This is a genomic window from Moorella sp. E306M (assembly GCF_006538385.1).
Lineage (GTDB): Bacteria > Bacillota > DSM-521 > Neomoorellales > Neomoorellaceae > Neomoorella.
In genome coordinates, this window is the sequence record NZ_BJKO01000001.1 from 1243994 (window position 1) to 1301369 (window position 57376).

At 53.8% G+C, this 57376-nt stretch carries 61 protein-coding genes, 4 tRNA genes and 2 other annotated features (2 of these 67 cut by a window edge); of the genes, 58 read left to right on the plus strand and 7 right to left on the minus strand.

Annotation, left to right across the window (positions count from 1 at the left end; genetic code table 11):
• The 6 genes from mnmG to FLZ89_RS06595 form a co-directional block, all read left to right on the plus strand.
• Positions 1 to 864: the 3' portion of a tRNA uridine-5-carboxymethylaminomethyl(34) synthesis enzyme MnmG gene (gene mnmG / locus FLZ89_RS06570; RefSeq protein ID WP_141304664.1), read on the plus strand. The gene continues 1029 nt to the left of window position 1, outside the view; only the last 864 of its 1893 coding nucleotides appear in the window; the start codon falls outside the window, past its left edge; the stop codon is at positions 862 to 864.
• Positions 854 to 1576 carry a 16S rRNA (guanine(527)-N(7))-methyltransferase RsmG gene (gene rsmG, locus FLZ89_RS06575; RefSeq protein ID WP_141263573.1) on the plus strand — a complete coding sequence of 241 codons (723 nt, stop codon included), beginning with the start codon at positions 854 to 856 and terminating at the stop codon, positions 1574 to 1576. Before mnmG ends, rsmG begins: the two co-directional genes overlap by 11 nt.
• 79 nt (positions 1577 to 1655) lie before the next feature.
• Positions 1656 to 2417 carry a ParA family protein gene (locus FLZ89_RS06580; protein ID WP_141263572.1) on the plus strand — a complete coding sequence of 254 codons (762 nt, stop codon included), beginning with the start codon at positions 1656 to 1658 and terminating at the stop codon, positions 2415 to 2417.
• A complete protein-coding gene (locus FLZ89_RS06585; RefSeq protein WP_141263571.1) occupies positions 2410 to 3294 on the plus strand; it encodes a ParB/RepB/Spo0J family partition protein in 885 nt (294 codons plus the stop codon). The genes FLZ89_RS06580 and FLZ89_RS06585 overlap by 8 nt, the downstream gene beginning before the upstream one ends.
• 129 nt (positions 3295 to 3423) lie before the next feature.
• Positions 3424 to 3978 carry a pyruvate kinase alpha/beta domain-containing protein gene (locus FLZ89_RS06590; protein ID WP_141263570.1) on the plus strand — a complete coding sequence of 185 codons (555 nt, stop codon included), beginning with the start codon at positions 3424 to 3426 and terminating at the stop codon, positions 3976 to 3978.
• A 33-nt stretch (positions 3979 to 4011) separates the two neighbouring features.
• Positions 4012 to 4701, plus strand: a complete 690-nt coding sequence (locus tag FLZ89_RS06595) for a DUF554 domain-containing protein (protein WP_253256425.1) — start codon at positions 4012 to 4014, stop codon at positions 4699 to 4701.
• Positions 4702 to 4749: 48 nt separating this feature from the next.
• Here FLZ89_RS06595 and larC read toward each other — a convergent pair whose 3' ends face one another.
• Together larC and larE are read right to left on the minus strand one after the other, a co-directional pair.
• Positions 4750 to 5940: a nickel pincer cofactor biosynthesis protein LarC gene (larC, locus tag FLZ89_RS06600; protein WP_141304665.1), complete on the minus strand. Its 1191-nt coding sequence runs from the start codon at positions 5938 to 5940 to the stop codon at positions 4750 to 4752.
• 15 nt (positions 5941 to 5955) lie between these two features.
• On the minus strand, positions 5956 to 6798 hold the full coding sequence (gene larE / locus FLZ89_RS06605; protein ID WP_141263567.1) for an ATP-dependent sacrificial sulfur transferase LarE: 843 nt from the start codon (positions 6796 to 6798) through the stop codon (positions 5956 to 5958).
• A gap of 200 nt (positions 6799 to 6998) precedes the next feature.
• On the opposite strand from larE, the gene FLZ89_RS06610 reads away from it, so the two are divergent.
• The 4 genes from FLZ89_RS06610 (at position 6999) to FLZ89_RS06625 (ending at position 9572) form a co-directional block, all read left to right on the plus strand.
• Positions 6999 to 7517: a DUF4446 family protein gene (locus FLZ89_RS06610; RefSeq protein ID WP_141263566.1), complete on the plus strand. Its 519-nt coding sequence runs from the start codon at positions 6999 to 7001 to the stop codon at positions 7515 to 7517.
• A gap of 12 nt (positions 7518 to 7529) precedes the next feature.
• Positions 7530 to 8456, plus strand: coding sequence for a M23 family metallopeptidase (locus FLZ89_RS06615; protein WP_141263565.1), 927 nt, complete (start codon positions 7530 to 7532; stop codon positions 8454 to 8456).
• Positions 8428 to 8796, plus strand: a complete 369-nt coding sequence (locus FLZ89_RS06620) for a bactofilin family protein (RefSeq protein ID WP_172613478.1) — start codon at positions 8428 to 8430, stop codon at positions 8794 to 8796. The genes FLZ89_RS06615 and FLZ89_RS06620 overlap by 29 nt, the downstream gene beginning before the upstream one ends.
• Before the next feature lie 134 nt (positions 8797 to 8930).
• Entirely contained in the window at positions 8931 to 9572 is a 642-nt protein-coding gene (locus tag FLZ89_RS06625) for a phosphoribosyltransferase (RefSeq protein WP_141304666.1), read from the plus strand.
• 2 nt (positions 9573 to 9574) lie between these two features.
• Here FLZ89_RS06625 and yyaC read toward each other — a convergent pair whose 3' ends face one another.
• Positions 9575 to 10204, minus strand: a complete 630-nt coding sequence (gene yyaC / locus FLZ89_RS06630; protein WP_141263562.1) for a spore protease YyaC — start codon at positions 10202 to 10204, stop codon at positions 9575 to 9577.
• Positions 10205 to 10317: 113 nt separating this feature from the next.
• Between yyaC and FLZ89_RS06635 the strand changes: the two genes are divergently transcribed.
• The gene (locus tag FLZ89_RS06635) at positions 10318 to 11337 is read left to right on the plus strand and encodes a YkvI family membrane protein (RefSeq protein ID WP_141304667.1); all 1020 of its coding nucleotides are present in this window, start codon (positions 10318 to 10320) and stop codon (positions 11335 to 11337) included.
• 75 nt (positions 11338 to 11412) lie between these two features.
• Positions 11413 to 12435 (plus strand): GerMN domain-containing protein, encoded by a 1023-nt coding sequence (locus FLZ89_RS06640; protein ID WP_141263560.1) that lies wholly within the window; start codon positions 11413 to 11415, stop codon positions 12433 to 12435.
• On the opposite strand, the gene FLZ89_RS06645 is transcribed toward FLZ89_RS06640, so the two are convergent.
• Complete coding sequence (locus tag FLZ89_RS06645) at positions 12432 to 12848, minus strand: Hsp20/alpha crystallin family protein (protein WP_141263559.1); 417 nt, start codon at positions 12846 to 12848, stop codon at positions 12432 to 12434. The two genes, FLZ89_RS06640 and FLZ89_RS06645, sit on opposite strands and share 4 nt — an antisense overlap.
• 212 nt (positions 12849 to 13060) lie before the next feature.
• Here FLZ89_RS06645 and selA point away from each other — a divergent pair, with 212 nt between their 5' ends.
• From selA to pnpS, 12 genes are all read left to right on the plus strand, one after another.
• Positions 13061 to 14479: an L-seryl-tRNA(Sec) selenium transferase gene (gene selA / locus FLZ89_RS06650; RefSeq protein ID WP_141304668.1), complete on the plus strand. Its 1419-nt coding sequence runs from the start codon at positions 13061 to 13063 to the stop codon at positions 14477 to 14479.
• 257 nt (positions 14480 to 14736) lie between these two features.
• A complete protein-coding gene (gene selB, locus FLZ89_RS06655) occupies positions 14737 to 16641 on the plus strand; it encodes a selenocysteine-specific translation elongation factor (RefSeq protein WP_141264084.1) in 1905 nt (634 codons plus the stop codon).
• Between the two features lie 77 nt (positions 16642 to 16718).
• Entirely contained in the window at positions 16719 to 17918 is a 1200-nt protein-coding gene (locus FLZ89_RS06660; RefSeq protein WP_141263558.1) for an ABC transporter substrate-binding protein, read from the plus strand.
• Positions 17919 to 18011: 93 nt separating this feature from the next.
• Complete coding sequence (locus FLZ89_RS06665; RefSeq protein WP_172613479.1) at positions 18012 to 18905, plus strand: branched-chain amino acid ABC transporter permease; 894 nt, start codon at positions 18012 to 18014, stop codon at positions 18903 to 18905.
• On the plus strand, positions 18906 to 19868 hold the full coding sequence (locus FLZ89_RS06670) for a branched-chain amino acid ABC transporter permease (protein WP_277997548.1): 963 nt from the start codon (positions 18906 to 18908) through the stop codon (positions 19866 to 19868).
• Positions 19849 to 20643, plus strand: a complete 795-nt coding sequence (locus tag FLZ89_RS06675; RefSeq protein ID WP_141263555.1) for an ABC transporter ATP-binding protein — start codon at positions 19849 to 19851, stop codon at positions 20641 to 20643. Before FLZ89_RS06670 ends, FLZ89_RS06675 begins: the two co-directional genes overlap by 20 nt.
• Positions 20618 to 21325, plus strand: coding sequence for an ABC transporter ATP-binding protein (locus tag FLZ89_RS06680; protein WP_141264083.1), 708 nt, complete (start codon positions 20618 to 20620; stop codon positions 21323 to 21325). The genes FLZ89_RS06675 and FLZ89_RS06680 overlap by 26 nt, the downstream gene beginning before the upstream one ends.
• Positions 21326 to 21381: 56 nt before the next feature.
• A tRNA-Sec gene (locus FLZ89_RS15665) sits at positions 21382 to 21481 on the plus strand.
• 89 nt (positions 21482 to 21570) lie between these two features.
• Positions 21571 to 21885 carry an MTH1187 family thiamine-binding protein gene (locus FLZ89_RS06685; RefSeq protein WP_141263554.1) on the plus strand — a complete coding sequence of 105 codons (315 nt, stop codon included), beginning with the start codon at positions 21571 to 21573 and terminating at the stop codon, positions 21883 to 21885.
• A gap of 210 nt (positions 21886 to 22095) precedes the next feature.
• Complete coding sequence (locus tag FLZ89_RS06690) at positions 22096 to 22290, plus strand: DUF1858 domain-containing protein (protein WP_172613693.1); 195 nt, start codon at positions 22096 to 22098, stop codon at positions 22288 to 22290.
• A gap of 72 nt (positions 22291 to 22362) precedes the next feature.
• Positions 22363 to 23565, plus strand: coding sequence for an HD-GYP domain-containing protein (locus FLZ89_RS06695; RefSeq protein WP_141304669.1), 1203 nt, complete (start codon positions 22363 to 22365; stop codon positions 23563 to 23565).
• Positions 23566 to 23568: 3 nt separating this feature from the next.
• Positions 23569 to 25053, plus strand: coding sequence for a two-component system histidine kinase PnpS (pnpS, locus tag FLZ89_RS06700; protein ID WP_172613480.1), 1485 nt, complete (start codon positions 23569 to 23571; stop codon positions 25051 to 25053).
• A gap of 212 nt (positions 25054 to 25265) precedes the next feature.
• Here pnpS and FLZ89_RS06705 read toward each other — a convergent pair whose 3' ends face one another.
• Positions 25266 to 25511 (minus strand): hypothetical protein, encoded by a 246-nt coding sequence (locus FLZ89_RS06705; RefSeq protein WP_141304670.1) that lies wholly within the window; start codon positions 25509 to 25511, stop codon positions 25266 to 25268.
• 295 nt (positions 25512 to 25806) lie between these two features.
• On the opposite strand from FLZ89_RS06705, the gene FLZ89_RS06710 reads away from it, so the two are divergent.
• The 17 genes from FLZ89_RS06710 (at position 25807) to ychF (ending at position 37943) form a co-directional block, all read left to right on the plus strand.
• Complete coding sequence (locus FLZ89_RS06710; protein WP_141263549.1) at positions 25807 to 26592, plus strand: phosphatase; 786 nt, start codon at positions 25807 to 25809, stop codon at positions 26590 to 26592.
• Positions 26593 to 26613: 21 nt separating this feature from the next.
• Positions 26614 to 27972 carry a DNA repair protein RadA gene (gene radA, locus FLZ89_RS06715; protein WP_141305302.1) on the plus strand — a complete coding sequence of 453 codons (1359 nt, stop codon included), beginning with the start codon at positions 26614 to 26616 and terminating at the stop codon, positions 27970 to 27972.
• A 54-nt stretch (positions 27973 to 28026) separates the two neighbouring features.
• On the plus strand, positions 28027 to 28509 hold the full coding sequence (locus FLZ89_RS06720) for a CarD family transcriptional regulator (RefSeq protein WP_141263548.1): 483 nt from the start codon (positions 28027 to 28029) through the stop codon (positions 28507 to 28509).
• Positions 28510 to 28580: 71 nt separating this feature from the next.
• Positions 28581 to 29732 (plus strand): PIN/TRAM domain-containing protein, encoded by a 1152-nt coding sequence (locus FLZ89_RS06725; RefSeq protein ID WP_141263547.1) that lies wholly within the window; start codon positions 28581 to 28583, stop codon positions 29730 to 29732.
• Positions 29729 to 30409, plus strand: coding sequence for a 2-C-methyl-D-erythritol 4-phosphate cytidylyltransferase (gene ispD / locus FLZ89_RS06730; RefSeq protein WP_172613481.1), 681 nt, complete (start codon positions 29729 to 29731; stop codon positions 30407 to 30409). The genes FLZ89_RS06725 and ispD overlap by 4 nt, the downstream gene beginning before the upstream one ends.
• Entirely contained in the window at positions 30409 to 30900 is a 492-nt protein-coding gene (gene ispF / locus FLZ89_RS06735) for a 2-C-methyl-D-erythritol 2,4-cyclodiphosphate synthase (protein ID WP_141263545.1), read from the plus strand. Before ispD ends, ispF begins: the two co-directional genes overlap by 1 nt.
• Positions 30901 to 30941: 41 nt before the next feature.
• Positions 30942 to 31172: a binding site (T-box leader), on the plus strand.
• 42 nt (positions 31173 to 31214) lie between these two features.
• Positions 31215 to 31931, plus strand: coding sequence for a serine O-acetyltransferase (gene cysE / locus FLZ89_RS06740; protein WP_216363856.1), 717 nt, complete (start codon positions 31215 to 31217; stop codon positions 31929 to 31931).
• Entirely contained in the window at positions 31879 to 33309 is a 1431-nt protein-coding gene (gene cysS, locus FLZ89_RS06745; RefSeq protein WP_141264081.1) for a cysteine--tRNA ligase, read from the plus strand. Before cysE ends, cysS begins: the two co-directional genes overlap by 53 nt.
• 12 nt (positions 33310 to 33321) lie before the next feature.
• A complete protein-coding gene (locus FLZ89_RS06750; protein WP_141263542.1) occupies positions 33322 to 33702 on the plus strand; it encodes a Mini-ribonuclease 3 in 381 nt (126 codons plus the stop codon).
• Positions 33703 to 33718: 16 nt separating this feature from the next.
• Positions 33719 to 34402, plus strand: a complete 684-nt coding sequence (gene thyX, locus FLZ89_RS06755; RefSeq protein WP_141304671.1) for an FAD-dependent thymidylate synthase — start codon at positions 33719 to 33721, stop codon at positions 34400 to 34402.
• On the plus strand, positions 34402 to 35142 hold the full coding sequence (rlmB, locus tag FLZ89_RS06760; RefSeq protein ID WP_141304672.1) for a 23S rRNA (guanosine(2251)-2'-O)-methyltransferase RlmB: 741 nt from the start codon (positions 34402 to 34404) through the stop codon (positions 35140 to 35142). The genes thyX and rlmB overlap by 1 nt, the downstream gene beginning before the upstream one ends.
• Positions 35143 to 35156: 14 nt before the next feature.
• Complete coding sequence (locus tag FLZ89_RS06765) at positions 35157 to 35663, plus strand: NYN domain-containing protein (protein ID WP_172613483.1); 507 nt, start codon at positions 35157 to 35159, stop codon at positions 35661 to 35663.
• 119 nt (positions 35664 to 35782) lie between these two features.
• Entirely contained in the window at positions 35783 to 36433 is a 651-nt protein-coding gene (gene sigH, locus FLZ89_RS06770) for an RNA polymerase sporulation sigma factor SigH (protein ID WP_062280853.1), read from the plus strand.
• A gap of 72 nt (positions 36434 to 36505) precedes the next feature.
• Positions 36506 to 36591, plus strand: a tRNA-Tyr gene (locus tag FLZ89_RS06775).
• Between the two features lie 10 nt (positions 36592 to 36601).
• Positions 36602 to 36677: transfer RNA gene (locus FLZ89_RS06780), tRNA-Met, on the plus strand.
• A gap of 1 nt (position 36678) precedes the next feature.
• Positions 36679 to 36754: transfer RNA gene (locus tag FLZ89_RS06785), tRNA-Thr, on the plus strand.
• A gap of 115 nt (positions 36755 to 36869) precedes the next feature.
• Positions 36870 to 37943, plus strand: coding sequence for a redox-regulated ATPase YchF (gene ychF, locus FLZ89_RS06790; RefSeq protein WP_141304673.1), 1074 nt, complete (start codon positions 36870 to 36872; stop codon positions 37941 to 37943).
• Between the two features lie 822 nt (positions 37944 to 38765).
• Here the strand turns inward: ychF and FLZ89_RS06795 are convergent.
• Positions 38766 to 39377 (minus strand): NUDIX hydrolase, encoded by a 612-nt coding sequence (locus FLZ89_RS06795; protein ID WP_172613484.1) that lies wholly within the window; start codon positions 39375 to 39377, stop codon positions 38766 to 38768.
• A gap of 98 nt (positions 39378 to 39475) precedes the next feature.
• Positions 39476 to 39829: an SMR family transporter gene (locus tag FLZ89_RS06800; protein ID WP_141263530.1), complete on the minus strand. Its 354-nt coding sequence runs from the start codon at positions 39827 to 39829 to the stop codon at positions 39476 to 39478.
• Between the two features lie 246 nt (positions 39830 to 40075).
• Between FLZ89_RS06800 and tuf (FLZ89_RS06805) the strand changes: the two genes are divergently transcribed.
• The 17 genes from tuf (FLZ89_RS06805) to rplC form a co-directional block, all read left to right on the plus strand.
• The gene (gene tuf, locus FLZ89_RS06805) at positions 40076 to 41278 is read left to right on the plus strand and encodes an elongation factor Tu (RefSeq protein WP_141263504.1); all 1203 of its coding nucleotides are present in this window, start codon (positions 40076 to 40078) and stop codon (positions 41276 to 41278) included.
• Between the two features lie 189 nt (positions 41279 to 41467).
• Complete coding sequence (gene rpmG / locus FLZ89_RS06810) at positions 41468 to 41617, plus strand: 50S ribosomal protein L33 (RefSeq protein WP_141263528.1); 150 nt, start codon at positions 41468 to 41470, stop codon at positions 41615 to 41617.
• Positions 41618 to 41631: 14 nt separating this feature from the next.
• Positions 41632 to 41865, plus strand: a complete 234-nt coding sequence (gene secE / locus FLZ89_RS06815) for a preprotein translocase subunit SecE (RefSeq protein WP_141263526.1) — start codon at positions 41632 to 41634, stop codon at positions 41863 to 41865.
• Positions 41866 to 41873: 8 nt separating this feature from the next.
• Positions 41874 to 42401, plus strand: coding sequence for a transcription termination/antitermination protein NusG (nusG, locus tag FLZ89_RS06820; protein WP_141263524.1), 528 nt, complete (start codon positions 41874 to 41876; stop codon positions 42399 to 42401).
• A gap of 14 nt (positions 42402 to 42415) precedes the next feature.
• The gene (gene rplK / locus FLZ89_RS06825; protein ID WP_141263522.1) at positions 42416 to 42850 is read left to right on the plus strand and encodes a 50S ribosomal protein L11; all 435 of its coding nucleotides are present in this window, start codon (positions 42416 to 42418) and stop codon (positions 42848 to 42850) included.
• 53 nt (positions 42851 to 42903) lie between these two features.
• Positions 42904 to 43599 carry a 50S ribosomal protein L1 gene (gene rplA / locus FLZ89_RS06830; protein ID WP_141263520.1) on the plus strand — a complete coding sequence of 232 codons (696 nt, stop codon included), beginning with the start codon at positions 42904 to 42906 and terminating at the stop codon, positions 43597 to 43599.
• 19 nt (positions 43600 to 43618) lie between these two features.
• Positions 43619 to 43753 (plus strand) — a sequence feature (ribosomal protein L10 leader region).
• 15 nt (positions 43754 to 43768) lie between these two features.
• On the plus strand, positions 43769 to 44299 hold the full coding sequence (gene rplJ, locus FLZ89_RS06835) for a 50S ribosomal protein L10 (protein WP_141263518.1): 531 nt from the start codon (positions 43769 to 43771) through the stop codon (positions 44297 to 44299).
• A 30-nt stretch (positions 44300 to 44329) separates the two neighbouring features.
• Positions 44330 to 44710 carry a 50S ribosomal protein L7/L12 gene (rplL, locus tag FLZ89_RS06840; RefSeq protein WP_054938433.1) on the plus strand — a complete coding sequence of 127 codons (381 nt, stop codon included), beginning with the start codon at positions 44330 to 44332 and terminating at the stop codon, positions 44708 to 44710.
• Positions 44711 to 44926: 216 nt separating this feature from the next.
• A complete protein-coding gene (gene rpoB, locus FLZ89_RS06845; RefSeq protein ID WP_141304675.1) occupies positions 44927 to 48379 on the plus strand; it encodes a DNA-directed RNA polymerase subunit beta in 3453 nt (1150 codons plus the stop codon).
• A gap of 29 nt (positions 48380 to 48408) precedes the next feature.
• Positions 48409 to 51912, plus strand: coding sequence for a DNA-directed RNA polymerase subunit beta' (gene rpoC / locus FLZ89_RS06850; RefSeq protein WP_141263514.1), 3504 nt, complete (start codon positions 48409 to 48411; stop codon positions 51910 to 51912).
• Positions 51913 to 51950: 38 nt separating this feature from the next.
• A complete protein-coding gene (locus FLZ89_RS06855; protein WP_141263512.1) occupies positions 51951 to 52202 on the plus strand; it encodes a ribosomal L7Ae/L30e/S12e/Gadd45 family protein in 252 nt (83 codons plus the stop codon).
• Positions 52203 to 52223: 21 nt separating this feature from the next.
• Positions 52224 to 52598, plus strand: coding sequence for a 30S ribosomal protein S12 (gene rpsL, locus FLZ89_RS06860; RefSeq protein ID WP_141263510.1), 375 nt, complete (start codon positions 52224 to 52226; stop codon positions 52596 to 52598).
• 20 nt (positions 52599 to 52618) lie between these two features.
• Positions 52619 to 53089, plus strand: a complete 471-nt coding sequence (rpsG, locus tag FLZ89_RS06865) for a 30S ribosomal protein S7 (RefSeq protein WP_141263508.1) — start codon at positions 52619 to 52621, stop codon at positions 53087 to 53089.
• A gap of 90 nt (positions 53090 to 53179) precedes the next feature.
• A complete protein-coding gene (gene fusA / locus FLZ89_RS06870; RefSeq protein WP_141263506.1) occupies positions 53180 to 55258 on the plus strand; it encodes an elongation factor G in 2079 nt (692 codons plus the stop codon).
• Positions 55259 to 55476: 218 nt separating this feature from the next.
• Positions 55477 to 56679 carry an elongation factor Tu gene (gene tuf, locus FLZ89_RS06875; protein WP_141263504.1) on the plus strand — a complete coding sequence of 401 codons (1203 nt, stop codon included), beginning with the start codon at positions 55477 to 55479 and terminating at the stop codon, positions 56677 to 56679.
• Positions 56680 to 56741: 62 nt separating this feature from the next.
• Positions 56742 to 57050, plus strand: a complete 309-nt coding sequence (gene rpsJ / locus FLZ89_RS06880; protein WP_141263502.1) for a 30S ribosomal protein S10 — start codon at positions 56742 to 56744, stop codon at positions 57048 to 57050.
• Between the two features lie 14 nt (positions 57051 to 57064).
• Positions 57065 to 57376, plus strand: the beginning of a protein-coding gene (gene rplC / locus FLZ89_RS06885; protein WP_141263500.1) for a 50S ribosomal protein L3. Its footprint extends 318 nt past the window's final position; the window shows 312 of its 630 coding nt (coding positions 1-312); its start codon is at positions 57065 to 57067; its stop codon lies off the right edge, out of view.

The following is a 57376-nucleotide window of genomic DNA, read 5'->3' on the forward strand; positions in this document are numbered from 1 at the left end:
TATGATTACCTGGACCCGACCCAGCTCAAGGCAACGCTGGAATGCAAGACTATAAGTGGTTTATTCACTGCCGGACAGATCAACGGTACCTCGGGTTATGAAGAAGCCGCAGCTCAGGGGCTAGTAGCGGGAATAAATGCTGCTCGTCTGGTAAAGGGAAAAGAGCCGTTTATTCTAAGGCGCGATCAGGCCTATATCGGTGTCCTTATCGATGACCTGGTAACCAGGGGTGTGACCGAACCCTACCGCATGCTTACGGCGAGGGCCGAACACCGCTTGCTGCTGCGAGAAGATAACGCCGACCTGCGCCTTGCTGCCCTGGGTTATGAAATAGGGCTTCTGGATGAAGAAAGGTACAGGAAGCTCCAGGCCAAAGAAAAAGCCATCAAAGCAGGAATAGAACTTTTACAAAAGCAGCATGTTGGTAGTAACAATGAAAACATCCAGGAAATACTCCACCGCCGCCGGGAGACGCCGCTGAAGGGAACAGCCAGCCTGGCCGATCTCCTGAAAAGGCCTGGAATAAAATATCAAGATCTAGCAGAAGCCGGCCTGGCGCCAGACCTTCCAAATGACATTGCCGGGGAAATCGAAATGATTCTCAAGTACGAAGGCTATATTGCCAAGGAAAAAGCCCAGGTAGAGCGGATGTTAAAACTGGAGGGACGGCGTTTACCAGATAATCTTAATTACCGGGAAATCCGTGGCTTATCCCGGGAGAGTATCGATCACCTGGAAAGGGTAAGACCACGTTCCCTGGGACAGGCCCTGCGTATACCAGGCGTCACACCGGCAGATATCAGTATCTTGCTAGTCTATCTAGAACAAAAAAGGCGTGAAGGTGTAAATACCTGTGCTGGATAAAAATAAAATCATAAACAACTTAAGTCAAAATACGGGCATAGATATAACGGTTGAACAAGCTGCTGCCATAAAAGCTTATATCGATCTCCTTGTAGAATCTAATCAACAGATGAACCTAACGGCTATTGTTGAGGAGGAAGAAATCTGGCGGAAACACATCCTGGATTCCCTCCTCATTTTTTGTGCCTTGGCAATTCCGACAGGTGCCAGGGTTATCGACGTTGGTACCGGCGCGGGAATACCCGGCTTTATTCTAAAAATATACCGGCCGGACCTGCAGCTTACACTTCTGGAAGCCCAACAAAAAAAGGTTAAATTCCTGGAAAAGGTAGTAAACAAGTTAGAATTAAAAGGAGTTGAATGCCTGTGGAGTCGGGCCGAAGAGGTAGGTCAAAATAAAAATTACCGGGAAAAATATAACCTGGCCGTAGCCAGGGCTGTAGCGCCTTTAAATACCCTGGCGGAATACTGCCTGCCACTGGTAAAGGTAGAAGGTTTTATGGTAGCCTATAAAGGACCGGCTGGGGAGCAAGAATTAAAGGCGGCCGCAGGGGCGATAAACCTCCTAGGAGGTGGTGCGACAAAAATATGGCAGCGTAAGCTTCCAGGGGGGGAAGAAAAACGCCTTCTTGTTATAATCAAAAAGGAAAAGGTCACTCCGCCAGCTTACCCGCGCCGCCCTGGACTGCCCGCCAAACGGCCCCTTAAGTGAAGGAAAATAAACAGGGTCGGCAGGAACCCTAACAAACATGCCGAAATAAAGAAAAAAAGTCAAGGGAGAGGTCAATCCCATGGGCAAGGTTATGGCCATTGCCAATCAAAAGGGAGGGGTTGGTAAAACTACCACAGCCGTCAATTTAAGTGCCTTTTTAGCCCAGGCAGGAAAGCAAGTGCTCCTGGTAGATATTGATCCCCAGGGTAACGCCACCAGCGGTCTGGGTGTTGATCGCCTGCACATCGAGCACTGTATCTATGATGTTATTATTAACAGCGTGCCTATAGCAGGAATCATTATTTCTACAGGAGTACCCCATCTCGACCTGGTGCCGGCAACCATTGAACTGGCAGGTGCTGAAGTTGAACTGGTGACAGCAATTGCCAGGGAGCAGAAATTAAAGAAAGCATTGCAGGACGTCAAAGATAAATATGACTACATAATTATCGACTGCCCGCCTTCCCTGGGTTTGCTCACCATCAATGCTCTGACGGCCGCCGAAGGCGTCTTAATACCAATCCAGTGTGAATATTATGCCCTGGAGGGGCTGGGCCAGCTGATGAACACCATCCAGCTGGTTACCCGTCACTTAAACCCCCGCTTGAAAGTAGAAGGGGTTGTTTTGACCATGTTTGATCCACGGACCAATTTATCAATGCAGGTAGTTGATGAAGTAAAAAACCACTTCCCCGAAAAAGTCTTCAAAAGCATTATCCCACGTAATGTGCGGCTAAGTGAAGCGCCAAGCTACGGCCAGCCGATAAGTCTTTATGATCCTCGTTCCCGCGGGGCCGAAGCCTATAAAGAACTGGCCCTGGAGGTGATGAACAATGGTTAAAAGAGGCCTGGGCCGGGGCCTGGAAGCTTTATTGCCTGCAATCGAAGAAAACGAAGTTCTGACCGGAGAAGTAACCCGGGTAGCAGTGGACCGGATTGTCGCCGGGCGACACCAGCCAAGGCGCGATTTTGATGCCACAAAGTTAGAGGAACTGGCACAGTCAATTAAAAGTCACGGCGTTATCCAGCCCATTGTTGTTAAGCCTATTGGAGATGAACGTTATGAACTCATTGCCGGTGAACGCCGCCTGCGGGCCTGTAAAATCGCCGGGTTAAGGGAAATACCAGCAATCATCAAAGACCTGGATGCCAGGGAAACAGCCGAAATAGCTTTGATAGAGAATTTACAGCGAGAAGATCTGAATCCTATGGAAGAAGCTGAAGCTTACCAGGCGCTAATAAACGAACATAATCTTACCCAGGAAGAAATAGCCCGTCGCGTAGGCAAAAGCCGACCGGTAATCGCCAATGCCCTGCGCCTGTTCCAGTTGCCGGAGGAAATCCAGGAAATGCTCCGGAAGAGTGAAATATCAACAGGTCATGCCAGGATAATACTGAGCTTGAAGGATAGAGAACAACAGTTAATGCTGGCAAGAAAAATCAAAGAAGAGGGGCTGGCGGTAAGGGAGACAGAAATAATTGCTAAAAAGTTGCAAGCTTCAATTGATCAACCTACAAAAAAGGAGCGCAAGAACGAAAAGGTTGATTTAGAAGTCAAGCAGCTAGAAGATAGACTACAACACATTTTAAGCACAAAGGTTAAGCTATCTCACGGGAAAAATAAAGGTAAAATAGAAATATATTATTTTGGAACTGAGGACTTAGAAAGAATTATAGCCGTATTAACCAGGAATAATGTTTCACGTGAAACATTTTAAAGTTTGCGCTCGAGCGTCTGCTGGAAAAAAGGGTGACCCGGTCTCAGGTGGAGTTTAAGAGTGGGGGCATGGTCGAGGACGAGAATGTCCGGAGCCGGCCTCTGAGGCAAAGATAAGGAGGATGAAGAGATGACAACATACTGGCAAGCGAAAGGAAAGACTAATACAGAAGGTACAATTAAACTGGCCCTGGAACGCGCCAGGCAGCTGGGGCTAAAGGATGTTGTCGTTGCCTCGGCAACGGGCTACAGCGCCTTACTGTGCCTGGGAAATAATGATTTAAATATCGTTTGTGTAACCCACCAGGCCGGTTTTAAAAAACCGGGGGAAATAGAGATGGATGCGGCCACGCGCCGGCGCCTTGAGGAGGGGGGGATTAAAGTTCTGACCACCACCCACCTGATGGCCGGCCTTGACCGTGCCGTGCGTTTCGCCTTCCAGGGTATTTATCCAGCTGAAATTATTGCCAATACCCTGCGCCTCTTCGGCCAGGGTACCAAGGTGGCTGTCGAGGTTGCCGGCATGGCCCTGGATGCCGCCCTCATACCAGCAGGGGTGGATGTCATTGCCCTGGGCGGGAGCAGCGAAGGTGTAGATACGGCCCTGGTTTTACGTCCGGCCCATTCCCAGGACTTTTTCGCTACTAAAATTAAAGAGATAATTTGCAAACCAAGGGAGTTTTAAAGCAAAAGGTACCGAACGTAACCTGAAATCGGGGTGAAGAACTTGTGGGGTACGTGGGTTAATGTCCTGGCCATCCTGGCCGGTTCCCTTCTGGGAACCCTAATTGGCCGGCGTCTTTTTCAGCGCTTGCTGACAACAGTTACCCAGGCCACCGGCCTGGGTATATTGCTGGTTGGGTTGACCATGGCCATCCAGAGCCAAAATATCGTCCTGGTGATTGTCAGCCTGGTAGCCGGTGGCATTAGCGGAGAACTTTTGGATATTGAAGGGCGCCTGGCCGGACTAGGGAAGCGCCTTGAATCACTCCTTTCCCGCGGCGGCAGGGGGGAGATTACCCGAGCCTTTGTAAGCGCCAGCCTTCTCTACTGTGTCGGTGCCATGGCCATTATAGGTTCCATGGATGCAGGTTTACGCGCTAATTACAATACCCTCTATGCCAAAGCTTTACTGGACGGCATCCTGGCCGCTAGCATGAGCACCACCATGGGCTGGGGAGTAGCCCTGTCGTCCCTCCCGGTGCTTGTTTATCAGGGCAGTTTGACCCTGATGGCAACCTGGATGCAAAATTATCTAACCCCGGCTGTAGTGACCGAAATTACGGCCAGCGGTGGTCTGCTGATTATTGCCATTGCCCTAGACGTTTTAAAGATAAAAGAAATTCATGTAGGCAATCTTTTACCGGCTATTTTCTTTGCGGCCATCCTGTCACTATGGTGGCACTAAAAAAACAAACCCCTTGTCCTGTGGCTGCAGGCAAGGGGTTTGTTCAGGTCACCACATCTTTACAGCACGGGCGGCAGCCAGGGCGGCGGCGTAGACTTCCTTCACCGGCACGCCTGCGGCCAGGGCGGCCCGGCGGCAGGATTCATATTCCGGGGCTACGTTAGTGATTGCCCGGCCTTCAGGATCTTTGTAGCGACCCCACTTGACGGTTACCGGGCCGTAAGGCGTTAGCACCTCTGTTTGCTGCCGCTGGCAGACCAGGCGCTGGTCGCGGCGGAAGCGCAGGCCCAGGGTGCTGGAATGGCGGAAAATAGCTGCCGCCACTGCAGCAAGGTTGGTTTCCGGGCAGAGGGCTGTAAAGAGGACGCCGGGCCGGCCCTTTTTCATTTGCACCGGGGTAAAGTAGGCATCAACTGCTCCGGCAGCCAGGACCTGTTCCTGGAGGGCGGGGAAAAACTCGGGGTTCATGTCATCAATGGTCGTCTCAATGACCAGGCTGCTCTCGTCTCCCTCCAGCTGAGTTGAGGTGATTTCTCCCAGGGCCAGGCGCAGGAGATTGGGATGCGCTAAAGCTGTTTTCCCGGCGCCAAAGCCGACGCTGATCAAATTCATTGCCGGGAAAGGACCGAAAGTTTCGGCCAGGGTGGTGATGAGGGCTGCACCGGTGGGGGTTACCAGCTCAGCTTTATCTTCGGTGCCGTAAACAGGATAACCCCGGAGCAGGTAAAGGGTGGCCGGTGCCGGTACCGGCAGTTTGCCGTGATGGCATTCGACCCATCCGGAGCCCAGGGGCAGGGGCGAGGATATAACCCGCTCAATACCCAGGAGGTGCAGACCCAGGACGGTGCCTACAATATCGATAATGGCATCGACGGCTCCAACTTCATGGAAGTGTACTTTTTCCGGACTGATGCCGTGAACCTGGCCCTCAGCCCGGGCTAGGTTATGGAAAACGGCTGTTGCTTTTTCCCGCACCGGCAGGGGCAGCGGGCTGTTGTCGATTAGCTCCAGGATATCTTTCAGGTGGCGGTGAGGGTGGCGACCGGTCACCTGCACAGCTACATCTATGGCCGCAATACCATGCTGGCTGGTCTCCCTGATCTTTAATTCCCATCCGTCCAGGGCAAGCTCTTTTAACCGCTCTACCAGTTCATCCTTGGGAAGGCCATTGGCCAGCAGGGCCCCCAGGCACATATCACCGCTGATACCGGAAAAGCAATCAAAGTAGGCAACTTTCATCTTTCTCACCCTGCTCTAATGTTTGTGCCTTACTACCCGTTCCTCCGGGCTAAGAACAGCATTCATGCTGCCGCTGCGGAAGCCTTCTAAATCCAGGGTGATATAGGTAAACCCAAGTTCGTGGAGACGGTTAACCAGCTTTTCCCTGACATTAGCATCAATGAGGAGGGCAAAGGCAGTTGGGTTTACTTCCAGGCGGGCAATGGCACCGTGGTGACGTACCCGGATTTCTCTTAGACCCAGCTGGCGTAAGAATGCTTCGGCAGCAGCTACTTGTTCCAGTTTTTCCGGCGTAATGGCCTGGCCGTAGGGGATACGGGATGAAAGGCAGGCCATTGAAGGCTTATCCCAGTTGGGCAGGTTTAAATGCCTGGCCAGCTGGCGGATCTCCTCTTTGGTCAGTCCTACTTCCTGCAGGGGGCTGCGGACACCGAATTCCCTGGCCGCCCGGCTGCCGGGGCGAAAATCGCCGCTATCATCGGCATTGGCGCCATCAACGATTACTTTCAGGCCGTATTCCCGGGCCAGTTCTTGCAGTTTAGCAAAAAGTTCCTTTTTGCAATGATAACAACGTTCCGGCGGGTTAGCAGTAAAGGCGGAATCTTCCATTTCGTTGGTATTTATTACCAAATGCTGAAGCCCAAGTTCCTGCGCCAGCCGGGTAGCGGCGTCTATTTCCACCTGGGGATAAGTGGGTGAAGCGGCCGTAACTGCCAGGACTCTGGCCGGCGTCATACTGGCTACCTTGAGTAAAAGGCTACTGTCGACACCGCCGGAATAAGCCACAAGGACGGCTTCCATGTCCGTTAAATTTTTTTGTAGGAGTTCCAGTTTGGCAGCTAAAGCATCAGGTAACATTGAAATCACCACGCTTTAAATTTTTTAAGATCAAATTTTTCTCCATGGGCCGAGAGAAATCCTGCTGGCTTAATCTTTTTCAGTGCTGAAAAAAATTGCCGGTTTACTAAATTTAGGCGCGCAAATGAAATACGCGCAGGAAAATGGCATTTCATGTGGAAATAAATCTTTTGCTGTAATTTAGTAGGGAGGATTTAACTTTGGCGGTACTGACTTCTTTATTGGCACCCTATAATATCCCTATCCTCCTGGGGCTGGCCCTCCTGCAACTTTTTATTATCTTTTTTCTCTGGTATAACCATGCTGAGGTTAGGCGCCTGGAGGGACGCATCAAGCGTTTGATTGAAACCGGCGAAGGCCACGACCTGACCGCCGTTCTGGAGCGCTTCCACGACGTGGGGCAGATAAAGAAGGCCCTTGACCAGGTGCAGGAAAAGGTAGCCGACCTTCAGGTGGGTTTGGAGAAAAGTTTTAGCCGCATAGGTTTGATCCGCTTTAATGCCTTTCCAGATACGGGTAGTGATTTGAGTTTTGCCCTGGCACTCCTTAACCGGGAAGCCAATGGTTTTATCCTCACCAGTCTTTATGCCCGGGACGAGACCCGTGTCTTTATTAAACCCGTTCACAGCGGGCGTTCTACTTACCGCTTGAGCGAAGAGGAAGAAAAGGCCCTGGCCATGGCCCTGGGCCTGCTATCCCCGGGAGAGGCAGCCAGTTAGGGGGAACTGGGTTTGCAGGGTATCCGGCGTGATCGTTATTTTACGCTGATGCTTGTCCCGGAAGGGCGGAGAATTTATCGCTTTTTTCTCCCGGCGTGGTTTTTCCAGGTCGCAGTCGTACTGGCCATATTGCTTATCATAGCCTTAATTGCAGCTATAGGAGCAGTATACCACCTGCAAAAAAGGGTTGCCGAGCTTAGAGCTGTTGACCAGATCAACGCCAGGCAGGCCGCTCAGATTCTGCAGCTGGAGGAACAGGCCAGGGCTTTGCAGGAAAAGATTCAGGGCATCGACGAACTGGACGCCCGGGTAAGATCCTTGCTTGGCCTGGGCCAGGGTGGCGGGGAGCGCCCCGGCGTAGCTTCCCGGGGCGGTCGTTTAAGACCAGGAGAACAGGAACAAACTTTAAAGCAGGTACGTTTAATCCTTAGCAGCGTCGCCCGGGACACTCCTCGCCAGGAGGTTAAAATAAAAGAACTGGCCCGGGAAATGGAGCAGCACCTGGCTTACCTGGCAGCACTGCCCTCTCACTGGCCGGTACGAGGGCCGGTTTCTTCCCCCTTTGGCTACCGGGATTCCCCCTTTGGCCGGCGAGAAGAATTTCATGACGGTATTGATATTGCCGCTGCCTATGGCGCGGAGGTTCAGGCTGCCGGCAACGGTCGGGTAGTTTTCGCGGGCTGGATGCCAATTTACGGACGTACTATTGTTATTGATCACGGCTATGGTTTAACCAGTATGTATGGTCATAATTCTGAACTATTAGTTAAAATAGGGGAACAGGTAGCGAGGGGCCAGCCTATTGCCAGGGTGGGCAGCAGCGGCCGCAGTACCGGTCCCCACCTGCACTTTCAAGTGAAACTGAATGACCAGCTACAGGATCCCTTAAAATATCTTACAGGAGGAGAGGGTGCCGGAAGTGCTGGGGAGAAAGAATGACAATGTTGCGGCAACGGTAGACACGGTCATTGGTAAGGGAGCTAAAATAACCGGGAAACTGGTGGCCGAAGGAGCCGTCCGCATCGACGGCGATTTTGAAGGTGAGGTAAGTACCGAGGGTGACCTGGTGGTCGGGGAAAGCGGCCAGGTGGTAGCCACGGTCAGGGCGCGTAACCTGCTGGTGGTAGGAACCATCAAAGGTGATGTGGCCGCCACAGGGCAACTGGAAATTGCCCCGACGGGTAAAGTAGAGGGCGACGTCCAGACGGCGCGGCTAATTGTCGAACCCGGCGGTTTGCTCCAGGGCCACTGCCAGATGCCAGTACCGGCGGATGCCTAGCCTGGAATGAGCTTATCCAGGGTAGGTATGGCCGGCCACCCTGGAATTGCTGTGCCTCCGGCCAGGAGAATACATAGTCACATATAAATAAGGGAAAAGCTATTACTACTTCTTTTTCCGGGGGTTATAACCGCATGCTCTTTAAAAACCGCCACGATGCCGGTTGCCGGCTGGCCAGGGCCTTGCAGGACTACCGGGGCCGGCAACCCCTGGTGCTGGCTATACCCAGGGGCGGGGTGGTAGTCGCTGCGCCCATGGTCGCGGCCCTGGCAGGAGAACTGGATTTGATTATTTCCCGCAAAGTGGGCTTGCCGGGCAGTCCAGAACTGGCCGTAGCCGCTGTGGCGCCGGACGGTACAGTTTTATATAACCAATCCGTTATGCGTTCTTTAAACCTGGTACCGGCCGATCTTAAATCCTTCATCGAGGGTGAAGTGGCGGAAATCAAACGGCGGCTGGAGGTTTACCGGGGTCACGCCGGTGAACCGGAAATCACAGGAAGAGTTGTTATTGTAGTAGATGACGGGGTCGCCACCGGCCTGACTACCGAGGCGGCCCTGCGGTCGGTTAAGCAGGCCAATCCCGCCAGGCTGGTCCTGGCCGTGCCGGTGGCCCCGCCGGAGACTGCGGAACGCCTGCGGTCTTTAGTAGACGATTTAATCTGCCTGGCAACTCCGGTACCCTTTTACGCCGTTGGCCAGTTCTATGAAGATTTCAGCCAAGTTTCCGACGATGAGGTAAAAAATATTTTAAAGAAATACAAACGTACTTTTTAATTCTACTGCAGGCCCCGGGCAACGGCAATATTGCGATGCTTGTAAACCAGGCACACGCCTTGGTAAATGGAGCTGGCAATTTGCTGGGCCATGCGCATGACAATGGACAGGCGGGTATTCTGGAGGACAAAATATTCCATGTAGCCGCCGACGTTGACGATGCCCGTAAAGTGAATGTCTCCCACAGCAGGGAGATTTTTATTGACCCCGGCGCCTGGTTTTAAAGCCCCCGGGGCCAGGGTAATAGCACCGACATTTTCCGCCTGTCCCAGGCAGGCATCAACGGCGATGATTATGGGATCAGGATGGTTGGTCTTAATATAGGCCAGTTTCTCCGTCAGGTTGCTGGCATGAACTGGTTCATCCAGGGTTCCGTATACGGCAAAGGGTAAATTGGGCATATGCAAAAGATTGGTACCCACCAGAGGGCCCAGGCAGTCACCCGTTGAACGATCAGTTCCGATGCAAACGACGACAAGAGGTTGTTTGCCCTCGGGATTAAGTTCCTGCAGGTGACTGGCCAGAATCTGGCTTAATTTTTCCACCGCCAGGGGGTCCTGGTAGTAATATTTAATTTTCGCAGGCGGCATTGCCTCAGGCTGATTAGAGGTGAAAAAAGGTAATAGAGCCATACCTTACCTCCTGAGAAACCTTGTGCCTAGAGTATATGCCGGTTTCTGCTTTTTTATACTATTAGACGCCCCTCCCGGCATATTAATGTACAAAGGTTGCGGGAAGGGTGGTCGTGATCCTTAAGGATGAACTGGCAGTAGCTATAGCTGTCGTGGGAACTATGGTCGGCGCCGGTTTTGCTTCCGGCCAGGAACTGGTCCAGTTTTTCGTGATGCTGGGGTCGGAGGCCCCGGCGGCCGTAATGTTAATGGGGACGCTATTAATCCTGGCTGCCAGCCAAGTACGCCGCCTGGCGTTGAAATGGCGTACTAATTCTTACCGAGATTTCCTGGTAGTGCTCCTCGGAAAATGGGAAAAACCGGCTGATATGGTCACTGGTGCCTTTCTGTTCGGCGGTCTGGCTATTATGCTGGCCGGGTCCGGGGCCGTAGTCAAAGAGCATTTTGGCCTCGCACCCCTCACCGGAATCATCGCCTGTGGCGTCCTGGCTTTCCTGGCCAGCTTGGGCAAGGGCCACGGTTTCTTGCTTTTAAATGCCCTTATGGTACCGCTTATGATGGTAATTATAATTGTAGCCGCTTTAATTGCCGTTTTCTCCCAGCCGGGGCCATTCCAAGTTTCCCCACCTGCATCACCAGGGGGGCTCATCAGCAGTAACTGGATCCTCAACGCTTGCCTTTACGTTACATATAATATGGCAGGAGTTGCGGTTTTACTAACCTCTCTGCCGGCTTCCCGCAAGGGGGTCCTGGGGGCGGGCGTGGGCGGGCTTTTTTTAGGAGGCCTGGCGTACTTACTGGTGAAAGCCCTAAGAGGCTTGAGTCCTGCGGGCCTGCAGGCAGAACTGCCCTTGTTGTACCTGGTGTCCGGCCTGCAACCCGGGCTGGTTCACCTTTATGCCCTGGCCCTCTGGTTGGCAGTAGTGACGACGGCGGCGAGTAATCTTTACGGACTGGCGACAAGGTTGGGTCAAATTCCCGCCCTTCCAACCTGGCGAGCAGCGTTGCTAATGCTTATCCTTGCTTTACCGGTGGCCACCTGTGGTTTTATCAACCTGGTGAGCTGGATTTACCCTTTTTTCGGTTACATAGGCCTGTTTTTGCTGCTCCTTGCCTTGGTATGTCGTCTGTAAAATTCAGGACAGGCAGGATTTTAGCTTTTGTTTGTAGAAAAAATCTCTAAAAACCCCTGGAGGGAGTGAATGATTATGAAGGCAGACCACCCAGGAAACTGGAGCTGGGGGTGGTCGCGCACAGTACTGGTATTATTGCTACTGGTGCTAGCTGTGCTTAACAGTGGTTGTTTCAACAAACCCAAACCTGCTATCCAGGATTTGCCCGGCAAAACTGCCAAAGGAAGACGTCCATTATTAGTTGATAGAGAATTGAGCCAGGTTTTGGTGTATTACCTGACCCAGGATGGTTCTTATCTGGTACCAGTTACGATTACCTTTACCCCCACTCGCGAAGTAGCTAAAGTAGCGGTGGAAAAACTCCTCGCCGGTCCCCAGGTGGATGGTTTAAAAGAAGTAATGCCCGATGGCGTAAAGCTACGGGATATTTATATTTTAGATGACCAGCAGACGGTATATGTAGATTTAACAAAAGAATTTTTGCAGATGGAGGATAATGGACAGGCAGAAAGGGCTATTAAAGCCCTGGTTTTAACTTTGACCAGTCTGGATAATGCTCGCTACGTGCAGGTTCTGATCGAGGGGCAGACTGTACCGGAGGTTGGCGGGGTAAAGCTTGATACACCTCTTGCTCGGCCGGCAACAATTAACAGCCTCTTAAAAAAAGATAACCAGCAGGGCGTTCAGGTCTATTTTAATGATGCCAGCGCCAGATTTCTGGTGCCGGTTACAGTGGCGCTGCCGCCCGGAGCTGCGGGAAACGATCTGCCCCGGGCGGCTGTGCTGGCCCTGCTGGCAGGGCCGCCGCCGGACAGCAACCTGGTACGGACCATCTGGCCCGGGACCAGGCTCCTGGATCTGAAGATTGAGCACGGGTTGGCCACTGTAAATTTCAGTCGCGAAGTAACAGGCTATGGCGGGGGTACGTCGGCCGAAACAGCCCTCCTTGATTCCCTCCTTTTTACCTTAACCCAGTTCCCGGAGATTGACAGGGTGCAGCTGTTGATTGAGGGGCAGAAACGTGAATATTTACCCGAGGGCTCAGCTATTGACAAACCCCTGTCCCGGCCGGAGCAGTTAAATTTTCTTAAATACTAGTGGAGATTGATGGGGATACGCCGCTGCCGCTGGTTTTCCGCCTTGGGCAGGCGGACCTCCAGGATACCGTTTTTATAAGTCGCCGTCGCTTTTTCCGGTTCTACCTTGGCCGGCAGGCTGACGGTCCGGGCAAAGGTACCGTAAAAGCGCTCGGCGCGGTGATAATCCTGTTCCCCTGTTTCTTCGCTGCGGCGAATTTCACCCCGAATGGCAAGGGTATCCTCGGTGGCGGTGATTTCTACATCGTCCCTGGAAGTCAGGCCCGGTAATTCTACTGTGGCTACCACTTCCCTTTCGGTCTGGTAAATGTCAAAGCGGGGGCCGATTTCCCAGAAGCCGGGCATGAAGTTACGGAACAAGGCCTCGCGGATATCGGCCAGTTCGCGCCAGGGGCGCCATGGACCAATACTCATGGAAAAACCTCCTTTGGCAAGTCTTCTTAAGCTATATTTTCTAACCAGCAGCCGGAGTTTATAACCCGGCGTGGGAAAGTGGGAAAACTTTATGCGGAACTGGTACGCTGTACCGGTTCCACATTTTTAGCTTATGGTTATAATAACCTTAGTTTGTTTTTGTAAGAGCGCAGTTTTCTTACATTGCGTTTGGAGGATTGCAGCAAGTAACCATGGAACAGCCCCAAAGCCTTTTGCGGCAATTACCGGCAGTAGACCAGATCCTGCGGCACCCGCTGCTCCGTGAATTATCCCAAACGGACCATAACCTGGTGGTTGCCTGTACTCGCCAGGTCCTGACCAGCTGGCGGGAGAGAGTACTGACCGCAGGAATTGAGCCGCCTGGTCTGGAAGAATTGGCGCGGGAAATAAAGAAAAGGTACGAAGCCAGCAGCCGTAGCAGCTTGCGGGCGGTCATTAATGCTACCGGGGTGGTTTTACACACCAACCTGGGCCGAGCTGTTTTAAGCCAAGCGGCAGCGGAAGCAGCCCTGATGGCGGCCCGGCGCTATACCAATCTGGAATTTAACTTGGAGTCGGGACAACGTGGTAATCGTTATGAACATGTGGCCGGTTTGCTCAAGGAGTTGACCGGTGCCGAAGCAGCCCTGGTGGTTAACAACAACGCTGCTGCCGTATATTTAAGCCTGGCCGCCCTGGCTGCCGGCAAGGAGACCATTATTTCCCGGGGTCAGCTGGTGGAAATCGGCGGTTCCTTCCGGGTACCGGATGTTATGGCCCAGAGCGGTACCAGGCTGGTGGAAGTAGGTACTACCAATAAAACCTACCTGCAGGACTATGAAGCGGCCATGGGACCGGATACAGCTCTGCTTCTCAAGGTTCACCCCAGTAATTATCGCATCCAGGGTTTTACCCATGAAGTGACTACGGCCGAACTGGTTGACCTGGGTCGGCGCCGGCAGGTACCCGTCATGGAGGACCTGGGCAGCGGTTTTCTGGTGGACTTGGAGAACTACGGTATTACCGGCGAACCGACTGTTCAGGCCGAAATTAAACAGGGGGTAGACCTCTTAACCTTCAGCGGGGATAAATTGCTGGGCGGGCCCCAGGCCGGGATTATCCTGGGTCGGCGGGAGCTGGTGGCCACTATTGCCCGCCATCCTTTAACTCGCGCCCTGCGGGTTGATAAAATGACTCTGGCTGCCCTTGAGGCAACCTTGCGGGCTTATCGCAACCCGGACCGGGCCGTCCGGGAGATCCCTACCCTGGCTGCCCTGGTAGCCCGGCCGGAGGACTTGCGGCGCCGGGCGGAACAGCTGCAGGCCTTGCTGGCGGAAGTGCTGGGTTCCCGGGCGCGGGTAGGCATAAAAGCAATCACCTCCCAGGCCGGAGGCGGTTCCCTGCCGTTAACCGAACTGCCGTCCTGGGGCGTAACCGTTGCGCCGGCCCAGGTTACGGTAGAAGAACTGGCCAGGCGCCTGCGGCAAATTGAGCCCCCGGTCCTGGTGCGGGTTCAGGAAGATACCTTAATCCTCGACGTCCGCACCCTCCTGCCCGGTGAAAGTGAAGAACTGGCTCGCGCCCTGGTAGAGGCCCTCGATGGGATTAACGACCCCACCGGGGAAACCTGAAAAAGTGGGCCAGAGCTATGCGCTGGAGGGTACAGGCGGAAGGCGACTTGGTTCGAGGCGATAGCAAACTCAGCGAAGCCGAAGAGAGGCGGCGGTGAACGGGAGGGGTATCGTAACGCAGCTTTAGGAACGAGAAGTATCACCCTCCGCCACCCCCGCCGCCGAGCAAGGCTGAGCGTCAAGTTTGCTAGCCGAGAACCACGAGCCAGCTAATAATCGCCTAATTTTGTAGATCCCTTTGGAGGAGCGTATGTTTGGTGGAATATATTATTGTCGGGACAGCCGGTCATGTCGACCACGGCAAGACGGTACTGGTCAAGGCCTTAACCGGCGTTGATACAGACCGGCTCAAAGAAGAAAAGGAACGCGGCATATCCATTGAGCTGGGGTTTGCTCCCCTGACTTTACCCAGCGGGCGCCAGTTAGGCCTGGTGGATGTACCCGGCCATGAACGCTTTATTCGCCAGATGCTGGCCGGTGTCGGCGGTATGGACCTGGTCATGCTGGTGGTGGCGGCCGACGAAGGGGTGATGCCCCAGACCAGGGAACACCTGGCCATTATTGACCTGCTGCAGATCAAGCAGGGTATCATCGTGGTTACGAAAATCGACCTGGTGGATGCCGAGTGGCTGGAACTGGTCCGGGAAGAAGTGCGCCAGGTCGTTCAGGGGACGGTGCTGGCTGAGGCCCCCATCATCCCTGTGTCCGCTCTGACCGGCGAAGGGATACCCGAACTACTGGCCCGGCTGGATGCCCTGGCGGCAGCAACGCCAACCCGGCCGGCACAAGGAAGGGTAAGGCTCCCCATCGATCGGGTTTTTTCCATTACCGGTTTTGGCACAGTAGTTACCGGCACCCTCTGGTCGGGAACCATCCGCGTAGGAGACGACCTGGAGGTCCAGCCGGAAGGTATAAAAACCAAGGTTCGCAACCTCCAGGTTCATGGTAAGAATGTTAAAGAAGCCCTGGCCGGCCAGCGAGTAGCCGTAAATTTAGCCGGCATAGAAAAGGAGGCCGTTAGCCGGGGCAGCTCCCTTCTAACTCCAGGCTTTTTACGTCCAACCTATCGCCTGGATGCCAGTTTTAAGCTTCTGGCAGGCGCCCGTACCCTGGCCAACCGCAGCCGCATCCGTTTTTACCTGGGCACGGCCGAGGTTTTAGGGAGAATTATCCTCCTTGATCGAAACGAATTAAAGGGCGGGGAAAAGGCCTTTGTCCAGCTGCTCATGGAGGAGCCGGTGGTGGCTACGCGGGCCGATCGCTTTATCTTGCGCAGCTATTCGCCTATGCAAACCATTGGCGGCGGGCTGATCATTGACCCGGCGCCCCCCCGGCATCGCCGCTTTGAGCCATCCGTCCTGGCTTCCTTAGAGAAACGCCTGGAAGGTTCGCCCCAAGAAATCCTGGCGCAGGTTGTCCAGGAGCACCGGGATGGCCTGGACTGGCAGGAAGCGGCAGCCAGGGCGGCTTTAACGCCGCAAGAAACCAGGAAATTGTTGCATGAAATGGCTGCTGCGGGACAGCTCACCTTGCTTGCTGCTGATAACGACCTGTACGCAGTGAACAATGAGCGCATGACTGCGTGGTGGCAGGCGGCGGTACGGGCCCTGGCTGATTTTCACCGCCAGTATCCCCTGCGCCCCGGCCTGGGGAGGGAAGAATTGCGTTCCCGTTATTTCTCCCACCTGCCGGCGCGGGTTTTTCAAGCCTTGCTGGAACGATGGTCCCAGGAAGGCCGTATTCAGCTGACGGCAAGTAACGTGGCCCTGTCTGATTTTAAGCCCGAGATTAGCCCCCGGCAAAGAGAACTTTTACAGGCCCTGGCAGAGTGTTATCGGTCGGCTCGCTGGCAGCCGCCGGGTTTTAATGAAGTAGCAGCTGCTTATAACCTGGCCCCGGCAGAGCTGGAAGAGCTCCTTCACTACCTGACGCGGGAAGGAGTTTTGGTTAAAATCAACGACGAATTTTACTGGCACCGGGAGGCCTTTGAAGAGGCCGTGGCGGTAGTGAAAAAATTAAGCCTCGCCGGCCCCTTCGGCCTGGCTGAAGTAAGGGACGCCCTGGGCAGCTCCCGCAAATATGTACTGCCCTTTTTAGAGTACCTGGACCGGATAAAACTTACCCGGCGTCAGGGGGACAGGCGAATGGTTATTGCCAATTGACAGTTATTCAAAGGCAGGTTTATAATAAATTCAAATGTGCCTGTCAACGGCAAAAAAATTGGAGGAGGTCCTTTAAAGTGGGGAGGATTAAAAAAGTTGCCCTGTTTACCGTGGCCTTGCTCTTGGCAGCGGCAATAATCGCCGGTTGCGGCCAGCAAAAATCAGGGGCGGAAAAACAGGGGGCTTCCGGCGGCGATACCATTAATATCGGCGTCAACTATGAACTCTCAGGCGATGTAGCTACTTATGGTACTAATTCTAAGGACGCCATCCTGCTGGCCTTTGAAGAAATCAACCAGAACGGCGGTGTCCTGGGTGGCAAGAAGTTCAACCCTATCGTGCTGGACAATGGCGGTAAAAGAGAAGAAGCCATGAGTGCGGCTGCGAAATTGATTACGGAGAATAAAGTCGTCGCCCTCCTGGGCCCGGCTACTTCCGGTGCCACCATGGCGGCGGCGACCATGGCTACTAAATATAAAGTACCTATTATTAGTCCCTCAGCGACGAATCCAGATGTAACTGTCGATCCCCAGACCAAGAAAGTGCGCGACTACGTGTTCCGTGTCTGCTTTATCGATCCCACCCAGGCCATTGTGGGCGCGGAATTCGCCATCAAAGATCTTGGAGCTAAAAAGGCTGCCATTATTTACAGCAACTCTGATGAGTACAGCAAGGGTTTATATAAGGTATTTAAAGAGGAATTCGTTAAAAACGGCGGCCAGGTTGTGGCGGAAGAGAGCTTTAATTCCGGCGATCAGGATTTCCGTCCCGCCCTTACCAGGATTAAGGATGCCGGTGTCGACCTGATTTATGTTCCGGCCTATTACGGTGACGTGGGCAAGATTGTTAACCAGGCGCGGGAACTGGAAATAAAGGTTCCCATGCTGGGTGCTGACGGGTGGGATTCTCCCAAACTGGCTGAGTACGCCGGCGGGGCAGCGAACCTGAATAATACTTACTTTACCAACCATTACGCTGCCAGTGATCCCAACCCGCGACTTCAGGCCTTTATTAAAGCTTTTAAGGCCAAATACAACAGGGAACCGGACGCCTTTGCTGCCCTCGCTTATGATACAGCTTACCTGCTGGCCGATGCTATCAATCGGGCCGGGTCGGCCGATCCGGAGGCCATCCGCAATGCCCTGGCCAGTACGAAGAATTTTGACGGCATTACCAGTAAGATTACCATTGATGAAAACCACAACCCGGTTAAAGATGTAGCCATTATTGCCATGGTAGACGGCAAGCAAACGCTAAAGAAAAAGATTACCCATTAAAATCCTGGCCTAAAAAGGTGCCAGACCAACCAATGGGGGGGTTCTAACCCCCTCATTGGAGTTTATTTTAGGGCAGAGTTGGGAGTTGGCAGCATGGCCGTATTTCTCCAGCAGATAATCAACGGGCTGTCCCTGGGCAGCATCTATGCCCTCATTGCCTTGGGCTATACCATGGTTTATGGTATCATCCAGTTGATTAATTTTGCCCATGGCGATATTTTAATGGTGGGCGCTTATATTGCCTTTTTTGTGGTAGTTTATCTCAAATTAAATATCTGGCTGGCCTTTATCATTTCCATGATCGGTACTGCTATCCTGGGGGTTCTCATTGAGCGGGTCGCCTATAGACCTTTACGTAACGCTGGCCGCCTGGCACCCTTGATTACAGCAATCGGCGTGTCCCTATTTCTGGAGAACGGGGGCCTGATGGTCCTGGGAACCGAAATTCGTTCCTATCCGGCGGGGCTGATCACCAGCGCCCAACTGCCTTTGGCGATATTTGGCATAAAACTGACAGCCACCACCCTGCAGCTTTTAATTCTAGCCATTACAATCGCAATGATGGTCATATTGCAGTATATTGTCCATTATACCTGGGCCGGTAAAGCCATGCGGGCCGTCTCCTACGACCCGGATGCTGCCAGGCTCATGGGAATTAATGTTGATAACACTATTTCCCTGACCTTCGCCATAGGGTCGACCTTTGCGGCCGTGGCCGGGGTCCTGCTGGGGCTCTATTACAACACCATTCAGCCCTTAATGGGTATTATGCCCGGTTTAAAGGCCTTCGTGGCGGCGGTTATTGGCGGCATCGGCCTGATTCCCGGCGCCATGGTGGGGGGCTTTGCCCTGGGTATTTTTGAAACCATGGTCAGCGGTTACTGGAGCAGTAAATTACGGGACCCCATTGTGTTTCTCCTCCTTATCTTAATCCTGCTGGTCAAGCCGTCCGGCCTGCTGGGAAAGAACAATACTGAAAAGGTGTAGGTGAAACAGGTGCGATTTAGCAAAAAAAATCTAATCTCCCTGGCCGGCGCAATCCTAATTTATTTTTTGGTATACTGGCTGCAAGCAGCGGGTGTAATCAGTGCCTTCCAGGAGATTAATTTAATGATGATGGGGATCAATATTATCCTGGCAGTCAGCCTTAATCTCATTGTGGGCTTTACCGGCCAGTTGGCCCTTGGCCATGCAGGCTTTATGGCCGTGGGTGCCTATGTGTCCGCTATTCTGACTACCAACTTGGGCCAGCCTTTTCCGGTGGCTATCCTGGCCGGAGCCTGCGCGGCGGCCGTTGCCGGGATTATCATCGGGTTGCCCACCTTGCGCTTGCGGGGAGATTACCTGGCTATCGCCACTCTGGGGTTTGGAGAAATTATCCGGGGAGCAGCCAACAATATTAACTATATCGGCGGCGCCGCCGGGATGATTGGTATTCCCCAATTGACCAATTGGACCTGGCTTTACCTGATGATGGTCCTGACCATCCTGGTTATTGTCAATTTCCTTAATTCTACCCACGGGCGGGCCTGTGTGGCTATCCGGGAAAATGAGATTGCCGCCGAAACCATGGGCATCAACACCACTTACTATAAAGTCCTGGCCTTTGCCATAGGCGCCTTTTTTGCCGGGATTGCTGGGGCCCTTTATGCCCATTATTTTTACCTCATCCAGCCGACCACTTTTACCTTTTTCCGTTCCTTTGACATTCTGGTCATGGTAGTTTTTGGCGGTCTGGGAAGCGTCACCGGCTCCATCATTGCTGCGGCAGCCATCACCCTTATTAACGCCGCCCTCCAGGACCTGGCCGTTTTAAGGATGGTTATCTACGCCGTACTATTGATTGTCATCATGGTTTTCCGCCCCCAGGGTTTAATGGGTAATAAGGAACTTACCCTGGACCGCTGGGTGCCGAAACGAGGTGAAGCCAGTGGCTCTGCTGGAAACTAAGGAATTGACAATTTCCTTTGGCGGCCTGATGGCGGTAGCCAATGTGAACCTGCGTTTACAGCAGGGAGAACTGGTAGGCCTGATCGGCCCCAACGGAGCGGGAAAAACGACGATTTTCAACCTGCTGACCGGTGTTTACCGCCCCACCAGGGGAGAGATTATTTTTAACGGCCGCAGTCTGGTAGGACTGAAACCCTATCAAATTACCCAGCAAGGGATTGCCAGAACTTTCCAGAATATCCGCCTTTTCGGCAATCTGAGTGTCCTTGACAATATCCGGATAGCTTACCACTGGCACAGCCGTTATGGCGTACTTGATGCCATTCTACGCCTGCCTTCCTATCACCGGGGCGAGGCGGAGGTACTGGCACGGAGCCAGGAACTGCTGCGGATATTTAAACTGGAACCCTATCAAAATGAAAAAGCCAAAAATCTGCCTTACGGCGAGCAGCGCCGGCTGGAGATTGCCCGCGCCCTGGCGGCACGCCCTAAACTCCTTTTGCTCGACGAGCCGGCAGCCGGGATGAACCCTCAGGAAACAAAGGGATTAATGACTTTGATCAACTGGATACGGCAGGAGTTTGACCTGACGATTTTATTAATCGAGCACGACATGTCCCTGGTGATGGGTATTTGTGAGCGCATCTATGTCTTGGATTACGGCCAGGTTATTGCCGAGGGACCGCCGGAAGCCATTCGCAACAACGAGCGGGTTATTGAAGCTTACCTGGGACGGGAGGTGAACGGTGTTGCTCCTCAAGGTGGAAAATCTTAATGTCTATTACGGCGCCATCCATGCCCTGAAGGGTATTTCCCTGGAAGTAAATGAAGGCGAAATTGTAACCCTGATCGGGGCTAATGGTGCCGGTAAAAGTACTACCTTGAAAACAATTTCTGGTCTTTTACGGCCCCAAAGCGGTACCATTACCTACCAGGGCCAGAATATTAACGGCTTGCCGGCCCAGGCCATAGTAAAGATGGGCATTTCCCAGGTGCCGGAAGGCCGGAGGATTTTCCCCAATCTCACAGTAAGGGAAAATTTGGAGCTAGGTGCCTACCTGCACCGGGACCGGGAAGGAATAAATAAAAGTATACAGGAAGTTTTCCGGCGCTTTCCCCGTCTCAAGGAACGCCAGAAACAATTGGCCGGTACCTTAAGCGGCGGTGAACAGCAGATGCTGGCCATCGGCCGGGCGCTGATGTCCAGGCCAAAACTTATGCTACTAGATGAGCCGTCCATGGGCCTGGCACCTATCCTGGTGCAGGAAATCTTTAATATCATCAGGGAGATTAACGAGCAGGGAACGACGATTTTACTGGTAGAGCAGAACGCCAACATAGCCTTGAGCGTGGCCCACCGCGGTTATGTTTTAGAGACGGGACGGATAACCCTGACAGGCAACGCCGCCGATCTGGCCAGCAGTGAAGCCGTCAAAAAGGCCTACCTGGGCGGCTAAATTTGCAAGCCAGGCAGGTTGCTTGACTTAGCCAGCCGGCGGTCGTATAATAGCGTGGGAGTGGATCGGGCCTGGTGGCCTGCCTGGACTTCAAATCCAGCCGGCGCGCGGGTGAGGCCCGGGCGCGGTGGGTTCGATTCCCACACACTCCCGCCAGAAGTGGAGATTTAACTAGGGTGGTACTATTCGCGCCATTTATGTCGCGGGCCGGGTTTTGCTTAAAAACAGGGAAGGAGGTTCAAACTGTGGCTGTTCTGGAAGTAGTCATAGCCCCCGTGGGAACAGGCAGCACCAGCATCAGCCAGTATGTGGCCGATGCCCACAGGGTCCTGCAGGAAACACCGGGAATCAAGTACCAATTAACACCTATGGGCACTATTGTCGAAGGAGAACTAGAAGTATTATTTCCCCTGCTGGCGCGGCTGCATGAGGTACCTTTCGAAAAGGGCGCCCGGCGTTCTATGACCATTATCCGCATTGACGACCGGCGCGATAAGGAATTGACTATGGAAGGAAAAGTTAAATCGGTAGAAGAAAAACTGAAGCAGGTAAAGGATTAATTCCTCTATAATGTGCTGAGGCCGGACCTTTATTCTTTTTTGCTATAACCTGTTGGAAGGAAAAGGGTTTAATATAGAGAAAAAGATGGTATTCCGCTGGCTTTTGTGCTATTTTCTTTACAAAGCCCCTTTAACCGATTATAATGATAAACATGATGGGTGTCAGACCTTTTTTAGGAGGTGAATCCTGTGGCCACCATTACCAAGGAAATGAGCATTACAGAAGTAGTCAGCAAGTACCCGCAGACTGTGCCGGTTTTTATGGAGCATGGGATGGGTTGCCTGGGCTGCGCGGCGGCACGTTTTGAAAATATCGAGCAAGGAGCCATGGCCCACGGTATTGATGTTGATAACCTTGTTGCCGACCTGAATAAGGTAGTAAACAAAGAGGCTAAGGAAGGCTAAAGTAGATTTTCGGGTAAATCGCTCTTTATAACCCATAAAGAGCGATTTTTTTATAAAGGGGGGAGAGGCGCGGTGGGGTGCCCGACGGATCGTTCTTTCTGTGAGCTGGTGGTGGCCCTATCGACCATTCTGGATGTCGAAGAAGAAACCAAACTGTACCATGCCTGGCGGGTAGCCCTCGTGGCCAGGGAGCTGGCACAAAAAGTTTTGCCCGGCCAGGCAACGCCGGTTTTTTATGCCGGCCTGCTCCACGACATCGGTGGTATGGGTCTGGACGACCACCTGGTCCACCTTGTTCTTAAGGCTGGGGCCCGGCAAAACCCGGAAATCAGGGCTCACCCTGCTAGAGGGGCGGCCATGGTAGCGGCTATTCCCGGCCTGGGCGAGGAAGTGGCCGCCATAATCCGGGACCACCATGAGCGCTGGGACGGATCCGGCTATCCCCGGGGCCTGAAGGGTGAGGCCATCGTTCCCGGTGCCCTGCTGCTGGGGCTGGCCGATGAATTTGATCTAACCTTGCGCGCTTACCCGGGTGGCGACTGGCCAACCGTAAGGAAGGCTCTGGCTCGAAAGGCCCGGAGGGCCTTTCCCCCGGAATTGTTAGCAGTGCTCGATAGCTTAATGGCGGGTTCGCTATTTACGGAAGTGGCTACCAATACTTCTCTAGAGTTAAAGATGTTCCGGATAATTTTAGACCTGCCGCCCGTAAACTTTCATGTTGATGAACCGATGAAAATTACTATCAACCTTTTTGCCCAGATAATCGACGCCAAACATGCTTATACGGCCGGTCATTCCCGGCGGGTGGCCAGCTACGCCATGCGGCTGGCCCGCTGCCTGGGCTTTAGTGAAGAGGCAATCCAGCGTCTGGAAATTGCCGGGCTCCTCCATGATTTTGGCAAAATTGCCGTTCCCCGGGCTATTTTAGATAAACCGGGGCGACTCGATGCCAGGGAATTAAAGATAGTACGCCAGCATCCGGTACGGACGATAGATTTATTGACCAGTGTTACAAGTTTGAAAGATATAGCCCATGACGCCGGACTGCATCACGAACGTTATGATGGCAAGGGTTATCCATATGGCCTGCATGATGGGGAAATTCCCCTGGGGGCCCGCATCATAGCCCTGGCCGATGCCTTTGATGCTATGACTTCCTTAAGACCCTACCAGCCAACCCGGACTCCTGAAGAAGCACTGGCTATTTTAAACCGGGGTAGTGGCAGCCAGTTTGACCCGGCAGTTGTGGCCGTAGCCCCATGTTTGCTTACATAACTGATGATGGTGGTGATGGCCATGCGTTCTTTAAGCTGGAAGATCGCCTTAAATTTTTTAGTCCTGCTCTTTTTGACCCTGACGGCTGCTTATCTTTTCCTGCGTCAGGCCATCCTTAACGCCCTGGGCCTGCCATGGCTGCCGCCCTTTCGAGCCGGTATCCTGGTGGCCAGACTGGAAGGGCAACTCTTGCTGGCTATGATGGCGGTCATGGTAGTAATGACTGTTGGGACCTTTATTCTGTCCCGAGGTATTATCATGCCCCTGAGGGCTTTGCTACCCCTGACGCAAAAAATTGCCAGCGGCGACCTGGAGCAGCGTATTGAAATTCAAAGTAATGATGAAATAGGATTGTTGAGCCACCACCTCAATGTCATGGTGGAAACATTAAGAAATAATTTTCGGGAAATGGTTGAAGAAAGAAATAAAATGCAGGCAATTCTTGCCAGTATGAGCGATGCCCTGCTAACTGTAGACCAGGTTGGCAGGGTAATGCTCTTAAATCCGGCGGCGGAGGCCATGTTTGGTAAAAAAGGAGGAGAAGTCGAGCACAAATATTTATTAGAAGTAATCCGGAATTATGAGATCGATAAACTGGTCAAAGAAATCCTGGCCAGCGGCATGCCCCTGGAAATAGAAACCCGCCTTTTTCCTACAACCAACCAGATTTTTAAAATTTATGGGGCACCCATTATCAGTGCTCAAAAGCGGGTTGTAGGGGTGGCCCTGACCATCCGGGATATAACAAACATCCGCCGCCTGGAACAAATGCGAACGGAATTTGTGGCCAATGTTTCCCACGAACTGCGCACGCCTTTGACGTCTATCCGGGGTTTTGTAGAGACTCTGCTGGAAGGTGCCCTGGAAGACCCACAGGTGAGTCGCCGTTTTCTAGGTATTATCAATAAGGAGGCTCAGCGCCTGCAGCAGTTAATTGAAGATCTCCTTGCTCTTTCGAAGCTGGAAAATAATCCTAGGGGGATTCGCGCCGGCCGGGCCCAGCTCATGTCTGTCCTGGATGGGGTTTTGGCCACTGTCAATCCCCTGGCCCGGGAAAAGGGTGTTAGCCTGGAAGTAGAAATACCGGAAGGCCTGCCGCTCCTGGCCATTGGCGAGAATTATCTAAGCCAGGTTTTGCTAAATTTAATTGACAATGGCATTAAGTATACCCCTGCCGGTGGCAGGGTAACGGTACGGGCCAGGCTGGAGGATAAGGGCCTCCGGGTGGAAGTAGAAGATACCGGTATTGGCATACCAGCAGAAAGCCTGCCCCGGGTTTTCGAACGTTTTTACCGGGTTGACAAGGCTCGCTCCAGGGAAATGGGTGGAACCGGCCTGGGCCTGGCCATTGTCAAGCATATTATTGAAGCCTACGGTGGTAATGTTGGCGTCGCCAGCCAGCCGGGGCAGGGCAGTCGTTTCTTTTTTACCTTACCGGTAGTAACGGAAGGGGAGATAGAGACGAAGAGTAAAAAAGGCCAGAATTAATCTAAACTTAACAAGGCCATTATTGATTCTTAACAGGAATGAGTTATAATATCATTAAACTTGATACTCGATTACTTCCAAATTAAGTGTCCTCTGACCTCCTTTAATATATACATTCTTGTAAGCCCAGGTTTTCTGGGCCACTTTTTTAGGTAAAAAATGAAGGCCACTCCATTAGGGAGGGCCTTCATTTTAAAGAGCCGGCCAGAACCTTAACTCCGGCTACTGCAGCTACCTGCATAGCCGGCGACAACCTTCCGGCTGCCACAGACCATTACGGCAACTACAATAACCTTTGCTCGACGACCATAGCTACCTGCGAAGCCCATAAAGATCTCTCGACCTTTAGGAACCTCCGGCTTTTTGGTGAGGAAAAGCCTTGCGGCAACTATGGTCATCTTAGCTCGACCAGCAACCATCCTTACCGACCTGCCATTAATCCTTCGGACTAACGGCAAGCCGTGATGAACAGCTGCTGATCTGCCCGCCGGCCGGCCAGCAAGCCTTTTGACCTGCTGGCAACCTTTGGCCGAAAATAACCGAGCCCGTCATTGGGACCCGATAATTTTCTTGGCTCGGCCCTGGCCGACCCCGCTGATAGTATTATACCCCAGCTGGCAGCTAGTATGTATTCTTAAACCCCGATTTTTTTGCTAATATATGGAATGAAACGGAAGATAAAGCAATTCTAATGTGCCTTTAATAATTTTTTGGTAAGCTAAAAGGAGTTAAAAATAAAAAGGAGTGAGGCAAGTGCATCTGGAAGCGGATCTCCACACCCACACCATCGCCAGCGGTCACGGTTACAGTACTGTTAAAGAACTGGCTGAAGCTGCTGAAAAACGGGGACTGAAGATGATTGCCATTACCGATCATGGCCTTAAAATGCCTGGCGGTCCCCATGAATATCACTTTGAAAATCTGGTAGCCCTGCCCCGCAAGATTGGCAATGTAGAAATTCTACGGGGTGTGGAAGCCAATATTTTGGATGCAGAGGGACACCTGGATGTGCCAGATCGCCTGCTTGACCAGTTAGACATTGTCTTGGCGGGTTTCCACACGGGTACAGGTTTTGATAACCGATCCGAGGAAGAATATACCCGCGCCGCCCTGGCGGCCGTAAGGAATCCGCGGGTACATATTATCGTCCACCCCGGCAATCCCGAATTTCCCCTAAATATAGAAAAGCTGGTGCAGGCAGCTGCTGCCGAGCATAAAGCCCTGGAGATCAATAACAATTCCTTTAGCGTCAGCCGGCCTGGCAGCCTGCCCCGCTGCCAGCTCCTGGCCAGGCTGGCCCAGAAATATAAAGTCTGGGTCGCATTAAATAGCGACGCCCATGTTTTCACGGCAGTTGGTAATTTTGCCCGGGCCTGGCAGGTAGCACGCAGCGCCGGTATTGACGAAGATCAGGTGTTGAATTTGACTGCCAACCGGGTTAAAGAGTACCTGGGATGGCATCGCCGCCGCCCCCAGTCAATCCAGGAAGAAAAGACCTCGGTTGGTAGGACTTCCCAATCCCGGGCGGTTGGTGTATAATGCCTGGGGGAGGTGATCTTCCTGGCGAAAACAAAAGAGCGCTTTGTCTGCCAGCAATGCGGGTATGAAAGCTTAAGTTTTTTGGGCCGCTGCCCTGGTTGCGGCAGCTGGAACAGCCTGGTGGCAGAGGTTTCGCCCTCGGAAGGAATAAGCCGCCCGGCAGGATTGAAGGCATCCCCGGCCTTGCTGGCAAGGATTTCCGATATTACCGGTGAGCGCCTGATAAGTACATTAAGCGAGTGGGACCGGGTGCTGGGGGGTGGCCTGGTGCCGGGTTCTCTAATCCTGGTCGGCGGGGCGCCGGGCATTGGCAAGTCGACATTACTCCTTCAGGTGGCCCATAGGCTTGCCGCCAGGTATGGCAAGATCCTTTATGTCTCCGGCGAAGAATCTCCCGGGCAGGTCAGGCTCAGGGCACAGCGCCTGGAGGCCCTTAATGGCGAGATTTATTTCCTGGGCGAGACGGATGTAGAAGCCATCCTGGCCGGGATAGAAAGCTTAAGACCGGTGGCGGTTATTGTAGACTCCATTCAAACCATGTTCCTGCCGACTATCCAGGCGGCGCCGGGGAGCGTATCCCAGGTGCGGGAATGTGCGGCGCGTTTCTTGCGCCTGGCCAAAGATGGCGGTCCGGCCGTAATCCTGGTCGGCCACGTCACCAAAGAAGGGTTCCTGGCCGGTCCCCGGGTTCTGGAACATCTGGTGGACACCGTACTCTACCTGGAAGGGGAGCGTTACCAGGCTTACCGGATCCTGCGTGCTGCCAAAAATCGTTTTGGTTCCACCAATGAAATCGGGATTTTTGAGATGGTTAGCGGGGGGCTTAAGGAAGTAGCCAACCCATCGGAGTTGCTCCTGGCCGAACGCCCGGCCGGTGTTGCCGGCTCCAGTGTGGTAGCCTGCCTGGAAGGGACCCGTCCCTTACTCCTGGAGATCCAGGCCCTGGTAAGCCCGACCACCTTTGGCAACCCGCGGCGGCTGGCTACAGGGGTCGATTTTAACCGCGCCCTGTTGCTTACGGCAGTACTGGAAAAAAGGGCGGGATTACACCTGGGCGGTTATGATATTTACCTGAACGTCGCCGGCGGCATTGCCATCAATGAACCGGCAGCTGATCTGGGGATTTGCCTGGCCATAGCCTCCGGCCTTAAAGACCGACCGGTAGAGGCTGAAACTTTAGTTTTAGGCGAGGTCGGCCTGGCAGGGGAAGTCCGGGCCGTAAGCCAGGTTGAAAGGCGTATAGAAGAAGCAGTCAGGCTGGGTTTCAGGCGTTTTCTTATCCCGACGGGGAATAAGAGCCGTCTTATAAACCAGAATGATTGCGAAATCTATGCTGTACGGTCAGTGGTTGAGGCCCTGGAACTCGGTTTGACTGCTTAAATCATGTTATAATTTTAATAAGCACGGCTTTGCCGGAATGGAGGGGAGCAAAGGATGTTTCAAGTTGGCGATAAAGTAGTTTATCCTATGCACGGGGCGGGAATTATTGAGGCCATTGAGGAACGGGAGGTGCTGGGGCAAAAGAAGAAGTACTATATTATGCGCTTTCCCCTGGGAGACGTGAAGGTGATGTTACCCTTGGAAAGTGAAAAGGCTGCAGGTTTAAGGGAAGTGGTGGACGAAGAGGGTGTCCAGGAAGTAATCAAGATTCTCAAAGAGAAGAAAGCCAGCGGCAATACCGGCAACAATTGGAATCACCGCTACCGGGCCAACCTGGAGAAATTGCGCAGCGGAAACATTTGCCAAGTAGCGGAAGTAGTGAGCATTCTGGCCAGGCGGGAGCACGATAAGGGGCTGTCTACCGGTGAACGCAAAATGTTGGAAAATGCCCGTCAGATTTTAATTAGCGAGCTGATCCTAGCCCGTAACTATGAAAAAAAGCAGGTAGAGGCCATGCTGGAAAAACTTTTAGCCTGATGGTTCCCATGGTATAAGATGGGGCGGGGTGAGGAAAAATTGAAAAGAAAGAGAGTAAAGAAGGTGAAAGCATGTTATACCGGATATTACGAGCTGCCATAGCCCTGGTGGCGGCAGCGGCGGGCTTTTATGCAGCCCAATCGGGGCTGGCCATCTGGCAGCAGAGCTGGGGGGCCAGACCTCTACCGGGCCTGCGCTTGACCCTACTGGCCCTGGTGACCTTGATTGCAGCTTTAACTGGCTATAGCCTGGCGCAGCGCCTGATTAATTTTGTCACCCAATCGACGCGCTGGTTGGAAGGAAGGTTGCAGCGGATACCGGCCCAGGAAATAATCAGCGGATCCTTGGGACTTATTTTTGGACTTATAATTGCTAATTTATTGGGGGCCTCTTTTTTTCACCTGCCCCTCGTTGGACCCTACATTCCTATGGCCGGCAGCCTTTTCTTTGGTTATCTGGGCTGGAGCCTGGGTACCAAGCGCAAGGATGAAGTCTGGGGGGTGTTTAACCTCATTCCCCGCCTGGGTGGCAAGGACCGGGAAAAAGGCAAGATTGATAGCGGGAAACCGGGAGCCAAAATCCTGGATACCAGCGTTATCATCGACGGCCGTATCGCCGATATAATTAAAAGCGGTTTTATTGAAGGTACCATGGTGATACCCTCCTTTGTCCTGGAAGAATTGCGGCACATAGCTGATTCCTCTGACCTGTTAAAACGTAACCGCGGCCGGCGGGGCCTCGATATCCTCAATAAAATTCGCAAGGAAATGGGTGTGAACGTCAAGGTCCTGGAAGTGGATTTTGAAGACCTGACGGAGGTGGATAGCAAACTAGTCCGTCTGGCTCAGAAACTGGCTGCTCCAATCCTGACCAATGACTTCAATTTGAATAAGGTGGCTGAACTCCAGGGCGTGCGGGTATTGAACATCAATGAGCTGGCCAATGCCGTCAAACCCGTTGTCCTTCCGGGGGAAGAAATGACTGTCCAGGTCATCAAGGATGGCAAAGAGATTGGCCAGGGTGTAGCCTACCTGGACGACGGCACCATGATTGTGGTCGAAAATGGGCGCCGTTACATTGGCCAGACCATTGCCGTCCTGGTAACAAGCGTCCTGCAAACAGCAGCCGGACGGATGATCTTTGCCCGGCCCAAAGGGCCAGAACGTAAAATAAGTTCCAACCACCAGGCCCTGGAGCGGGGTGAATACCAGTGCCTTTCTTGAGCCTGATTGTGGCCGCCGCCGGCCAGGGCCGGCGGCTGGGGGCCGGCAGTAATAAGGTTTTTTTGCCTCTGGGAGACAAACCTATCCTGGCTCACACCCTGGCGGTAGCCGAGGCCTCTCCCATGGTAGATGAAGTCATCGTCGTTACCCGGCCGGAAGATATCCCAATGTGCCATCAGGTGGTTACTGCAGGTCCTTACCGGAAGGTAAGGCAAATAGTCGCCGGAGGCAAGGAAAGGCAGGATTCCATTGCTGCCGGCCTTAAGGCCGTAGCACCGGTAGCAGAATGGGTGGCCGTGCATGATGGTGCACGGCCTTTTTTGAGTCCGGTCCTGCTGGAGCGGGTAATTGCCGCGGCCCGGGATACCGGGGCGGCTATTGCGGCCCTGCCGATCAAGGAAACCATTAAGAGGGGGAATACCGAAGATATGGTTACTGCCACTCTGGAACGCCGGGGCCTCTGGGCGGCGCAGACGCCCCAGGTTTTCCGCCGGGACTGGCTGGCAGCGGCCTACCGGGAGGCCGAAATTAACGGCTGGCAGGCTACCGATGATGCGGCCCTGGTGGAAAGGGCGGGTTACCCGGTGAAATTAGTTCCAGGAGAAGAAGTAAATATAAAAATTACCACCCCGGGCGACCTCGCCCTGGCCCGGGCCCTTATGGCAGGTGATAGTTAATGCGCATTGGCTGCGGTTTTGATGTCCACCGGCTGGTTCCTCACCGGCGCCTGGTCCTGGGTGGGGTCGAAATCCCCTATTCCCTCGGCCTGGCCGGCCATTCCGATGCCGATGTTTTGCTTCACGCCCTGGCCGATGCCCTGCTGGGTGCGGCGGCCCTGGGGGATATCGGCAGGCATTTTCCCCCCGGCGATCCCCGTTATAAAGACGCCGACAGCCTCGTTTTACTGCAAGAGGTTTATCGTATGGTCAGGCAGGCGGGATACCGCCTGGGCAATGCCGATACCATTATCATTGCCGAGCAACCCAAGCTTGCCCCTTTTATTGACAGCATGCGGGAACGAATAGCCCGGGCGCTGGAGGTTCAAAAGGATCAGATCAGCATCAAAGCTACAACGACCGAGGGTCTGGGTTTTACCGGGCGGGGCGAGGGCATTGCCGCCCAGGCAAGCGTCCTGTTACTTGACAGTGATGAACGCCCGGGTTTATAATGTTTCTGGTTTATAATGATTCTGACTTAAAGTTTATAGTGCCAATGGCTATGAGCAGGGAGAGTAGGCGCACCAGGGGTCACCAGAGAGGGACCACCATTGGCTGGAAGTGGACCCGGATACCGGGCGCTGAAGTGCTCCTGGGAGCTGCAGGACTGAAAGTGAAGTAGGTTCTGCCGGCGGGCCCCGTTATTGGCCTGGGCGTTATATTGCCCGCTGAGAGGGAGAGCAATTCTCCAAGCAGGGTGGAACCGCGGCCTTTCGTCCCTGACGGGATGAAAGGTTTTTATATTATAGGGAGGAGGTTGTTAGCTTTGTGGCGGCAACTAAGAAGGGATATTGAAGTTATTTTCCAGCGTGATCCGGCAGCCAGGAGCATCCTGGAGGTCATCCTGTGTTATCCCGGTTTTCATGCCCTGCTCCTCCACCGCATCGCCCATTTCTTTTACAGCCATGGAATGAAGCTGCTGGCAAGGTTTATTTCCCAGATCAACCGCTTCCTGACCGGAATTGAAATCCATCCCGGGGCTAAACTGGGGGAAGGCATTTTCATCGATCACGGCATGGGAGTGGTTATCGGCGAGACAACGGAAATAGGTAATAATGTTACCCTGTACCAGGGCGTAACCCTGGGGGGTACGGGCAAGGAAAAGGGGAAGCGCCACCCTACCATTGGCAACAACGTCGTCATCAGCGCCGGGGCCAAGGTTCTGGGGAATATTACTATTGGCGATAATGTCAAAATAGGCGCTGGTTCCGTAGTTTTACGTGATGTACCCGCCAACTGCACGGTGGTAGGCGTACCGGGCAAGGTAGTTGTGCGTAACGGTCGCAAAATTGCTGATGCCGAAGTCAGCGAAATCGACCTCCGCCACGACGAACTGCCGGATCCGGTTGCCGAAATGCTCCTCTGCCTGCAACGCCAGATCCAGCGTCTGGAACAAAGGATCGAAGAACTGGAGGCCAGCAAGGATGAGCATCTACCTGTACAATACGCTGACGGGCCGAAAGGAAGAGTTCACTCCGTCTGAGACGGGCCGGGTGCGGATGTATGTCTGCGGGCCAACTACTTATAACTATATCCATCTGGGTAACGCCCGGCCCCTGGTGGTCTTTGACGCCCTCCGGCGTTACCTGGAATACCGGAATTATGACGTCTTTTATGTCCAGAATTTCACCGACATCGACGACAAGGTCATCAACAGGGCCCGGGAAGAAGGAGTACCGGCATTAAGTTTAGCTGAACGTTATATTGAGGAGTTTTTCCGCGACGCCGATGCCTTAAATGTGAAGCGGGCCTCCCTTTATCCCCGGGTCAGCCAGCATATAGGAGATATTATCGCCGCCATCGAGGAGCTTATACGGCGCGGTTTTGCCTATGAAGCCGGGGGCGACGTTTACTTTGAAGTAGAAAAGTTCCCCGCCTATGGTCGCCTGTCCAGGCGTACCCCCGGTGAAATGCGAGCCGGAGCCCGGGTGGAAGTCAACACCGCCAAGCGCAACCCCCTGGATTTTGCCCTCTGGAAGGCAGCCTGCCCCGGCGAACCGGCCTGGGATAGCCCCTGGGGGCCTGGCCGGCCCGGCTGGCATATTGAGTGCTCCACCATGGCCTTGAAATACCTGGGGCCGGGGTTCGATATCCACGGCGGCGGCGCCGATCTCATTTTCCCCCATCACGAGAACGAGATTGCCCAGGCAGAAGCCGGAACAGGCTGCCCCTTTGCTCGTTTCTGGCTGCACAACGGCTTTATCACCGTCAACCAGGAGAAGATGTCCAAGTCAAAAGGCAATTTTTTCCTTGTGAGGGACATCACCAGCCGTTTCCGGCCCCTGGCCGTGCGCCTGTTTTTACTTTCAACCCATTACCGCAGCCCCATTGACTTTGACGACGCCGGGCTCCTGGCTGCCGAGAAGGGCCTGGAACGGCTGGAAAACACCCGCCGTCTTTTAAACGAGGCCCGCTGCTATCTGGCGGGTGACGGTAGGGGAACGGCCAGCAGCGAAGAGGGTGCTGCCCTGGCCGGCCGGGTTGAAGAACTGCGCCAGGAATTTATGGCCGCCCTGGATGATGACTTCAATACGGCGCGGGCCCTGGCGGCCCTTTATGACCTGGCCCGGGAGATCAATAGTTACTTTGCTGGGACGGCCCGGCCGGACACCGGGGCTGTTATCAAGGCAGCTACAGTTTTTGAGGATCTGGGCGAAAATGTCCTGGGTCTCTTTGGCCGGCCGCATCAGCAGGTGGATGATGCCCTTCTGGAAGGTCTCATGGACATCATTTTAAGTATCCGCCAGGAAGCACGACAGCGCAAAGACTGGGCCACGGCCGACGCCATTCGCGACCGTCTTAAGGGCTTGGGAATAATCCTGGAGGACACCCCCCGCGGGCCCCGCTGGAAGAAAAGCTAAGGAGTGGAGGCAGTGGATCCTGTTGCCGGCCTTTCGCCCCTGGTTCTCGCCTATGTCGGTGACGCCGTATACGAACTGCTGGTCCGCACCCACCTGGTGCGCCGCGGCCCCGCCAGGCTGGAGCAATTGCACCGGGAAGCCGTGCGTTTTGTCCGGGCCGCCAGCCAGGCCAGGCTAGTCCCGGCCCTGGAGGCCCATTTGACGGCTGTGGAAAAGGATATCCTGCGCCGGGGGCGAAATGCCCGGCCGGGGCACCTGCCCCGCAGCGCCGTCCCGGAGGAGTACCATTTCAGTACAGCCCTGGAAAGCCTCTTCGGTTACCTGTACCTGAAGGGCGAGTGGCAGAGGCTGGACGAGCTTACCCGGCTCATTTTTGAACTGGCGGAAGTATAACAGGGAGAGGAATAAAATGCAAGTTGAACTCATCAGCCATACCCCGGATCCAGAGCGTTTGGTCGCAGCAGCCGCTCGCCTTTGTTACTCGCCCCGTGGGGCAAGCAGGCTGATGGCCGCAATGGACAAAGACGAAGTTGAAAGGCTGCTGCGCCTGCTTATATCCCTGGGTCATGAATCCCCCCTGGAGCATATCACCTTTACCTTTGCCATAGAAGGGGTCAGCCGCGTCCTTTCCCACCAGCTGGTCAGGCACCGTATAGCTTCCTATTCCCAGAAATCCCAGCGCTACGTCAACGAAGATGATTTTACCTACATTATCCCTCCCAGCATCGCCGCTGTACCGGAAGCTCTGGCTCGCTATCAAGAATGTATGCGGGCCTTACAAAAGGCATATCATGAAATACAGGAGCTGGTCCCCCGGGAAGATGCCCGCTACCTGTTACCAAATGCCTGCGAAACCAAGCTGGTCTGTACCTTTAACGCCCGCAGTTTGTTTAATTTTTTCCGCCTGCGTTGCTGTAACCGGGCCCAGTGGGAAATCCGGGAGCTGGCCTTAAAAATGAGGGAGCAGGTGAGAAAATTGGCTCCCCTCATTTTTAGCTATGCTGGGCCGGCCTGCGAGACGGAGGGCGTTTGCCGCGAAGGGTCCCGGAGTTGTGGGCGGGCACCAGTGGTTCGTGCCAGGGAGGAAATTTGATGGACGATATTCTTGCCGGCCGCAACCCGGTCCGGGAAGCCCTGCGGGCCGGACGGCCTTTGCATAAGATTTTAATGGCTTTCCGGCTTGAAGGCAGGGCTATTAGCGAGATACTCGCCCTGGCCCGGAGCCAGGGCGTCCCTGTCCAGCGGGTGGACAGGTCGGTCCTGGATAGAGTGGCAGGTGCCCGGCACCAGGGAGTGGTAGCCCTGGCGGCGGCCAGGAGTTATGTCGAGCTTGAGGATCTCTTATCCCTGGCGCGGGAAAAAGGCGAGCCCCCTTTTTTAATCATGCTGGATCAGGTGGAAGATCCCCATAACCTGGGGGCCATTTTACGCTCCGCTGAAGCTGCCGGCGCCCATGGCATCATTATTCCCCGGCGGCGTACGGCAGGGTTGACACCAGCCGTGGCCCGGGCTGCTGCCGGGGCCCTGGAGTATCTCCCTGTAGCCAGGGTAACCAACCTGTCCCAGGCCATAGTTAAACTAAAGAAGGAAGGCCTCTGGGTTATTGGTGCCGAGGGCGATGGTACAAAGGATGCCTTTACCAGCGATTTTACTGTACCCCTGGTCCTGGTCTTGGGCAGCGAGGGCCGGGGTCTTTCTTCCCTCGTCAGATCCCACTGTGATTTTATCGTGAGACTGCCTATGCGCGGGAGAATTAATTCTTTAAATGTGGCTGCCGCAGCTACGGTTTTAATGTATGAGGTAGTGCGCCAGAGGTATTGCTGCCAGGTATGAAGCGGGGTGAACCTGTGCCTGATGTGCTCATTGTTGACGGCTATAACTTTTTATATAGCTGGCCGGAATTAGTTAGGCTCAAAGAAGAGTCAAGTTTTGCCCATGCCCGCGATAAACTAATAGCAGAGTTGATTAATTACCAGGCCTACTGGGGAGGGCAGGTAATAGTTGTTTTTGACGCCCATCGGGTTTCCGGGTCAGGCGAAAAAAAGGAAAAAATTGGCGGGGTAGAGATAATTTATAGCCAGGAAGGAGAAACGGCTGATGCCGTCATCGAGAAACTTGTTAGGAACCTTAATACCCAGGGCCAGGTTTACGTAGCTACCTCCGATGCGGCTGAGCAGCGTATGATCCTGGGAGGCGGGGCTCTCCGTCTGCCGGTAGCCGAATTAAAGGCTTACATTGAAAACGCCCGCCGGGAGATGGCCAGGGAGGGGCAGAAGGGTATCCAGAGAAACTCCATCGACGGGCGCCTCCGGGGAGAAACCCTTAAAGTTCTGGAAAACTGGCGGCGCCGGTAGGCAGTAGTTAACTCTTGCGGTTGAGATAGGTTTCTTGTATAATTATTGATGTTATTGGACAAGATATAGGGCCTCCTTTTGTTACTATGGTCTTGGAAATCCAGGGTGGAGGCGTTGGCATGAGCGTCAATGTACAGCAGGAACCGTGGCAACCCTATGAAGTTCTTGGGGATGAAGACATTGTTTACCTGGCCCAGGAAGGTGATGAAGTAGCTCAGGAATATTTGATTAATAAGTACCGTAATTTTGTCCGGGCGAAAGCGCGTTCCTATTTCCTCATTGGCGCTGACCGGGAGGACATTGTGCAGGAAGGGATGATAGGCCTTTACAAGGCCATTCGCGATTTTCGCGGCGATAAGTTGTCCTCCTTCCGGGCCTTTGCCGAGCTGTGCATTACCCGGCAGATTATCACGGCCATCAAAACAGCTACCCGGCAAAAGCACATCCCCCTGAACTCTTATGTCTCCCTCAATAAGCCCATTTATGACGAAGATTCCGATCGCACCCTGCTGGACATTATTTCTGGTTCCAAGATTACCGACCCGGAAGAACTAATCATCAGCCAGGAAGAATTCGTTGATATCGAAGAAAAAATGGGCGAGATTTTAAGCTCCCTGGAGTGGAAAGTTTTAATGTCCTACCTGGAAGGGAAATCCTACCAGGAGATTGCCGTAGATCTGAAACGCCATGTTAAATCCATCGATAATGCCCTCCAGCGCGTAAAGCGCAAGCTGGAACGTTACCTGGAACGGCGGGATAACAACCAATAATTGCCTGGAAAAAGGGCTTGACGCCAACAAAGCATGATGTTATAATTACTGTTGCGTCTGAAAAGGAAATATGGAGGGGTTCCCGAGTTGGCCAAAGGGGGCAGACTGTAAATCTGCTGGCGCAGCCTTCGCTGGTTCAAATCCAGCCCCCTCCACCATAAATAATGTTGCGGGGTGGAGCAGCTGGTAGCTCGTCGGGCTCATAACCCGAAGGTCGATGGTTCAAATCCATCCCCCGCAACCATGCCCATATAGCTCAGTTGGTAGAGCGTCGCCTTGGTAAGGCGGAGGTCACCGGTTCAATCCCGGTTATGGGCTCCAGAAAATTTTTAAGAGGAGCAGTAGAGCTCCTTTTTTTATTGCCCAGGAAAAATAATAAGCCCCGGGCTTTCCTTTTGTCACCAGAGTTGTTATACTGTAGCCGAGGTGAAGAGAATTGGCCCTTACCTGTGGCATTATTGGCCTGCCCCTGGTAGGCAAAACGACGTTATTCAACCTTTTAACCCAAGCTGAGGCGGAGACCTCGGCCTTTGCTGGCCGGACAAAAACCAATATCAGGACTGCGCCCATTCCCGACCCCCGCCTGGATTTTCTAGCTTCCCTTTACCACCCGCGTAAAGTTACCCCGGCCGCCCTGGAGATTATCGATGTACCGGGATTGACCCGCGGTACCGGGGCGGCTTTCCTCGCTGCCGTCCGGGAGGTTGATGCCCTGATTCATGTCGTCCGGACCTTTCAACGGGAGGACGTGCTCCATGTAGAGGGAAGCCTCAATCCGGTGCGCGACCTGGAGATGATCAATGCCGAACTCCTGCTGGCGGACCTGCAGCTGGTGGAAACCAGGCTGGAACGCATTGCTGCCAGCAAGAAAGTGAAGGGCGATCTGCTGGCCGAACAAAGCGCCTTGCGCCGCTGCCAGGAAGCCCTGGAAGCGGAAAAGCCTTTACTGGAAGCTGGTCTTACGCCCGACGAATGGCAGGCTTTACGCCACATGGGGTTTTTAACCACTAAGCCCATGATCATTGTGGTCAATATTGACGAGGAACAGCTCAGGGAAGGCCATTATGAGGGGCAGGAAGAGGTTGAGGCTTATGCCGCCGCCAGGGGCATTCCGGTTTTAAACCTTTGTGCGGCATTGGAAGCCGAAATAGCCCGCCTGGAACCCGCCGATCGGGAAGTTTTTCTTAAAGAAATGGGTATTACCGAACCTGGCATTGACCGTCTGGCCCGGGCTATCTACCGCCGCCTGGGGTTAATCTCCTTCCTCACGGCGGGGGAAGATGAGGTCCGCGCCTGGACCATCAAAGAAGGGACAACTGCGCGGGCCGCCGCTGGCAAGATTCACAGCGATATTGAGCGGGGTTTTATTCGTGCGGAGGTGGTAAGTTTTAGTGACCTGGCAAGGCTCGGGGACATGAATAAAGTGAAGGAAAATGGCCTGGCCCGCCTGGAGGGCAAGGAATATATCGTCCAGGATGGCGATATTATCAACTTTCGCTTTAATGTTTAATCATAAATTAGCGGTCCAATCCCCCCCCGTGGGGGGATTTTTTATTGGGTAACCACCGGCGTAAGCAATACATAAACTACCAAGAGGGACCTAAAAGCATTGGTTAAAGGGCCGGCATCTTTTTCAGAGGGGGTGGCATCATGGCTGAAGTCCAGATCCAGCCTGAAGCCCAGGTACGGGATATTTTGGCCGATGGCGGTCTGGTGTTTCTTTTTCTGTTCCTGTTGATCGCTTTATTTATCTTTGTTTAGCCCGGGTAAGCTGCCGGGCGTTTTTCCTGGAGTGTAACCTTATGGCAGGCAATGGCATAAGTTAAAGTAAAACTTGGAGAAATTGGAAGGGGGGACCACATGATGGCAGACGGATTTGTTTTTGGCAACTGGGCTTTTATCCTCTTCCTGGTACTGATTCTGCTGTTCTTCGGTAATTAACCGCCTATAACTACCGGAGAAAGGGGGAATAACCATGGGCGGCTTCTTCGGACCAGGTCCATTTGGCAGCTGGGCCTTAATTCTGTTTCTGATCCTTATCCTGCTCTTCTTTGGCAACTAATCCTGGTTAGGTATTATAGAAAGGGGGAATAATCATGGGCGGCTTCTTCGGACCAGGTTTCTCCGGCAGCTGGGCCTTGATCCTGTTCCTGGTTCTCATCCTGCTGTTCTTCGGTAACTAGCAATTGAGTAGGAGGGGGCGACTAGCTCCCTCCTCATATACTAACTGGCAGGGTATTCGTTATACGGATACCCTTCGATACGCTAGCGAATCCCTGGTTACGCCAACAAGCAAGAGCACGACTTCTAGCCTGAGTTCAAATTTCCCGGGTTATCTGATAATACTAAGAAAATGGTGCAGGATCCGAGCGGTCAGCCCCCAGATAATCCAACCTTCAAACTCGTAGAACAGCTCAGGCCAGGTGGCCCGGCGCCAGGGGTATTGCCGGCCATAGGGAATCTTATGGAAGGGGAAATCTGCCGGTGGTTGTACCTGTAGCGTAATTTCGTGATACTCAGGGGTAAGCCTCAGGAGCTGGTCCAGCGGTGCCGTAAAGACTTTCTCTACCTCCAGGGGGTTGGGGTTGATGCTTTGGGGCTCTCGCAAGAGGCCGACAAAGGGGTGGATGACCTGCTGGAAGGGAGTAACCAGGATGTCCAGGCCGCCCCAGATTGCAATAGAATCCGCGACCAGCCCTAGTTCCTCACAGGTTTCCCTTAAGGCTGCATCTTTCTCACCCCTGTCGCCGGGTTGAAGACGCCCGCCGGGGAAACAAATCTCTCCTGGCTGGGTTTTTAAATTGCGGGAACGTATTTCAAAAAGGAGCGAGAGGGAACCGTCATTTTCTTTTAGCAGGGGTAAAAGGACGGCGGATTGAGCATACAGGCGGGCGTCCAGGAGGCCGCTTTGGTGTTGTTTTACTTTAGCCTTTATATCTGCCAAACGAAAATCCCGCATTTAAGTATCACCTGCCTGCTATTTTTCCAGTCAAAGTGGTCCGCAAAGCCCTGTAACGGATTTTATCCTAAAAACAGTAAAAATTAGCTCCAGGCAATAAGAAGGATGCCGCTGATAATCAAGGCCAATCCTACGATACGTAAGACCGGCAGGCTTTCCCCCAGGTATAACCAGGAGAGCAAGAAGACAAAGACATAACCCAGGCTGACCATAGGATAGGCATAACTTAAAGGGACTGAGGCCAGGATTTTCAGCCAGAGGAGGAAACTGGTGGCAAAGGCTGCCAGGCCTCCTATGATGTAAGGGCTGAAAAGCAAGCTGGTGATCCCTGGAATATTAAACTTAAGGCTATCCAACTGCAGGACACCGACTTTAAATAATACCTGAGCACCGGCTCCCAGGAAGACGGATAAAAAGATTAAGAAAAGGACGGGCATGGATTAGGCCTTCTCCCCAATAATTGAAGTTTAGATGCAAGTCTATTATATCCTTGTTTTTGGCAAAAGCAACCTGTTACCGGAATTATTTTACAGCATCGGGGTAATAATATACAGGGTACAAGCAGGAAAAGGCTAACTAATGTAGAAATATCTTTTGCGAATAGCCACGCCCGGCTACGTGAAAGAGGCGCGGCGCAAGGGATACGAATAGGAATGCTATTTTAGGAGGAGGCAAAACGACACATGGCCAAACAAAAATTTGAGCGCAAGAAACCCCACGTGAACGTAGGGACCATAGGACACGTAGACCACGGCAAGACGACGCTGACGGCAGCCATCACCTTCTGCCTGTCCAAAGCCGGGGGGGCGGTACCCACGGCCTACGACCAGATCGACAAAGCGCCGGAAGAGAGGGAACGCGGCATCACCATAGCGACGGCCCACGTCGAGTACGAGACGGAAAAGCGGCACTACGCCCACGTCGACTGCCCGGGGCACGCCGACTACGTGAAGAACATGATCACAGGTGCAGCACAGATGGACGGCGCCATATTAGTAGTATCGGCGGCAGACGGCCCCATGCCGCAGACGCGGGAACATATACTGTTAGCGCGGCAGGTAGGGGTACCGTACATTGTCGTTTTCATGAACAAGGTTGACCAGGTAGACGACCCCGAGCTGTTAGAACTGGTAGAGATGGAAGTACGGGAACTGTTGAGCGAATACGAATTTCCGGGTGACGAGATACCGATCGTCAAAGGCAGTGCACTGAAAGCCATGGAATGCGGCTGCGGCAAACGGGAATGCGAATGGTGCAGCAAAGTATGGGAACTGATGGACGCGGTAGACAGTTACATTCCCACGCCGGAACGGGATGTTGACAAACCCTTCCTGATGCCCGTGGAAGACGTGTTTACGATTACGGGCCGGGGCACGGTGACCACCGGCAGGGTAGAGCGCGGCAAAGTTAAGGTAGGGGATGAAGTAGAGATAATAGGCTTAAGGGACCAGATAAGGAAGACGGTAGTGACGGGTGTAGAGATGTTCAGGAAGATATTAGACGAAGCGGTAGCGGGGGACAACATCGGCACGCTTTTGAGGGGAGTAGAGCGCAAAGAAGTAGAACGGGGCATGGTGCTGGCCAAGCCCGGGTCCATCAAACCGCACACCAAATTCAACGCGGAAGTATACGTACTGACGAAAGAAGAAGGAGGGCGGCACACACCCTTCTTCAACGGGTACCGGCCGCAGTTCTACTTCCGGACGACGGATGTGACCGGGGTAGTGAAACTCCCGGAAGGGGTAGAGATGGTGATGCCCGGGGACAACATCCGCATGAGCATCGAGCTCATTACGCCCATAGCCATTGAAGAAGGCTTACGGTTTGCCATCCGTGAAGGCGGCCGCACTGTGGGCGCCGGCGTCGTGACCGGGATTATTGAATAAATAGATATTGACAGGGCTTTATATTTATGGCAAACTAATTAAAGTGTTTAGCCGTACAGGGAAAATCTAGGGCGGTAAAGAAAGGTTTTGTTTTGTAAGTAGGGAAATTAAAAGAAGTGGGAAGGCGGGAATTGCCATGGTGGCAATTTTCCACCTCCCCACTTTGATCATAAATGGAGGTGGCCGGCAGTGCGGGTGGGTATTACCCTGGCATGTACTGAATGCAAGCGCCGTAATTATACTTCCAGCAAAAATAAAAAGAATGACCCCGATCGCCTGGAACTGAAAAAGTACTGCAGTAACTGCGGCAGGCACACTGTGCACAAAGAAACGAAATAGGGCAGGTTTTTTAAATGGCAACCAAGACTGTAGCCAGAACCGTTAACAACAAAACCAGTTTTAAAGAACAGGCCAGCAAATTTTTCCGGGGATCGTGGGCTGAGTTAAAAAAGGTCCACTGGCCATCCCGCAAGGAACTGGTAACCTATACTGCCGTGGTACTGGTTTCGGTATTCATTGTGGCGGCCTTATTATGGCTCTTTGATTCTGTCTTTAGTTTTCTTCTAGGCAAATTGATTTTGCGGTAGAGGTTAACATGGAAAAGGCCTGGTTTGTCATTCACACTTATTCTGGCTACGAAAATAAGGTCAAGGCCAACCTGGAAAAGCGCGTCGAATCTATGAACATGGGCGATAAAATCTTTCGGGTAGTAGTGCCCATGGAAGATGAGATCCAGGTTAAGGACGGCAAGCGCAAAATCGTCAAACGGAAAATATACCCCGGTTATGTTCTGGTCGAAATGATTTTGACCGACGCTTCCTGGTATGTAGTGCGCAACACACCGGGGGTCACCGGTTTTGTGGGTACAGGTAATAAGCCCATACCCCTCCGGGAAGAAGAGGCTCAGCAAATCCTGCAACAGATGGGTGTCGAAGAGCCGCGGCCACGGATCGATGTAGCCGTGGGGGAAAATGTACGCGTAACCAGCGGCCCCTTTGAAAACTTTATTGGTTCGATAGAAGAGATCCAGCCCGATAAGGGTAAGATAAAGGTTATGGTTTCCATGTTCGGACGGGAAACGCCCATTGAGCTGGATATCAACCAGATCGAGAAAATCGTTTAAAGGAGGTGTTAAAATTGGCACCCAAAGCCAAGAAAGTAACAGCAGTGGTTAAACTTCAGGTCCCGGCAGGCAAGGCGACGCCGGCACCGCCGGTAGGACCGGCCCTGGGCCAGCATGGGGTTAACATTATGGCCTTCGTCAAAGAGTTTAACGACCGGACAGCCAACCAGGCGGGCCTGATTATTCCGGTAGAGATAACTGTTTACGAAGATCGTTCCTTTACCTTTATTACCAAAACGCCTCCGGCAGCCGTTTTGCTAAAAAAAGCGTTGGGCATAGAGACGGCTTCCGGAGAGCCCAACCGTAAAAAAGTCGGTAAGGTTTCCCGGGAAAAGATCCGGGAGATTGCCGAACTCAAGATGAAGGATCTCAATGCCGCCAGTATTGAAGCTGCCATGCGCATGATTGAAGGCACTGCCCGCAGCATGGGTGTGGAAGTAGAGGCTTAAACATAGGCTGGTGGGAGGAGTAATCCGCTGGAACCACGAGGAGGAATGCCCAAATGCCCAAGCATGGTAAAAGGTACCGCGAAATTAGTAAACTGGTAGACAGGCAGCAGCTTTACGAACCCGGCGAAGCTATAGCCCTGGTCAAGAAAACCGCCAGCGCCAAATTCGATGAAACGATTGAGGTGGCTGTAAGACTGGGGGTTGATCCCCGCCATGCCGACCAACAGGTACGTGGGACGGTAGTCCTGCCCAATGGTACCGGTAAAACCCGGCGGGTGCTGGTGTTTGCCAAGGGAGAAAAGGCCAGGGAAGCCGAGGAAGCCGGGGCCGACTTTGTGGGCGCCGAAGACCTGGTAGAAAAAATTCAGGGCGGCTGGCTCGACTTTGATGTTGCCATAGCCACCCCTGATATGATGGGTACGGTTGGCAAGCTGGGCCGTATTTTAGGTCCCCGGGGACTTATGCCCAATCCCAAGTCGGGAACAGTGACCATGGACCTGGCCCGGGCCATCAAGGAAGTCAAGGCCGGTAAAATTGAATTCCGGGTAGATAAGACGGCCATTGTCCATGCCCCCATAGGCAAAGCCAGTTTTGAGGAAGGTAAGCTTAAAGAAAACTTCCAGGCCCTAATAGAGGCTCTGGTAAGGGCCAAACCGGCAGCGGCCAAGGGCCAGTATTTAAAGAGCATCAGTATTTCTTCGACCATGGGTCCGGGGATAAAAGTTAATCCTCTGCGGGCCACAAAGTAAATAAATAAGTACAGTTAAAACTTCATACCGGTATTTACCGTAGACAGCAGGTGCCTTTAAGGCTTAATATTTCCTGCCGAGGTAGTATAAAATTGTCTGTTATTTATTTAGCCATTTGCCCTCGCTTGTCTGCGGGGGCTTTTATTTTTGGCAGAACGGAGGTGGGAAAATGAACAAGCAGCGGGAAGCCAAGGCGGCGGTAGTGGCCGAAATAAAGGAAAAGCTGAGTAACTCTATAGTAACCATCCTGGCCGACTACCGGGGAATGAATGTAGCTGAAATGACCAGGCTGCGCCGTCAGTTACGGGAAGCCGGAGTGGAATTTAAAGTAGTGAAAAATACCCTCACACGCAGGGCCGCGCAGGAATTGGGGCTGGATGGCCTTGAACCTTTCCTGGAAGGGCCAACTGCCGCGGCCTTTAGCTTAAACGACCCTGCGGCACCTGCTAAAATCTTATCGGAAGTAATGCGCAACAGCAAAACCTTCCAGATCAAGGCAGGTGTTTTGCAGGGGAGGGTTATTGGCCTGGACGAAATCAAAGCCCTGGCTGACCTGCCCTCCCGCGAACAACTCCTGGCCAAAGTGGTGGGCGGTTTCCAGGCCCCCCTGGCCGGGCTGGTCAACGTCCTGGCCGGCAATACCCGCAATTTGGTCTACGTCCTGGAGGCCATCCGCAAAAAGAAGGAAGAAGCAGCTTAAGAATTATTTTTAAAGGAGTGAGTCTCAATCATGAGCAAAGTTCAAGAAATTATCGATGCCGTCAAAGGTTTGACGGTGCTGGAGCTCGCCGAACTGGTTAAGGCCCTGGAAGAAGAATTTGGCGTCAGTGCTGCCGCGCCGGTAGCCATGGCCGTAGCCCCGGGAGCAGCTGCCCCGGCGGAAGCCCCGGCAGAAGAGCAGACTGAATTTGACGTCATCCTGAAGTCCGCCGGCGACAAGAAGATTAACGTCATCAAGGTAGTACGCGAAATTACCGCTCTGGGCCTCAAAGAAGCCAAAGACCTGGTGGACAACGCTCCCAAGCCGGTTAAAGAGAAGGTTAGCAAAGAGGAAGCCGAAAGCATCAAGGCCAAGCTGGAAGAAGCCGGCGCCACTGTGGAAATCAAATAGTTGCCTGCTGCCAGAAGCCGGGGACTGCCCCTCCCCGGCTATGATTTTTTCCTTGACAGCAATCGTTATTTATGCTAACATATCAAAATGCCATTAAATTGCTGCCGCATGATTAAGTCTTTCCTTGGACGGCAATAATAGGTAGCAGGAACTTTAAAGGTCAAAAGCGAGGTTGTCATCACCTTGCTTTTGAATTTCTTGTGGGGGGGACTCAAGTTGGCTTATCCGGTCAAAGTCGGGACCAGGGAACGTTGGACCTTTGCCAAAATCAAGGAAACCCTGGGGTTACCAAACCTGATTGAAATTCAACGTAACTCCTATCAGTGGTTCATTGACGAAGGTTTACGGGAAATTTTGCATGACATTTCACCAATCCAGGATTTTACCGGCAACCTGGTCCTGGAGTTTGTTGATTATTCCCTGGGTGAGCCCAAGTACTCCCAGGAAGAATGCAAAGAACGGGATATGACCTATGCTGCCCCCCTGCGGGTCAAGGTTCGTCTAATTAATAGAGAAACAGGCGAGGTTAAAGAGCAGGAAGTCTTTATGGGGGATTTCCCTCTCATGACGGAAAAGGGCACCTTTATCATTAATGGTGCCGAGAGGGTTATTGTCAGCCAGTTGGTCCGTTCACCAGGGGCCTACTATACGGAAAGTATTGATGCCAGCGGGGCGAAAGTATACGGCGCCACTCTTATTCCCAACAGGGGTGCTTGGTTGGAGTTCGAAACCGATAATACCGAAAGCATCTATGTCCGTATTGACCGTACGCGGAAGATCCCGGTCACCGTCCTGCTGCGCGCCCTGGGGTATACCACCAATGCCCGCATCCTCGAACTCTTTGACTATGACACGCGTATCCAGAATACCCTGGAAAAGGATAACACCGATTCCGAAGAGGAAGCCCTGGTAGAGATCTATAAACGCCTGCGTCCTGGTGAGCCTCCAACTGTCGAGAGTGCCAGGAACCTCCTGGAATCCCTGTTCTTTGATCCCAAGCGCTACGATCTGGGTAATGTCGGTCGCTACAAGCTGAACAAAAAGTTGGGTCATGGCATTTTGACCCAGGAAGTTAACGGCCGGCAGGAATATATTCGTTGCCTTACAAAAGAGGATATTATCCACGCCATCAAATACCTCCTGCGCCTTATGGATGGCGAGGTTAAACCTGACGATATTGACCACCTTGGTAACCGCCGCCTGCGTTCCGTCGGCGAGCTCCTCCAGAACCAGTTCCGCATTGGCCTCGCCCGCATGGAGCGGGTGGTGCGGGAGCGGATGACCATTCAGGATGTAGACGTCATCACTCCCCAGGTGTTGATTAACATCCGGCCGGTAGTGGCGGCCATCAAGGAATTCTTTGGTTCCAGCCAGCTGTCCCAATTTATGGACCAGACTAACCCCCTGGCCGAGTTAACCCATAAACGGCGCCTTTCGGCCCTGGGTCCCGGCGGCCTGTCCCGGGAACGGGCCGGCTTTGAAGTGCGGGACGTGCATACTTCCCACTACGGCCGCATGTGTCCCATTGAGACCCCTGAAGGCCCGAACATTGGCCTGATTGGTTCTTTAAGTACCTATGCCCGCATTAATGAGTTTGGTTTTATTGAAACCCCCTACCGCCGGGTAGATAAAGAAAAGGGCGTCGTCACCAACGAAATTCATTACCTGACTGCCGATGAAGAGGACAAGTACGTCATCGCCCAGGCCAACGCTCCCCTTGATGAAGAAGGCCGCTTCCTAGAGAAGCGGGTTAATGCCCGTCATGCCGGGGAAATCGTAGTTGTGCCGGCCGACCGGGTTGATTATATGGACGTATCTCCCAAGCAGATGGTGAGTGTGGCCACGGCCCTCATCCCTTTCCTGGAGCATGATGATGCCAACCGGGCCCTCATGGGAGCCAACATGCAGCGCCAGGCCGTACCTCTTTTACGGACTGAGGCGCCGGTGGTAGGTACCGGTATGGAATGGCGGGCGGCTCGCGATTCCGGGGCAGTTGTCCTGGCCAGAAACAGTGGCATTGTCGAAAGGGTAACGGCTCGCGAGATTGTCATTCGTAGCGATGACGGTACTCTGGATACCTACCGCCTGCAAAAATTCGCCCGTTCCAACCAGGGCACCTGCATTAACCAGAAACCCATCGTTCGTAAAGGGGAGCGGGTAACGGCCGGCCAACCCATAGCCGACGGACCTTCCACCAATCAGGGCGAGCTGGCCCTGGGCCGCAATATCCTGGTGGCCTTCATGACCTGGGAAGGGTACAACTATGAGGACGCCATCCTCATTAGCGAGAAGCTGGTCAAGGAAGACATTTTTACCTCTATTCACATTGAAGAATATGAATGCGACGCCCGGGATACCAAACTGGGCCCGGAAGAGATCACCCGCGATATTCCCAACGTCAGTGAAGACGTTTTAAAAGACCTGGACGAGCGGGGCATCATCCGGATCGGGGCCGAGGTACGCCCGGGTGACATCCTGGTAGGAAAAGTCACTCCCAAGGGCGAGACGGAGCTGACTGCCGAAGAGCGTTTGCTCAGGGCTATTTTTGGCGAAAAGGCCCGGGAAGTAAGGGATACCTCTTTAAGGGTGCCCCACGGGGAATCTGGTATTGTCGTCGATGTCAAGGTCTTTTCCCGGGAGAATGGCGATGAACTGGCGCCCGGGGTCAATGAGCTGGTCCGGGTTTACGTCGCCCAGAAAAGGAAGATTTCCGTAGGTGACAAGATGGCCGGGCGCCACGGGAACAAGGGCGTTATCTCCCGCATTCTACCTGAGGAGGATATGCCTTTCCTTCCCGACGGTACGCCTATTGAGATTGTTTTAAATCCCCTGGGCGTGCCTTCGCGAATGAATTTGGGCCAGATCCTCGAAACCCACCTGGGCTGGGCGGCCAAAACCTTGGGGATCCATGTAGCCACTCCGGTTTTCGACGGGGCTTCAGAAGAGGAAATTAAGGAAAAACTGCGAGAAGCCGGCCTGCCTGAAGACGGCAAGACCATACTTTATGACGGCCGTACCGGCGAGCCCTTTGACCGTCCCATTACCGTTGGTTATATGTACATGCTGAAACTGGCTCACCTGGTGGATGACAAGATCCACGCCCGGTCTACCGGCCCCTATTCCCTGGTTACCCAGCAACCCCTGGGCGGTAAAGCCCAGTTTGGTGGCCAGCGTTTCGGGGAAATGGAGGTCTGGGCCCTGGAGGCCTATGGTGCAGCCTATACCCTCCAGGAGATCCTGACGGTAAAATCCGATGACGTCGTCGGCCGCGTCAAGACATACGAGGCCATCGTGAAAGGAGAAAATGTCCCTGAGCCGGGGGTGCCGGAATCCTTTAAGGTATTAATTAAGGAACTTCAGAGCCTGGGGCTGGATGTCAAAGTCCTATCCGAAGAAAACGAAGAGATCGAGATTAAGGAAGACGAGGATGATGGTGTTGAAGCGGCCCAGGATCTGGGCCTGGATATCCAGGGGCAGCCTGAAGCCGAACCGGGAGAAGCCGCCAAGGAGGCCGAAGAAGATGAGGAAGAAGACCTGGATTTTGAACCTGCCGACCTCGAACCTGAAGCGCTGGAACTTGAGGTCGACGGCGATGATTTCGACAGTGATTTTTCGGTCATCAAACCACGGGCCAGGGTAGTCCCGGGCGATAAATATGAAGAAGAATAAATCGAGTTCTTCGAGGGGGGGCAGGAATAATGCTGGATGTAAGCAACTTTGAGCGCATGCGCATTGGCCTGGCTTCACCGGAACAGATCCGGGCCTGGTCCAGCGGTGAGGTAAAGAAACCGGAAACCATCAATTACCGCACCCTGAAGCCGGAGCGCGATGGTCTATTCTGCGAGCGCATCTTTGGCCCGACCAAAGACTGGGAGTGTCACTGTGGCAAATACAAACGCGTGCGTTACAAGGGGATTGTCTGCGATCGCTGCGGGGTGGAGGTAACCCGTTCCAAGGTGCGCCGGGAGCGCATGGGGCACATCGAGCTGGCAGCCCCCGTTTCCCACATCTGGTACTTTAAAGGCATCCCCAGCCGCATGGGCCTCATTCTCGACATGTCGCCCCGTGCCCTGGAGAAGGTCCTTTATTTCGTGTCCTACGTGGTAATTGATCCTGGCGATACCCCCCTCTTGAAGAAACAGCTGCTCACCGAGGCGGAATACCGGGAATACCGGGACAAGTACGGCAACAGTTTCCGGGCGGCCATGGGTGCCGAGGCCATCAAGGAGCTCCTCCAGGAGATCGATCTCGACCAGCTGGCCGCCGAACTACGCCAGGAACTGAAGGAAAGCAGCGGCCAGCGGAAGATCCGGGCCATCCGCCGCCTGGAAGTGGTAGAAGCCTTCCGTGCCTCCGGCAACCGTCCCGAATGGATGATTTTAGACGTCATTCCGGTGATTCCCCCGGAGCTCCGGCCCATGGTGCAGCTGGACGGCGGTCGTTTTGCCACTTCCGATTTAAACGACCTCTACCGCCGGGTGATCAACCGCAACAACCGGCTGAAGAGGCTCCTCGATTTAGGCGCACCGGACATCATCGTCCGCAACGAAAAGCGCATGCTCCAGGAAGCCGTGGACGCCCTCATTGACAACGGCCGCCGCGGCCGGCCGGTGACCGGACCCGGCAACCGACCCCTGAAGTCTTTAAGCGACATGCTCAAAGGCAAGCAGGGGCGCTTCCGCCAAAACCTTTTAGGCAAGCGCGTCGACTACTCGGGCCGGTCGGTAATCGTCGTCGGGCCGGAGCTGAAGATCCACCAGTGCGGCCTGCCCAAAGAAATGGCCCTCGAACTCTTCAAGCCCTTTGTGATGAAACGGCTGGTGGATAAAGGGCTGGCCCACAATATAAAAAGCGCCAAGCGCATGGTGGAACGGGTAAAGAATGAAGTCTGGGACGTCCTGGAGGAGGTCATCGCCGAGCACCCGGTACTTTTAAACCGGGCGCCGACCCTGCACCGCTTAGGGATACAAGCCTTTGAACCGGTGCTGGTGGAAGGCCGGGCCATCCAGATCCACCCCCTGGTCTGCACGGCCTACAACGCCGACTTCGACGGCGACCAGATGGCCGTCCACGTGCCCCTATCGGCCGAAGCCCAGGCCGAGGCGCGCCTTTTAATGATGGCCGCCCATCACATTCTAAACCCCAAGGACGGCAAGCCCGTCGTCTCGCCCACCCAGGATATGGTGCTGGGTTCCTACTATCTTACCACCGTCAGCCCCGGCGCCAAGGGCGAGGGCAAGGCCTTCACCAGCTACGAAGAGGCCTATATGGCCTATCTCAACAAAGATATCGACGTCCACGCCCTGATCAAGGTGCGCATGGAGGACGGTAAACTTTTAGAGACGACCATCGGCCGTCTGATTTTCAACCGGGAAATCCCCATCCCCAAAGAGCTGGGTTACTACAACTGCGAAGTCGACAAGAAGAAGCTAACGGAGATCATCGACCGCTGCTATAAACTTTTAGGGACGGAAGCCACCGCCACATTGTTGGACGGCATTAAAAAAGTAGGCTTCCATTACTCCACCCTGGCCGGCTTTACCATCGGCATCAACGACATTGTCGTACCCCCGGAAAAGAAAGAAATAATAGCCGAGACCGAGACGGCGGTGGAGAAAATCGATCAGCAGTACCGCAAAGGTTTAATCAGCGAGGAAGAGCGTTACCAGAAGGTCATCGGTCTCTGGAATAAGGCCACCGACACCCTGACCAAAAAGCTCATGGCCGGCATGGACAAATTCAACCCCGTCTTCATGATGGCCAACTCCGGCGCCCGGGGTAACGTTCAGCAGATCCGCCAGCTGGCCGGGATGCGGGGCCTTATGGCCGACCCGGCCGGCCGGATTATCGACTTGCCCATCAAGGCCAACTTCCGCGAAGGCCTGACGGTGCTAGAATACTTTATTTCCACCCACGGCGCCCGTAAGGGTTTGGCCGATACGGCCTTACGCACGGCAGACTCCGGTTACCTCACCCGCCGCCTGGTGGACGTGGCCCAGGATGTCATTGTCCGGGAAGACGACTGCGGCACCACGGCCGGCATTGAAGTGGAGGAGATCCACGAGGGCAATCAGATAATCGAAAAGATGGAAGAGCGCCTGACCGGGCGCTATGCCCTGGAGGATGTCTACCACCCGGAAACCGGAGAACTCCTGGTCGCCGCCGACACCATGATCAGTGAAGAGGCGGCCCGGGCCATTGTGGCTGCCGGCATTAAAAAGGTAAAGATCCGATCCGTCCTTACCTGTCGCACCCGCTACGGCGTCTGCCGCAAATGCTACGGTCAGGACCTGTCCACGGGTAAGGATGTAGAAATCGGCGAAGCGGTTGGCATCATCGCCGCCCAGTCCATTGGTGAGCCCGGTACCCAGCTGACCATGCGCACCTTCCATACAGGAGGTGTGGCCGGAGAAGACATCACCCAGGGTCTGCCCCGGGTAGAAGAGCTCTTTGAAGCCCGCAAACCCAAAGGCCAGGCCATCATCGCCGAGGTCAGCGGCACCATCACCGCCATCAACGAAGTCCGCGGCCGGCGGGGGCGGGAGATTGAAATTACCGACGCCAATGGGGAAAAGTTTACCTATAATGTTCCCTATGGCTCCCGCCTGAAGGTTAACGAAGGCGACCATGTGGAAGCCGGTGATGAGTTAACGGAAGGGTCCGTTAACCCCCACGACCTGTTAAAGGTAAAGGGCGTCCGGGGCGTCCAGCTCTATCTCCTCCGGGAAGTGCAGCGGGTTTACCGCCTGCAGGGGGTGGACATCAACGACAAGCATATCGAAGTGATGATCCGCCAGATGCTGCGTAAAGTCAAGGTAGAAGATGAAGGCGATACCGACCTCCTGCCCGGCACCCTGGTGGACGCCTTTGAATTTGAAGACGTCAACCTGAAAGTCCAGGCCAGGGGCGGCAAGCCGGCAACGGCGCGGCCGGTGCTGCTGGGTATTACCAAGGCGTCTTTAGCGACGGATTCCTTCCTGTCGGCGGCCTCCTTCCAGGAAACGACACGGGTGCTGACGGAAGCGGCCATCAAGGGACGGATGGACCCCCTGCTGGGCCTGAAGGAAAACGTCATTATCGGCAAGCTTATCCCGGCCGGTACCGGTATGAGCCGTTACCGGCAGCTCCGGGTTATAACCCCGGAAGCAGAAGCCCAAGAAGAGGCCGCTCTAGAATCTGTTGACACGGCTACCGGAAAATGATACTATAAGAAAGTGTGACTGCCCAGGGGGGTTGAACTATGTCCTATGAACGTTTGCGGGTGGCCAAAAAACGAGCAGTAGGCACCAAGCAGGTCACCAAAGCGGTAATGAAGGGGACAGCCCGGGTGGTCTATATAGCTAAGGATGCCGAACCCCATGTAACCGGGCCATTAATTCAGCTTTGCCGCGCACGGGGTGTAGAAATAATTGAGGTAGACTCAATGAAAGAGCTGGGGCGGGCCTGCGGCATCGAAGTGGGCTCGGCCTCAGCCGTTATCCTGGAAGAATAGCCGGGGAAGGAGGTGGAAGGAATGCCGACAATCCAGCAGCTGGTACGCGAGGCGCGGGAAAAGGTCGTCAAAAAGTCGACGGCGCCAGCCCTGAAGGAATGCCCCCAGAAGCGGGGTGTCTGCACCCGTGTATATACAACTACGCCTAAAAAGCCCAATTCCGCCCTGCGCAAGGTAGCCCGGGTACGCCTCACCAATGGCATTGAGGTAACCGCCTATATCCCCGGTATTGGCCATAATTTGCAGGAACACTCAGTGGTCCTGGTAAGAGGGGGCAGGGTTAAGGATTTGCCGGGTGTCAGGTATCATATTATCAGGGGTGCCCTCGATTCTGCCGGCGTCCAGAACCGCAACCAGGGCCGCTCCAAGTACGGGGCCAAGCGGCCCAAAAAGTAGTGGTAAGGGGGGGATAAGGGTTGCCACGGCGAGGCAGTGTTCCCCGGCGGGAGGTATTGCCGGACCCGCTTTACGGGAGCACCAAGGTTACTAAATTGATTAACCAGGTCATGCTCAACGGTAAGAAATCGTTGGCTCAGCGGATTTGTTATGAAGCCTTTGACACCATCAGGAAAAAAACCGGCAAGGACCCGGTAGAGGTTTTTGAACAGGCTCTCAAAAATGTAATGCCTCTGCTGGAAGTTAAGGCCCGCCGTGTAGGTGGTGCCAACTACCAGGTGCCGGTAGAAGTGCGGCCGGAAAGGCGGCAAACCCTGGGTATCCGCTGGCTGGTAAACTACGCCCGGGCGCGTAGCGGGAAGAGTATGGCCGAAAAACTTGCTGCCGAGTTGATGGATGCCGCCAATAACACCGGCGGTGCCGTCAAGAAACGCGAAGATACCCATAAGATGGCTGAAGCCAACAAAGCCTTTGCTCATTACCGGTGGTAGGTGTGGGGGTCAGGGGCCCAGGAACTGGGGGTCTCACCTCACAGCGACCTCCGGTACCTGAAACCTGATTACAAGAAGGGATGAAACTTTATGGCTCGACAATACCCACTGGAAAAAACCAGGAATATCGGCATCATGGCCCACATCGATGCCGGTAAAACAACTACCACCGAGAGGATACTTTTTTATACCGGCCGCGTGCATCGTTTGGGCGAAGTGCATGATGGTAATGCAACGATGGACTGGATGGTCCAGGAACAAGAACGGGGTATTACCATTACCTCGGCTGCTACAACCTGCTTCTGGCGTGATCATCGCATCAACATTATCGACACGCCAGGCCACGTGGACTTCACGGTGGAGGTAGAACGCTCATTGCGCGTTCTGGATGGGGCTATAGCCGTCTTCTGTTCTGTGGGCGGGGTAGAGCCCCAGTCGGAAACTGTCTGGCGCCAGGCGGATAAGTACGGCGTGCCCAGGATCGCCTACATCAATAAAATGGACCGCGTCGGTGCTGATTTTTACCGGGGCGTCAAGATGATTGCCGACCGCCTGGGGGCCAATCCGGTGCCCATCCAGTTGCCCATTGGCGCCGAAGATAATTTCCGCGGCCTGGTAGATCTGATCCGGCTGAAGGCCATTTACTATACTGATGATTTAGGAACAACTATTGAAGAAGGACCTGTTCCGGCCGATATGGAAGACCTAGTGCTTGAATACCGGGAGAAGTTGCTTGAGGCTGTGGCCGAAAGCGATGAAGAGTTAATGCTCAAGTACCTGGAAGGGGAAGAGCTAACTGAAGAGGAGATCAAGGCCGGTATTCGCAAGGCGACTATTGCCGTGAAAATGGTGCCGGTACTTTGCGGTTCTTCCTTTAAAAACAAAGGCGTCCAGCCGCTTCTGGATGCGGTGGTAGATTTCTTGCCTGCGCCAACTGACGTGCCGGCCATCCAGGGCATTGACCCGGAAACAGGCTCCGAGGACGAGCGCCACTCCAGCGATAACGAGCCCTTTGCCGCCCTGGCCTTTAAAATCATGGCCGACCCTTACGTGGGCAAGTTGACCTTTTTCCGGGTTTATTCCGGGACCATAAAATCCGGCTCTTATGTTTATAATTCTACCAAGGGTCGCCGGGAACGGATCGGCCGAATTTTACGCATGCACGCCAATCACCGGGAGGAAGTTGACGAGGCCTATGCCGGTGACATTGCGGCGGCGGTGGGCTTGAAGGAAACGACCACCGGCGATACTCTTTGTGACGAGCAGCATCCTATTGTCCTGGAGGCCATGGAATTTCCCGAGCCGGTTATTTCTGTAGCCATTGAGCCCAAAACTAAAGCCGACCAGGAAAAGATGAGTCTGGCCCTCCAGAAACTGGCTGAAGAGGATCCGACCTTTAAGATGCATACCGACCCCGAAACCGGCCAGACCATTATCTCCGGCATGGGTGAATTGCACCTGGAGATTATTGTCGATCGCCTGCTGCGGGAGTTTAAAGTGGGGGCCAAGGTCGGTCGGCCTCAGGTCGCCTACAAAGAAACCATTCGCCGGCCGGTCAAGGCCGAAGGCAAGTTTATCCGTCAGACGGGCGGCCGCGGCCAGTACGGCCACGTGGTTATTGAAGTAGAACCTCAGGAGCCCGGCAAGGGTTATGAGTTCGTCAACAAGATTGTCGGCGGGGTCGTACCCAAAGAGTATGTACCGGCAGTTGACGCCGGCGTCCAGGAAGCCATGAGCAACGGCGTCCTGGCCGGCTACCCGGTAGTAGATGTCAGGGTATCCCTGGTAGACGGTTCCTACCACGAGGTCGACTCTTCAGAAATGGCCTTTAAGATTGCCGGCTCATTGGCTTTCAAGGATGCCGCCAAAAAGGCCGGACCGGTTCTGTTGGAACCGGTCATGAAGGTCGAGGTTGTGGTGCCGGATGAATATATGGGCGATGTGATTGGCGACCTGAATGCCCGCCGCGGCCGAGTGGAGGGGATGGAACCACGGGCCGGTGCCCAGGTCATACGCGCCTTTGTCCCCCTGGCCGAGATGTTCGGTTATGCCACCGACCTGCGGTCGCGGACTCAGGGCCGGGGCACCTATGTGATGCAGTTTGATCATTACGAAGAGGTGCCCCAGAATATTGCCGCCGAGATTATAGCTAAACGCCAGGGAGCATAAATAACTGATTGCACAGGGGATAACCCAAGGAATTTTAACCTATCAGGGCAATGCAAAAAGGGAAGCAGTCCCTTTGGGCACCACACCTGGCAATCAGAAAGGGAGAATGAGGTGGAAATAAAAAATAAAACCGGGAACTGGCATCAGCCAGTTCCGACGCAAACCCACCTCTAACCTCCCGCTTCTTACATCTCATACCAGAGGAGGCAAAACGACACATGGCCAAACAAAAATTTGAACGCAAGAAACCCCACGTCAACGTAGGGACCATAGGACACGTAGACCACGGCAAGACGACGCTGACGGCAGCCATCACCTTCTGCCTGTCCAAAGCCGGGGGGGCGGTACCCACGGCCTACGACCAGATCGACAAAGCGCCGGAAGAGAGGGAACGCGGCATCACCATAGCGACGGCCCACGTCGAGTACGAGACGGAAAAGCGGCACTACGCCCACGTCGACTGCCCGGGGCACGCCGACTACGTGAAGAACATGATCACAGGTGCAGCACAGATGGACGGCGCCATATTAGTAGTATCGGCGGCAGACGGCCCCATGCCGCAGACGCGGGAACATATACTGTTAGCGCGGCAGGTAGGGGTACCGTACATTGTCGTTTTCATGAACAAGGTTGACCAGGTAGACGACCCCGAGCTGTTAGAACTGGTAGAGATGGAAGTACGGGAACTGTTGAGCGAATACGAATTTCCGGGTGACGAGATACCGATCGTCAAAGGCAGTGCACTGAAAGCCATGGAATGCGGCTGCGGCAAACGGGAATGCGAATGGTGCAGCAAAGTATGGGAACTGATGGACGCGGTAGACAGTTACATTCCCACGCCGGAACGGGATGTTGACAAACCCTTCCTGATGCCCGTGGAAGACGTGTTTACGATTACGGGCCGGGGCACGGTGACCACCGGCAGGGTAGAGCGCGGCAAAGTTAAGGTAGGGGATGAAGTAGAGATAATAGGCTTAAGGGACCAGATAAGGAAGACGGTAGTGACGGGTGTAGAGATGTTCAGGAAGATATTAGACGAAGCGGTAGCGGGGGACAACATCGGCACGCTTTTGAGGGGAGTAGAGCGCAAAGAAGTAGAACGGGGCATGGTGCTGGCCAAGCCCGGGTCCATCAAACCGCACACCAAATTCAACGCGGAAGTATACGTACTGACGAAAGAAGAAGGAGGGCGGCACACACCCTTCTTCAACGGGTACCGGCCGCAGTTCTACTTCCGGACGACGGATGTGACCGGGGTAGTGAAACTCCCGGAAGGGGTAGAGATGGTGATGCCCGGGGACAACATCCGCATGAGCATCGAGCTCATTACGCCCATAGCCATTGAAGAAGGCTTACGGTTTGCCATCCGTGAAGGCGGCCGCACTGTGGGCGCCGGCGTCGTGACCGGGATTATTGAATAATTACCAGGCCAGGGATCAGGCTTTATGCCTGATCCCGTGCCATGAAGGAGGGTAAATAACCCATGGCCAGGCAGAAGATCCGCATCCGTCTTAAGGCCTTTGATCACCGCCTGTTAGACCAGTCATCCCAGAAAATTGTCGAGACTGCCAGGCGCACCGGGGCAGTAGTATCCGGCCCCATCCCGCTGCCGACGGAGAAAAATATCTTTACGATTTTACGTTCACCCCATGTGAATAAAGATTCCCGGGAGCAGTTTGAAATGCGTACCCATAAGCGTTTGATCGACATTCACGAGCCAACGTCCAAGACGGTAGACGCATTGATGCGCCTGGATCTCCCGGCAGGGGTTGACATTGAGATCAAGCTGTAGGGGGTAGTATCAGGGTGCGCAAGGGTATTTTAGGAAAAAAGATAGGCATGACCCAGATATTTGATGACACCGGCCGGGCCATTCCAGTAACAGTAGTCCAGGCCGGGCCCTGTGTCGTCATTCAGAAAAAAACTGTCGCTACCGATGGTTATGAAGCCCTGCAGGTAGGTTTTGAACCTATCAAAGAAAAGAAGGTTAACAAACCCTTGCGGGGACATTTTAGCAAGGCCGGAGTAACCCCTTTTCGTTATGTCCGGGAATTGCGTTTAGAGGATATCCAGGATTATCAAGTGGGGCAGGAAATTAAAGCCGATATTTTTAGCCCC

Coding starts and splice junctions, on each gene's coding strand:
- rplL (WP_054938433.1), top strand. CDS start 44,330: ATGAGCAAAGTTCAAGAAATTATCGATGCCGTCAAAGGTTTGACGGTG.
- rpoC (WP_141263514.1), top strand. CDS start 48,409: ATGCTGGATGTAAGCAACTTTGAGCGCATGCGCATTGGCCTGGCTTCA.
- larE (WP_141263567.1), bottom strand. CDS start 6,798: ATGTTACCTGATGCTTTAGCTGCCAAACTGGAACTCCTACAAAAAAAT.
- FLZ89_RS06580 (WP_141263572.1), top strand. CDS start 1,656: ATGGGCAAGGTTATGGCCATTGCCAATCAAAAGGGAGGGGTTGGTAAA.
- FLZ89_RS06585 (WP_141263571.1), top strand. CDS start 2,410: ATGGTTAAAAGAGGCCTGGGCCGGGGCCTGGAAGCTTTATTGCCTGCA.
- FLZ89_RS06625 (WP_141304666.1), top strand. CDS start 8,931: ATGCTCTTTAAAAACCGCCACGATGCCGGTTGCCGGCTGGCCAGGGCC.
- tuf (WP_141263504.1), top strand. CDS start 55,477: ATGGCCAAACAAAAATTTGAACGCAAGAAACCCCACGTCAACGTAGGG.
- fusA (WP_141263506.1), top strand. CDS start 53,180: ATGGCTCGACAATACCCACTGGAAAAAACCAGGAATATCGGCATCATG.
- FLZ89_RS06665 (WP_172613479.1), top strand. CDS start 18,012: ATGGCCGTATTTCTCCAGCAGATAATCAACGGGCTGTCCCTGGGCAGC.
- tuf (WP_141263504.1), top strand. CDS start 40,076: ATGGCCAAACAAAAATTTGAGCGCAAGAAACCCCACGTGAACGTAGGG.
- FLZ89_RS06855 (WP_141263512.1), top strand. CDS start 51,951: ATGTCCTATGAACGTTTGCGGGTGGCCAAAAAACGAGCAGTAGGCACC.
- FLZ89_RS06800 (WP_141263530.1), bottom strand. CDS start 39,829: ATGCCCGTCCTTTTCTTAATCTTTTTATCCGTCTTCCTGGGAGCCGGT.
- FLZ89_RS06720 (WP_141263548.1), top strand. CDS start 28,027: ATGTTTCAAGTTGGCGATAAAGTAGTTTATCCTATGCACGGGGCGGGA.
- FLZ89_RS06640 (WP_141263560.1), top strand. CDS start 11,413: ATGAAGGCAGACCACCCAGGAAACTGGAGCTGGGGGTGGTCGCGCACA.
- yyaC (WP_141263562.1), bottom strand. CDS start 10,204: ATGGCTCTATTACCTTTTTTCACCTCTAATCAGCCTGAGGCAATGCCG.
- pnpS (WP_172613480.1), top strand. CDS start 23,569: ATGATGGTGGTGATGGCCATGCGTTCTTTAAGCTGGAAGATCGCCTTA.
- rplA (WP_141263520.1), top strand. CDS start 42,904: ATGCCCAAGCATGGTAAAAGGTACCGCGAAATTAGTAAACTGGTAGAC.
- rpsL (WP_141263510.1), top strand. CDS start 52,224: ATGCCGACAATCCAGCAGCTGGTACGCGAGGCGCGGGAAAAGGTCGTC.
- rplJ (WP_141263518.1), top strand. CDS start 43,769: ATGAACAAGCAGCGGGAAGCCAAGGCGGCGGTAGTGGCCGAAATAAAG.
- nusG (WP_141263524.1), top strand. CDS start 41,874: ATGGAAAAGGCCTGGTTTGTCATTCACACTTATTCTGGCTACGAAAAT.
- FLZ89_RS06690 (WP_172613693.1), top strand. CDS start 22,096: ATGAGCATTACAGAAGTAGTCAGCAAGTACCCGCAGACTGTGCCGGTT.
- rlmB (WP_141304672.1), top strand. CDS start 34,402: ATGGACGATATTCTTGCCGGCCGCAACCCGGTCCGGGAAGCCCTGCGG.
- FLZ89_RS06725 (WP_141263547.1), top strand. CDS start 28,581: ATGTTATACCGGATATTACGAGCTGCCATAGCCCTGGTGGCGGCAGCG.
- selA (WP_141304668.1), top strand. CDS start 13,061: ATGGAACAGCCCCAAAGCCTTTTGCGGCAATTACCGGCAGTAGACCAG.
- secE (WP_141263526.1), top strand. CDS start 41,632: ATGGCAACCAAGACTGTAGCCAGAACCGTTAACAACAAAACCAGTTTT.
- sigH (WP_062280853.1), top strand. CDS start 35,783: ATGAGCGTCAATGTACAGCAGGAACCGTGGCAACCCTATGAAGTTCTT.
- FLZ89_RS06590 (WP_141263570.1), top strand. CDS start 3,424: ATGACAACATACTGGCAAGCGAAAGGAAAGACTAATACAGAAGGTACA.
- FLZ89_RS06645 (WP_141263559.1), bottom strand. CDS start 12,848: ATGAGTATTGGTCCATGGCGCCCCTGGCGCGAACTGGCCGATATCCGC.
- thyX (WP_141304671.1), top strand. CDS start 33,719: ATGCAAGTTGAACTCATCAGCCATACCCCGGATCCAGAGCGTTTGGTC.
- larC (WP_141304665.1), bottom strand. CDS start 5,940: ATGAAAGTTGCCTACTTTGATTGCTTTTCCGGTATCAGCGGTGATATG.
- ispF (WP_141263545.1), top strand. CDS start 30,409: ATGCGCATTGGCTGCGGTTTTGATGTCCACCGGCTGGTTCCTCACCGG.
- rpsJ (WP_141263502.1), top strand. CDS start 56,742: ATGGCCAGGCAGAAGATCCGCATCCGTCTTAAGGCCTTTGATCACCGC.